Genomic DNA, 49,277 nt, shown 5'->3' with positions numbered 1-49,277 from the left:
GAGCGCTAAAGCGCAACAACATACCTCAAATCAAAAAGGTACGTAGTTGCGCTTCAGCGCTCTTTCTTATATTAGGATGAAAGAGCGCTAAAGCGCAACTACATACCTAGAAGAGTCCTGGTGTTTCTAAAATCGGCTTGAGCTACGAATGCGTCCGTTGTAATTAACTGTGATTCTGCCATGTTGGGAAACAGTCACAACTGTCTCAACCGTATAGACAGATGAACCGGGTTTGTAACCTTGAAAAGTAAATGTCCAAGTACCGTCACCATTGTCAACAAAAGGCGATTCGGCTGATGCGCCGTGCATCGATGCTTCGGCTCGATATTCGCCCAAACCGCCGTTAGTATTCTCTGCTGCTTGACGGGCTAGGTTTTTCGCTCGATTCAGTTCGATATTATTGGAAGTAACTGTAATATCCGTGAATTCACTTTGAGAAGAGCGAAGGGGATTGCTGAAGGCGGGGGAGACTCCCACGGCTAAGGTTGAGAGTGCTAGCAAACAAGCAAGTCGGGTGGTTAGTTTCATAATACAAACTCATTTATAGTTTGTAAACTCTACGGGACTTGCGCTAACTGGCCCGGAATAGAGAAGACGGCGAATTCCATTCGCCCGATTTTCTTCAACCCGCGGAGGCGGGTTTTGTTTGTGTAGACGCGAATTCCATTCGCCCGGTTTTCCTTAAACATATTTTAGGGTGAATCAATTAATTTTTGATTTTCACTTTGGACTCGGCGGGTGTTTCCCCGTCGTTTAAATAGCGGTAACTCATCTTAGAAATATCCCGAATCAATGTTTGAGCTGGCTTCTCGGTTTCCGGCGGATGCTTCACCATCACCGCTACTAAATAACGCTTGCCGTTTGGCAAATCTACCATCCCCGCATCGGCTAGCATTGTATTAATGTTGCCGGTTTTGTGAGCAATCACTGCTCCTTCGCCCAAGCCTCTCGGTAGCAAAGAATCGTTTTTAGTTTGCCGCATGATTTGCAAAATACGATCGCGCGATTTGACAGAAACCAAATTTCCGCGATCGACTTGAGCTATAATATTTATCAAATCCTTCGGGCTGCTAGTATTCGTTCCCTCCAAATCTGGCAACTTATTGTGCAGCACCGTCGCCCTCAATCCCCAGTTGGCAAATTGCTGATTTAAAACCTCCGCACCTCCCAGCAACTCAACCATCATATTTGTCGCGGTATTGTCGCTGACAACAATCATCTTTTTCGCAACTTCCAAAGCCGAATATTTTTCACCCGGTGCGTCGTCTTGCATATCCCCAGAACCGCCGACAATGTGTTCCGGTTTCAGCGTCAGCACTTGATCTAACTGGATTTTGCCTTCATCTACTGCTTGGAAAAAAGCTACTAAAATTGGCACTTTTATCGTGCTCGCTGAAGCAAAAGGAGCATCGCCGTTAAAATTTACATAGCTTCCTGTATCTAAATCAACTAGAAATATTCCCGCTGTCAAAGTGGCATTTTCCGTTGCTATCACCTGAACTTCTGTTTTCAAAGCTGCTATTTCTTGATTCAGTTGCAATGCTTCTGGGGTGGCGGGTGCGGCAACTGCGCTATCGGCTGGGTTTTTCTGGCCTGCGGGGGTTTCCTGTGTCGCTACGCCCGATCGACTCACAGCATTCACCACTGACAGCAGCGTACCGCAAATCACCGCCATCCCAACTCCCAAAATCAGCAACCGAGTAGCATATACCAACGGTGGCACGTTCCCAGTTGCAGAGCGTTTGCCCGGTCTCTGATTCGCTTGCGGGCGCGGTTTCGGCACGGGGGCTTTTTTGACCTTGGGGGCTGTTACCGGGTCTGGAATGCTCTCTGGTGGTGCGCTGGCTCGACTTTTACGGGCTGGGGGAGGAGTTGTCGTTTCGGGTTCGCTGATGGGATTGCTGGCCCGAGTGCTGACAGGGGAAGTCGGTTCAGGAAAAGCGAACATATCGACAGCAGCGAGGCCTTTTTTGCGAGGTTGGCGACTCTTCGCCTCCCCAATTTTGGTGGTTTTGCTGCTTCTGGGTTTTCTGGGATTAATTGCTGATTGGGGATTGGACAAAAAGTCCTGCGCGCTCAATTCTTCGGAGGTAGGTGCGGGAGAATTGGCTCTACTTCTCTTGCTGCGGCTTGGTTGTGGTGAGAAAGTCGCAGTTTCTGATGTGGGAATTTCGGAATTGCTGTTTGGCTGTTGGGGAGGGCGACGGCGGCCGGATTTGCCAGACTCGCTTGCTGTGCCGGATTGAGGCGGCTGCGGGCCGGAGTTGGCAGAGGCTATCGAGGACATCACTGATAATATCGATCGTTTGGGAAACCGCTCTGCCACGTCTTACTCCTTCTGCACTGTAAATTTCAAGTTTAAGATTTTTTAGCTTAACAGCCAATCGATTTTAGATTTTAGATTTTAGATTTTAGATTTTAGATTTACTCCACACGCACCCCTGCACCCAATTGTCACCCAAGAAACCGGGTTTCTTGACTAAAAACCTACGCTTTAAGGTAATTTCCCGGCAAGAAACCCGGTTTCTAATACCACGACACCTAGCTATCCGTTGGATTTTCCGGCAACGCCCCATCCAGAGTATCAGAAACTGGCGATCGCGGATAACTTTTCAATCCCCATTCTGTTTGACGAATCGCGCCCCGCAGCATGGCGACTTCATCCACTGTCGGATAAGCCCTGTTGTACAAACGCCGAAATTTTTCCATCCGACTTGCTGCTGTGTGCGGCTGCAAATATCCAATTTTCAGCAGCAGCCCTTCTAGTTGCTGGTAGTATCCCTCCAACTGTTCCAACGGAGCACTGTTGGGGAGAGGGGGAGAGGGGGGGATTGGGAGAGGGGGGGATTGGGAGAGGGGGAGAGGGGGGGATTGGGAAAATATTCCCTCTTCCTGATTCCTTGTATCCGTTACATCCGTTACAGAATCTGTTGCCGAACTTCCCTCTTCCTTCTTCCCTCTTCCTTCTTCCTTCTTCCCTCGGACTTCGTCCAGATACAATTCATAGCAGCAAATAGCTACAGCTTGAGCGAGATTTAAGGAAGTGTAAGCATCGCTGCTGGGAATCCGAATCAAGCGCTGGGCGCGGTTTAATTCGGCGTTAGTCAATCCACAATCTTCTCGACCAAAAATTAGGGCGCTGGGGGCTTCTAATAACCAAGGTAAAGCATCTGCGGGTGCTTCTAGTGGCATTGGGTGCGATCGACCATCATCTCCTGTCGTTGCGATCGCCCTGACACATCCTACCAAAGCAGCCGGCAAACTCTCAACTACTATCGCCGTTTCTAGTATTGAGGCGGCGCGCACAGCCATCAACCGGGCTTCTTCCCCTAAATAATCGCACTGGGGATTCACCAAAATTAATTGGTGCAAACCCATATTTTTCATCACGCGGGCTACAGATCCCACATTTAAGGGCCCTGCGGGTTCGACTAAGACGATTCGGATGTTGGCATGGGGCATTGGTAATTGGTAATTGGTAATTGGTAATTGGTAATTGGTAATTGGTAATTGGTAATTGGTAATTGGTAATTGGGCATTGGCTATTAGAAAAATCACTAACAAGTAACAAGTAACCAGTAACCATTCCCGATTCCCGATTCCCGATTCCCGATTCCCGATTCCCGATTCCCGATTCCCGATTCCCCATTCCCTCAAATAATTAAGAAAGACTATAGTTAATTTACCTACTGTCAAAATTAGCATGGCAAAGCAACGATTGAAGTCCGATTTACCGACTAAGATGTGTCCGGTGTGCGATCGACCTTTTACTTGGCGCAAAAAATGGGCCGACTGCTGGGATGAGGTGAAATACTGCTCGGATCGCTGTCGCCGCCGCCGTAATAGCACAGAAAATTAAGAATGTCTTGCCATTTGCCAAACTGAGGCTAAGATTGCAAAGGAAAAATTTCACGGTTAGAAGTATGGCATCGCAACAGGTGCAACCAAAGCTAGTTATTCACGGCGGTGCCGGTAGTTGTCTGCAAAGCAAGGGCGGAATTGAAGCGGTGCGGAAGTCGCTTTACGATGTTTTGGAGGCAGTGTATCCGCTGCTGAAAAATGGCGCAAGTGCCGTAGATGCAGTAGTGCAGGGCTGTCGGTTGTTGGAAGATGACCCGCGATTTAATGCGGGTACGGGTTCTGTGGTACAGTCGGACGGGCAAATTCGGATGAGTGCTTCGCTGATGGACGGTTTGGCGCAGCGTTTCAGTGGCACGATTAATGTGGCTCGCGTTCAAAATCCGATCGAACTTGCTCAATTTTTGCAGACTTCGGACGATCGCGTATTATCTGATTACGGTGCGGCGGAATTGCTGCGAGAACTTCACTTACCGATTTACGATCCGATGACGGATTTGCGGTTGCACGAGTGGATGCAGGAACGCCAAGGCAATTTTAACAGAGCAATGGCTAATGTGGTCGCGGAACCTGCGGGTGTTGGCACCATCGGCGTTGTAGCTTTGGATACTCAGGGACGCTTGGCTGCTGGAACTTCGACTGGCGGCAAGGGTTTTGAGCGCATCGGGCGGGTTAGCGACTCCGCAATGCCTGCGGGAAATTATGCGACGGGCAATGCGGCGGTTAGCTGTACGGGTATCGGCGAGCACATCATGGATGAGTGTTTGGCGGCGCGAATTGTGATTCGGGTAACGGATGGTTTGAGTTTGAAAGCTGCTTTTGAGCGTTCTTTTGCGGAAGCTGACGATCGCAAACGGGATTTTGGTGCGATCGGGATTGATGCTAATGGTGCGATCGCGATCGGCAAAACTAGCGAGATCATTCTCGGTGCTTTTCACAACGGTACGGAAATGGGCGATACTTTGGAAACAAACAAGGGAACGTTAGTTTTTGTTGCTTAAATTTGCATAGAAGCGGTGGTTTAGATTCCCGACTTCGCAGGAGTTGTCGGGAATCTCGATCGGCGTTAGTTTAATATCATGTCCGGTAGCCTCGTTCCGATTCGGACTTGATATTAAAACGAACGGTAGCTATCCCGTAACGAGCCAAAAACTTCACCCCAAAGTCAGGATTCCCGCCGCCAAATCTACCACTAACCGTTTAGTTTTCAGCCATTCCATCCCGATGATAATTTCTGGTATCTCATCTCCTGCTACCACAGGAATATTAAATTCTTGACCGTCAATTTGCACAGTGCCGATATAAATATTAAAAGTACCTTCTCCTCGTGCAGTCTTCATGGGGTATTCATCATCTACAAGCAGCCAATTAAAATCTAAATCTTGGCTGTTTATCGCCAACCAACCGCTGAATCCCGTATCTAGAAGCGCATCCGCAAATATGACTTCCCCATCAGCCGCTACCAAACTTATTTCAAAAAATAGTTGATTTGTCTCTTCATCAAACTTTCCTTGAATCATAAAATACTGCCACAAACTCCGGTCTCATTCAAGCGCCGAACAACCATTAGTTTTTGGGGAGAATTTGTTAACAGCTTCCCAAAAGCGACGAGTTGATCTTTCTCAACAAAATATTCGCCACTATCAGGATCGATAACAACGTACCAATTGTAGTGAGTCGCCATGAGTTCGTCGCGGACTCGTTCAAAAATCGGGCGACAGCGCTGCCACCGCACTTGGCTTTCAGCTTTTTGTTTTGCTTTCTCTTCGGGAGAAATCGGAGTTTTTTTGTATTTGTCAGAGATGTGGCGGGGTTTCCATCCGGCAGGTGCTGTTATCATAGTTTTTGTATTAGCTCTGAATCTAGTTTAGCAAAGATCGCCGACTCATTCCGGCTCCAGACTCAGAAATTAAGCGAATTTTTTCCTGCAATCTGGCAAAAACTACTGGGAGCATCTCAGTTTTGCAAGAAGCATTTTTTCTTCACAGTGCTGTCCCCGCACAGCAAAGCGTATAAAAGCACGCGAGCGGGGACAGCACTGTAAATGCAAAACTGAGATGCTCCCAAACTACTTCACCGTCACTTTTCCTTGAGCAATTTGCTCAGTACCGCTAGCAATTTTTTGTCTGAGTGCTGCCAGACGCTGCTGTTTCAATGCGCGATTTCTTTCTTCTAGCAGTGGTAATGCTTCGCTAATTAGTTCTTGAACGCTGTCATAGTTGCCAGCTTGTAATTGCGATCGCACGTAATTTTCTTGTTCGGGTTTTAGGGTAACGTTCATTGTCTGGGCCCCTCTAAAAAACCTTAAATCAATTATACTATAATAATTTAATCATCACCATTCACCTCAACGATCTTAAATTCGCAACTGCCAAACTTTAACTGTACCATTATCGCTACCGCTAACCAGAGTGTCGCCCAACTGCCCGATCGCCACCGCCGACACCGGGCCCGAATGTCCCTCCAAAGCGTGCAGCAATTCGCCGCGCAAATTCCAAAGCCTAACAGTACCGTCAAAACAGCCCACAGCAAAGTATTTCCCGTCGGGGCTAATGGCAGCGGCGGAAGTGATGCGAATTCCGGTTTGCACCGAATGCAATAATTCGCCTGTTTCCAAATCCCACAGGGCGATCGTTTTGTTGGAATGACAGACTAGAATTTGGCTGTCTGGAGTAATTGCTACATAATTTTCGCTACCAAATGTTCGCCGCACTTCTCCCCCCGGTAATTCCCACAAAGTCACGGTAGCGCGACAGAAACCGCTGGTTGCATTCAGCCCGCTGGCTATTAACATTTTGCCGTTGGGACTCAGGGCGATCGCACTTATGTCATCTCCTTGATAGCCTTTCAAAACTTGCAGCAGTTGGCCGCTGTTGAGGTGTTGCAGCTTGACAGTGCCGCAGGTGGTGCCGATCGCCAAAATTTGCCAGTCGGGACTCACAGCGACAGATTCGTGGCGGTGTACGTCTGCTAAACGCTTCATCTGTTCTCCATTTTGCAGGTTCCACAGTTTGACTGTACCCGCGCGCGATCGCGTCAGCAGCGTTTTGCTAGCGGGGCTGAAAGCAACTAGCAACACGGCGGTTGAATGTCCGCAAATAGTCCGCAGCAGTTCCCCGCTGTGCAAACTCCAAACTTTCACTGTACTGTCGTGGGATCCCGTTGCTAGTAATTGTCCGTCGGGACTGATCGCAGCGGAGAGAATGCTGTCTGAATGCTGGAGAGTGGCTTTTAAAACTGCGCCGGATGAGGTTTTCGGTTGTTTTTTATACCCGGCTATTACCAGCCAGTCGATCGCATCCCTCCAATTTTTGAGCGCATTTCGGGGTCGATTTGTCAATATTTCTATGTATCGGTACAAGGTTTTGGATAAGTCAACCTCTACACCCTTGATTTGTTTGTTAAGAAGTACCGCCATCTCGGCGGGGCTGTAACCGCACAGCAAGCCGCACAAGTGCCTTTTTTCCACGGGTGTCAGCCCTCTCCGGGTGTGGGGGGCGAATTCTAGTTTGGCATTGGCTAAGTCGCTGTAGAGCTTTTCGATGTCCCAGTCGTAGGTAGCCCGTGTAAAAGGTTCTTCGGGTCGATCGAGGTTTGAGGGTGTCATTTGTGGCAGTCGCGATCGAGTTCCTAGTCAAATTCCTAACCAAAATCCTAACATTCGCTGTGCGCGATCGGACTGGATTCACCACTAATCTATTTTTAACACAGCAAACAGCCAAAAGAGTTTCGGGTTGAAAATGCGTTTCAATCCTTACCTTTACAGTTTGCAAAACAACTATACATCAAGCGGAGAAATAGAAAATGTCTGGAATTGCGATCGGCTTATTTTTTGCTCTAGGTTTAGTTTTAAGTGTTGTTGGTAATATCTGGGGATTAACTCAAGCTTTTCGAGAAGAATATCTTTGGGGAGTGCTTTACTTGCTGGTTCCATTTGCTGGATTATTTTTTTATATAAAGAATTGGAGCAATCCAAAAATCAGAAAGACATTTTTCATGCAGCTTGTTGTAGTGCCAATGTATTTATTTGCAGGCTTCCAGTTCGTTTCAAATCTTGCAAGTTCTGTTGGGCCGATGCTTGGTATGTTCATGCCTGGAGCTAGCGAACAGTCACCCTCTCCTTTTCCTTCTGATTTCAACGCTGGTGCATCACCAAGTCAAGAGCAATCTCCTGCTTCTGAGCCTAGTTTTGGTACTGTTGGCGGTCAACAATATGACTTCAATCAATCGATGCAGCTTGGGAAATTAGCCTATGCAAAGGGAGATTATCAAACAGCTTTAATCAATTTTAACAGAGCTGCACAAGCGAATCCCGGCGATGCTGAGGCCCTCAAGGGTGTTGAAGATACCAAAAAGGCGATCGCCCAATCAAATAGCAAATAATCCACATCAACATTCACTTAACATTAACTCAACACAAAATCATGAAACAAACATCAGACAAACTAGAATTCGTAGAAATGTTCGCATTTTGGATGCAGCTATTTGTTGGGGGAAGTTTTTTATTAGTAGGCGTATTTGGAGGTTTGTCTTCTGGCAGTTTTTTCCTTTATTTATTTGCTGTCGTTGGTTTGCTATTGGTGATATTTGTCGAGATAGAAACCATTGCCTTTGATAAAAGTCTCGGTCATCTGACTATCAAGCGGCATAAACCACTGATTGCCAAAACGAAACTTATCAAACACCTGCTTCAAGATATTTCAGGCGTGGAAATACAGGAGATGTCGAGCAGTGAGAGCAATACCTATCGTGTATGTCTGGTGTTGAACTCAGGTAAGAGACGTGTTCCTCTAACTTCTAGTTTCAGCACTGGTTTAGGAAGCAAGCACAAAACAGCCGAAGTCATTGCGACATTCTTGAATATTAGAAATTATGGTCTTGACGGCTTTCCCACAGATAACTCTAACGAACTCAAATGGGACACTATAGAAGAGGAAATTACCCACTGGAAAACAGCAATTAAAAGTGATCCTAATGATGCTGATGCTCGCATGAAATTGGGATTAGCTTTGATGGTTCAAGATGCAACCAACAATAAAGAACAAGCAATGGGCTATCTCAAAGAGGCCGAGGCTTTGTTCAAAGCTCAAGGCTATGACGAGGAAGCAATGCAGGCTGCTCAACTTTACGGTGTGGCTTATTGGGGAATGATGGGAAAGCGAGGTTCAGATTATCAAGATTGATGCACTTAGACTCAACAAACTGATGTTTCCCCACCCACCAGCAACTCAAGAATCATCTCCGGGTACTCAGCCATCTCCTCGACTTGATGCAGCATCTGTACCCGGTAACAAAGATGAATTTAAAAAATTAATAAAACTTGGCTATGTCTGCTACGCGCAAAGAGACTATCAAACGGCTTTAATCAATTTTAACAGAGCTTTGCAGGTGCTTCCGGGCGATGCTTATGCTGTCAAGGCTGTTGGCAATACCAAGATGGCGCTCGTCGGCCGCCGGACTAAATAATCCGTGCATAACAAATTGCGTACAGCAGAGAAATCAGTAATTTAGATCGTTCTCAAAAATAACAGGATAAGCTTATGAAAGTTCTCAAGCAAACACCAACTAAACTAATAATTCAAAACTCTAGCATCTGGGACGGTTTAGTCTTAATTTCTCCCTTCATTATAATTGGATTATTGCAGATCATCTTGGCATCCAACTGGATCGGTGGAGGCATATTTCTGTTATTCTCCCTGTGTTTGTTGGATGGCGCGATATCTGAAATTTATATCTTTGATAAAACTTTGGGGAAAATGACCGTTAAACGACGGGGTTTGTCGCTTAATCATGTTGTCGAACGATCGATTCGCGATATTTGTGCAGTCGAATTAGCCGAAATAGAAGATGGCGAGGGAAATTATAGCTACTATGTTGAGTTATTGATGTTGGGGTGCGATCGCATTTGTTTGAGAAGCAATTCAGTAACAGAACAATGCCAAATGGCTGACTTAATCCGCAGCTATGTCTCGACGTGCGATCGCAGTCATAGCACTGAAGCAATATCTTTGCCAAGCAAGTGCACCCGAGGCATTGTCAAATAATTTGTGCATGATAAAATGGACACAATAGAGAAAATACCTATTCAAGCTTTTGTGTCATCAAAAAAATGAACTCATGAAAAAACTCAAGGGAACGCCTTTTAATGAACTAAAAATTACAAGATCTAACATCTGGCTGGACTTGTTATCTAGCTTGCCCTTCATTCTCATTGGATTGTGGCTGGCTTTTAATGCAACAAATACAACTCTAAGTTGCCAACGCATAGAATCTAAACAAGGCAATTGTAAACTCACAGGATGGAGCTTTTTGGGTTCAAATATTCAAGAAATATCTCTGGATAATTTAGTGGGAGGCAAAGTTACCACAGGTAGGAAGCGTAGCACCAGAGTTGAACTGTTAACCAAATCGGGGGAAATTCCGTTTACGGATGGCTACACTGCTTGGGGGGATAAAAATGATATTGCTAATAAAATCAATGATTTTGTTGCAAATCCCGATCGCAAATCGTTGAATGTAAGTCAAGACGATCGTTGGTTTCTATGGACATTAGGGAGCATATGTGTGGTGACGGGGGTATTAGAATATGTTTGGAAGCGCGAAAAATTAAATCTATAGCTTTGATAAAACTTTCGGTAAAATGACTGTTGAACAACGGGGTTGGTGGGTGAATAATTTTACCGGATACTTCTATTGCGAGATTTATGAGTAGAAGTAGGTACTGGAAAATATAAAAATTAAGGTATTCGCTACTATCTTTGTCTGTTAATGTTATCTCAACCCAAGATGTACTTTAACAGCAGAAAGCAAAAACAACAAAAAATGGCTGACTCCATTTGCAGCTATTTGGACAAGCGATCGCACTAAATGAATGCACCTGCGACTTTAAGTACGCGCGGCGCAGCTATCCCTCTGGGCTAATCGCCCAAATCAATAATTAACGATACTTAGGTAGGCGCCAATAAACTTTACATTCTGTTACATTATAAAGTTTTCTTCATTTTTGTTTGCCATTACTTCCTGTACGATCGCGCTAGAAAGCTAACGTTTCACTCCCAATGAGATAATTAATATTTTTTAATATTCCTGTCCTTAAATCACGGAAAGCTATCTGAAACGCAGCCGCAGGTGAACTCGCGACATTTGTTGTCGGTTAGACATTTTAGTGCTAGCCTATTAGCAAGATAAAAAGGGTTATCCTATAGGATCGCTTCCAATAATATATAACTTAACAATTTGACGTAGCCTGGTCGGGAAGTCGATCTGTAACATCAGTTTTGGATTTAAAAGGTGAAGTAAATGAAAATAATCAAGTACACAGCAACGGAACTAATAATTCAGACTAAAAGCATATTAGATTTTTGGTTCCCTAGTTGTTTATTAATGACATTTGGACTGATCGGGCTGACTTTTGACTATCATGCAGCAACTTTGAGCTGCCAGCGATCGCACGAAAAACAAGGAAATTGTCAGTTGGTGCGATCGCACTTACTGGGATCGAACATCCAAGAAATTCAGCTTGCTGCTTTGCAGGGAGCTAAAGTAGAAAGATTTGGCTCCAAAAGCAGAGTTGTACTTGTGACGAATGTTGGCGATGTTCCTTTTAGTGCTAACTCGACTAACTGGGGGAATAAAGACGCTGCTGCTTCGGACATCAATTTTTATCTTAAAAATGCAAAATCTCGCTTGCTGCGCTTAAGCCAAGACGATCGCTGGTTGGGATGGACAGGAGGCATATTTTTGCTCGCAGGAGTCGGAGTCATCGCCTTGGGAAATAAAGAAACCTACAGCTTCGATGGAACTTCCAACACCTTGACTGTTAAACGGCGGGGTTTGTTGGCCCGTAAAGTAATTAAACGCTCTCTGTTCGAGATTTATGGGGTGGAAGTCGATCGCACAAAAGATCGGGATCATGATGTTTGGTACCAAGTTAGACTGTTAGTTAGTGGAGGAGATCGCATATCCCTTCCCCACACTATGAGCCCTTACAAGCAAGTAGAAATCGCCAAAGCGATTAACAACTACCTCCACGCGCGATCGCACGAAAGTATTTGTAGTGATGATTGCAGTCAGAGTGAAAATTCTGTCGGCTAAAGTCTTCACTACAAACCTAGTTATTTGTTTCCATCTTTCAACTTCCAACCTGGTTTGACAACTTGGCGGGAACGGGCAATTACTAAACAATCATTCGGCACATCTTCCGTCACCGCAGAACCTGCGGCCACAGTCACATCTTCCCCCACAGTTATCGGTGCAACTAGCACGCTGTTTGCACCGATTTTAGTACGATCGCCTATTTGAGTTTTGTGCTTATTTTTGCCGTCGTAATTGGCGGTAATTGTCCCAGCGCCGATGTTGACTTTTTCTCCCAAAGTCGCGTCGCCTAAATAAGACAAGTGAGCGACATTAGTTCGATCGCCAATTTGAGTATTTTTCAATTCTACAAAATTGCCCACGCGACAGTTGGCGCCTATTTGCGCGTGTCCCCGCAGGTGTGCGTAGGGGCCAATTCGCGAATTTTCTGCCACAATACTGTCAGAAATTACTGAATAAAGCACAGTCACGTTTTCCTTGATTTGACTGTTTTCAATCAAACTACCGGGCCCGATGCGACTCCCAGAGGCGATCGAAGTTTTACCCCGCAAGTGAGTTTGCGGTTCAATTACGACATCCGACTGCAACTCTACGGTATCGTCGATCGTGATGCTGTTGGCATCGATCAGCGTCACGCCCGCTTTCATCCACTTATCCTTTACCCGCGCTTGCAAAATATCGGAAGCTGTGGCTAAATGTTTGCGATCGTTAATTCCCAAGATTTCTTGATAATCTTCAACATCCACCGCCATCACGGGAGAGAGAATACTTACCGTATCAGTTAGGTAATATTCTTTTTGGTCATTGTCTGCTTTCAAATCTGGCAAAATTTTCTCTAAATGCGGCCAGTGAAAACAATAAACACCTGCATTGATTCGCTGGTTTTGCTTTTGAGTTGTTGTACAATCGCGGTCTTCGACAATTTGCTGGACTAAGTTTTGACTGTCAGTAAATACTCGCCCATATCCTTGAGGATTCGGCAAATTAGCTGTCAATATAGTAGCAGAGTTTTGGTGCTGTTGGTGAATTGCCATCAATTGTTTGATAGTTTCTGCCCTCAGCAAAGGTACATCCCCATTTAATACCAGCAAATCTCCTGGAAATCCCTTTAAGTGAGGCAGCAATTGCTGGATGGCGTGACCGGTTCCCAATTGTTCGGTTTGTTCGACAAATTCTAGGGGAGGAAATTGAGAATTGTCCGATTTTTCATGAGCTTCCATCAGAGATTGTTTAACGAGTTCACCTCGATAACCGACTATGACAAGTCGCCGGGAAATTTCTATTTCTTGACAACTTTGGAGGACTCGCTCAACTAGCGATCGACCACCCAATTCGTGGAGAACTTTGGGCAAGTCAGATTTCATGCGCGTGCCGCGTCCAGCAGCTAAAATTGCTATTGCTATCATTGTGCGATCGAGCTATTTGCTATAAAAAATTGACTAAATGATGATATCACTCGCTGTCCGTCGATGGCACTGCGATCGCACAATTTTTTAATCTCCAATCTCGAATCCGGGCGCGGCAAGTCTTTTTGCAGCCTGATGTCGGTTTGAGGGGCGATGCTTGCGGTATCTTGGAGTTGCGCGCCCGAGATCGAATTTCTGAGGGCTGAAGTCCGAACGATCAAACCTGAGTTCGTTTCGTAGTAAGGACTTCAGTCCTTCCCCAAGAGATGCGAGGGGGAGCGAGGGTGATAATTTGCATCTTTGAGCTTGAATTTACCGAGATAGATTATACTATTCGTTGAATTTCAGTTATGGTGTTTTTAACTCAAAAAAACTATTAGTTGCTTCTTCCTCCTTCCTTCTTCCTTCTTCCGACTTTCTTCTTCCTTCTTCCTTCTTCCTTCTTCCTTCTTCCTTCTTCCTTCCTTTCTGCATTATCAGGTGTCCAGCTATGACAGAGCTTAATTTTCAGGAACTTGCCAAGCAGGGAAATCCACAGGCGATCGCATCTTGGCTCAACAGCCAGTTGCCATCTGAAGGGATCGCAGCCTCCGCGAATCTCGACGGCGACTGTTTGGATGTAATTCTGGAGGCAGAGCAACTACCGATAGAAGATACATTAGTTGATTTTGTCCGTGAAAAACTGACGGATTTGCAGCCGAATTCGATTCGCAAAGTGAAGGTTGAGGGGCGAGAAAGCGGTGAGATTGGGGCTGCTTGGAGTCAAGAGTTTAGTTTGGAGAGCAGCATTTTGGAACCACAAAGCTTTGCGGGAGAATCTGTCCCTAATATTGCGGTTGCTAATGTTGCTAATATGGACGATCGCACAGAAAGAGAGAGTACAGATATGGATGAGGAGAAATCGCCGGAATTGGCTGCATTTGAGAACCGATTGCGATCGACTTTCATTGTCGTCGGGCTGGTAACGGGTTTGTTGGCGATCGCCGTGGTGGCATTTGTCAGTAAGATGTTAAACGAGCCGCCAGCAACTGCTCTGAAGAATCCAGATGAAACTGCCAATGTAGCAAGAGTACCGGATACCTTTCGAGAAGCCGTTAACAGCGCCCTCAAAGCAGCAGAGTTAGGGCGATCGGCAAAAACGAAGGAAGATTGGACGATCGTTGTCGATCGCTGGCAAGAAGCGGTATCGTTGATGAGAAGAGTACCCGTGTCCAGCGCCAACCACGAACTAGCTCAGACAAAAGTAATCGAGTATCAAAAATATCTGCTTTACGCTCAAGAATCAGCAGTAAATCCACCTCCCCCAGAGCCAACTCCCGCAACAGCCGAAAAAGCAACTTCTAAGAAAGCCAATTCCGAAAAAGCCGAACCGGAGAAAGCAACTTCTAAGAAAGCCAATTCCGAAAAAGAAAGCTCCGAAAAACCTAATCCTAAGAAAGCTAATTCCGAAAAAGCCGAACCGGAGAAAGCAAATCCTTCTCGATAAATTAGGTACGTTGTTGCGCTTGGGCGCTCTTTCTTATATATATGTAAGAGCGCTGAAGCGCAACTACATACCTAAAAATTAGCCTAGATCTTCCAAAAAGCCGAACCGGAGAACGAAAGGTACGTTGTTGCGCTTGGGCGCTCTTTCCTATATATCTTAAAGAGCGCTGAAGCGCAACTACATACCTAAGAATTAGCCTAGATTAAGCGCTCTTTCCTATATATCTCAAAGAGCGCTAAAGCCGCTCTTTCCTATATATCTCAAAGAGCGCTGAAGCGCAACTACATACCTAAGAATTAGCCTAGTTCAAGCGCTCTTTCCTATATATCTCAAAGAGCGCTAAAGCGCAACTACATACCTAAGAATTAGCCGAGATATTCTGCTTTCTTGGGTATTTATGAATTACCGAGAGATGTCCTAGCACAAATTTGAATAGTTATGAATGACAATAATTTAATCGTTTCCCCTGAATGGTTGGCCGCCAATACCGAAAATCCGCAAGTGGTAATTGTAGACTGTCGGTTTGCTCTCGCCGATCGAAAATTGGGACAAAAACAATATCAAGAAAGTCACATTCCCGGATCTTTCTATTTAGATTTAAACGAAGATCTGGCGAGTGTAGTTGGCACCCACGGCGGCAGACACCCGCTGCCCAATATTGCAGAATTAGCTAATAAATTCAGCGCTATCGGCATTAATTCCTCAGAAACTTTAGTCGTGGCTTATGACGATTCGCGACTAGCTTTTGCGTCTCGCTTGTGGTGGCTGATGCGATACATGGGACACAGCAAAGTCGCTTTGTTAGACGGCGGTTTCAGTGCTTGGAAAGCGGCGGGATATCCGGTAACAGATACTTGGACAGAAACCCGCGATGGTAAATTTGTAGTGCAATTGCAGCCGAATATGGCGGTTGATATCGAGGCTGTAAAAGAGCGAAAAGACTTGCCGGAGACAGTTTTGGTTGATTCGCGAGAAAGTGAGAGATACGAGGGCTTGCGGGAGCCGATCGACCCTATTGCAGGCCACATTCCGGGTGCTGTCAACTACCCTTGGCAAGGGGTGACCGAGGAAACTGGAAAAGTGCGATCGATCTCCGAACAAAAACAGCGATGGACGGAATTAGAAAAAGCCGAAGAAATCATCGTTTACTGCGGTTCCGGCGTGACAGCTTGCGTAAATTTACTGTCCTTAGAAATCGCCGGAATTCCCGATGCTAAACTCTATGTCGGTAGCTGGAGTGACTGGTGTTCCTATCAGCTATAACCCGGCGGTTAAAACCTTGTTTGTACAACATTTTCTTCAACCCACGGAGGTGGGTTTTGTATGTATAGACGCGGTTTCAACCGCCACGTTTCCTAAAAATCGAAATAAATATAAGGTAAACCGCCTTCCGGCGCCAACACCCAAACCGCATACAAACAAAGCGGCACTAATACCAATTTCACCGGCCAATTTAACTCCAACTTCAAACCCCGACTCAAAATATAATTCCCCAGCATAGCAGCAGCCACAGCAGCCAACATCCAAGTTAAATGTATTCTTTCCAAGCCCAAAGCTTCCACATAAACTTTATGCGAAAACTGCACATCAGCAGGATGTCCCCACAAATGCGAAATCGCCCATCCCGAATTCTTTAAATCGGGAAGCCGGAAAAATATCCAACTACCAAAAACCATTGTTTGAGTTAACAGCCAACCCATTGCCATTCCGATCGGATTTTCCCACAAAAAGTCGATCCGCAACTTCTTAAAAGTCACATCCGTCACCCGGTGCACCGCCAAAGCCAAACCGTGCAAACCCCCCCACACTATAAATCCCCAAGCTGCACCGTGCCAAATTCCCGCAATTAACATGACGAGAGACAAATTGAAACAAGTGCGCCACAAACCAACGCGCGAACCTCCCAAGGGAAAATACAAATAATTCCGCAGCCAATCCCCCAAAGTCATGTGCCAGCGCCGCCAAAAATCAGCGATGCTCGTACTAAAATAAGGAAAATCAAAATTTGGTGGTAAGTACCAACCCAACAGCAAAGCAGTACCGCGCGCCATGTCAACGTAGCCGCTAAAATCGAGATAAAGTTGCAGCCCGTAAGCAAAAATCGCCAGCCACAAATCCTCGCTACCCGCGCGCTGCAAGTTGGTAAAACTTAAATCGACATAAATTCCCAAGTTGTCGGCGAAAAGACCTTTTTTTACTGCACCAAAGGCGATCGTCCAAAGGGCCTCAGAAATGCGATCGGGCGTCGGAAATTTCTGGGATTTCAGTTGATATATCAAGTTATGATAGCGAGTAATCGGCCCGGAAATCAGTTTCGCAAAAAACAACTTGTAAGCAGCAAAGTGCAGCAGCGAAGTAGCAGCCGGCGCGCCTCGGTACACGTCAATCAAATAAGCAATGCACTCAAAGCAAAAGAAACTCAATCCCAGGGGTGCGATGACGTGAGTTTTTACCCAGTTAGCACCGTCTAAAGCAACAGGCCAATTTAACAAAGTGCCGATCGAATTCAAGAAAAAAGGTACATACTTAAAACCCAGCAGCAGCAAAACATTCAGCCCTATTCCCAGCCACAGTACCAACAAGCGCCGGCGATTCCAAGATTCATTAGCAATCCGCCAATCCAAAGGTTCCCCGATCGCCATCGCCAAGCAGTAATTAAACACAACACCGATTAACAGCAGAGGAATATACCAAATTTGCAGCGAAGCATAAAAAATCAGACTTCCCGCCAGCATGACAAACAGCCGCCACCACCGCAGGGGAACCAACCAGTAAGCCACGAACAAAACTAATAGAAACAGGGCATATTGAAGGGAAATGAAAGTCATGCGATTTTAGATTTTGGATTTGGGATTTTAGAATTGGGAAGGGCTGATTATGTGTGGGTTGGGAGCGCGGGGCTACTGTTTCATTGTTTTTTAAATCGAGACTAAAGCTAATACTAACTATTAAAAATCATGCCAAAGTATTCGTAGGGTGCGTCGCCACCGACAAGCCCTTGCATCAAGAGCGACAATCTCACAGCGACGCACCTTATATTATTTCAAAAAAGTTTGGCTACAATATAATTATTGGGTTTGTTTACACTCGGCGAGGGATGGCACTGGTGCGTCGCTATGAAATTGTCGATTTTTTTTAGGGATTGTGAATGGCGACGCACCCTACGGTTACTACTGAGAACGCATACATTTTACAGCACAAGGGTTAAATGCTGTTGCAAATTAAAGAAACTTCGTTTTTGTAAACGCGGTTTCCTATCGTGTCGGCTCGATTAACCGCACTACAAACGGTTCGCAGTAAGGACTTCAGTCCGCTCTCCTGCTGCGGAATGGGAGGCGCACTACAAACCATTTTGGTTATGGTAATCGATCGAACAAGATATCCATACCTCGGAACTTCACCATCGTTGGCGGCGCACGTCGCAGTACAATGGATTTCTGCCCGCAAGTCTTTCACCAAATAGCGAAAAACTCTTTTGCTCTTTCACGATCGCAACTTTTGGTGCCCGATCGCGCGCAGCCGATCGCAAATTCTCGATCGCCCGCCCTGTTTCCTCTGGTTGAGATTCCGAGATTTCCGCAGATACTTCTGAATCTCCAGCATAGGCGATCGGCAAATTCACCAAAAAAGTCGAACCCACCCCGGGCGAACTTTCTATTTTAATACTCCCCCCCAGAAATTCAGCCATTTTTCTACACAGAGACAATCCCAATCCTGTGCCTTTCACCCCCTTCTGCAAGTGATTTTCCACTTGAACAAATTCTTCAAAAATCCGCGTTTGGTCGGCGGTTGGAATTCCAATACCCGTATCAGCCACTGAAAAAGTAACCATTCCCCCCTTTCCCATTTCGGCCGCAACTCTGACTTCTCCCGCTTCGGTAAATTTCAGCGCATTAGAAATCAGATTACGCAAAATCTGAGAAACTTTTCCCTCATCAGTGGTAAGAGTTGGTAGTTCCAAAGGCACTTCAAAAATTAGACTGACGGGCGAGTTTTGTGGTAGCAGGGGGCGCATCATTCCGCGCAGCGCGCTGAACAAATCTTCGACTTCAAAATCAGCCACGCGAACCGTTACTTTTCCGGCTTCCACCTTGGCTAAATCTAAGGAATCGTTAACAAGTTCTGCGAGAGATTCGGCAGATTTGCGAATAAAATTTAACTGCTTGTCTTGTTCGGGCGAAAGTTCTCCGTCGATGCGATTTAACAAGATTTCGGAAATACTGAGAATTGTCGTTAGCGGAGTGCGAAACTCGTGGCTCATGTTGGAGAGAAAGCTGGTTTTGAGTTCGCCCTCTCGCTGGAGAGATTCGGCTTTATCGTTCAATTCGGCATAAAGTGCGACGACTCCGCGATTCGTATCTTCTAATTCTTGATTTAATTGTACGAGTTCTTCTTGACGCTGGCGGAGTTCGTCTAAAGTTCGCAGCAATTCTTGATTTTGCTGCTGAATTTCCGCATAGGGATCTTCAGGAATTTGGCGCGCTAGTTTATCAAGTAATTTGTTGAGCTCGATCGCACTCAGCGCAGGCATCTGCTTAGAAAACTGCTTGATTAATTGTACAGCCGTCCCGCGATCGCGCGCCGAATCGATTTGCACCTCATCCATCAACCGCTTTGCTGCTGCTAAACCGAGGCCCGCACCAGTTTGCGATCGAAAATTGGGGCCTAAAACCTGCGCTAAATCAGCAATTCCCGGCCCGCTATCAGAAATCCGAGTCCGAAAAACCTGTGGCGATTCCCCTTCCACAAAAAATTCTACTTTACCACCACCTGCATATTTAAAAGCATTGCGAGCAATTTCGGAAACGGCTGTCGCGATGCGCGTTTGTGTTTGGGAATCGAATCCCAACAATGCGCCTATTTGGCGAGCTCTTTGGCGTACTTGTACGATGTCTTGTTCAAAGCGGACTTCCGTTGTCAGAATTGGGTAAATCATGCCATTTTCGCATTGAAGCATTGGGGATTGTCGATCGGGAAATCACTCATGACGATCGTGATTTATAGTTCGCCTACAGTTTCATGCTTGTTAGGAAATATTCTCAAGCTGCTTGTCTTACCTTGGCTACTACAACAGTCATGTCATCGCGAGTGCGTTTAAAGTCTCGGTAGAGTACGGCTGCAATTAAAGCCGGATGTCTCGCAGCCAAACCCGGGTAGCGGTTTAAATCCCACTGTGCCGCCAAACCATCGGAGTGCATAATTAACAAGGAATGGGACGACCAAGGATAGACAAATTCTGCTACTTTTCGCATCATATGTCCAACAGTGCCGTTGTGGGAAACCATGCTGCGGGTTTGGTTATCTGTGAACACTACACCAGTAATGTTGCCAACTCCGGCAAAACAGATGGTTTTTTGAGTACGATCGATCAGGGCGATCGCAGCAGCCGCTCCTCTGGTATTTTTTAAAGCAGCGTGAGCCTTCTCTAAAATAGCTTTCGGCCCGAGTTTAGCATTTTCCCCAAAAACTCGCACAGCTTCCTGCGACGCTTCCTGGGCCAAAACCCCGTAGCCAAGCCCATCAGCGACTAAAATCAGATTTTTGTTCAGATGATTTTGCGTCGCCCAGGAATCGCCACAAATCTGCTCTCCTACTTTCGGCAAGCGAACAACCCCAAATTCCAAGTAATTGCCGTTTTCCGAGGCTTCCACGCGATTCTGGGTAGGGGAGAGTCGCATTAACAAAGCAGTCCCCAGTTTCGGTACAGAATGAATATCAAAAAAACTAGAAAGGCGTTGAATCGCGCCGAGTCCGGTTCCCAGAGTTCCCGCAGTCGAAAAACCATCCCGCAAACACTGACCGACATTTGCCATACCCGGCCCCCGGTCTAGCGCTACTATTTGAATGCTATATCCTGCCGCTGTTTGTACGGTTTGCAGCAAAATTTCTCCTTCGCGGGCGTGTTTGACAACGTTTTTTGCTGCTTCGGCGATCGCAATTGCAACTTTACCGCGATCGGTCTCATTAAATCCAACTTCCGCCGCGAGGGCGACTGCAATTCGTCGCGCTTCTCCGACTTGACTTTCTTCTGTTACGGGTAAGGCTATGACATTTATCATTATTTGTGTAGTTCTAATCTTAAGCTGTCGCGCCAAAAAGTCAGTTGACAGTGGACAGTTGACAGTGGACAGTTGACAGTTATCATGAGTGATCTCAGAAACCGGGTTTCTTAGAAAATTTATCGCCACTCAATGCAAAATTCGTATAAACCCGGTTTCTCGCCCTCATCAGTCAGCAGTAATCAGTGATTAGTGACACCTCAGAAACCTGGTTTCTTAGAAGATTTATCGCCACTCAATACAAAACTCGTAGAAACCCGGTTTCTCGCCCCTCATCAATCGTTTTATAAACCGAATTTCTTCCTATATTTCTAGTTACCAAACACAAAACTCCTAGAAACCCGCTTTGTCCCCCCATCTCCCCATCTTCCCCTCTCCCCATCTCCCCCTCTCCCCATCTCCCCTTCTCATTTCCAACGGACGATCGCAATTTTAGTACCCTTACCCACCTTAGAAACAATCTCAAATTCGTGCATCAACCGCTTAGAACCGCTGAGCCCCAAACCCAAACCACGATCGGAAGTATAACCATCAGTCATCGCCAATTCAATATCTGGAATTCCCGGGCCCTTGTCTTCAAATATCAGCCGCAGCCCTTTGCGAGTACCTAATTGGAGCGTTTCTAGAGTTACAGTTCCCCCCTTGCCGTAGTCTACAGTATTGCGGGCAAGTTCGCTGGCTGCGGTAACAATTTTCGTTTGGTCTACCAAGCCGAATCCCATTGCTACAGCCAAGTTTCGCACTTGCTGCCGGACGTGGACTATATCGGAGGACGATCGAATTTCTAGTGTCTCACGTTTTGACATGGCGGCTACTCTAGTAAAATAGAACTTCTCCACAAAACATAGAAGTTGCACTCCTCACCCTAGTTCCTTTTCAGTTGACAGTTGACAGTTGACAATTGACAGTTGTTACGAAGGAAGAAGGAAGAAGAAGGAAGAAGGAAGAAGGAAGAGTTGACAGTTTACAGTTGACAATCAAAAATCTTAAATCCCCAATCCCCAATCCAAAATCCAAAATCCAAAATCCAAAATCCAAAATCCAAAATCCAAAATCGTTTGACAGTTGACCGCACGAGTAGCACTTGACAATCATAAGGAAGAGGATTGGAGTCATGAATAGTCTTCTTTTAATTTCTCGCAATCGGGGATCCGGCTTTCAACCCATTCTTTCTGGCAATAAATCTTCACTGTCTCAAAAACGTATTTACAAACAAACCTGTTTTTTAATTCTCTCTCTCTTACCGGACAATTCATCGATTATTTACACCTCTGAATCAGACAAGCCCAAGGATTTTCGCAATAAATTCATCCCCTTCTCAACGCTTAAAGCTGTCCGAACTCCTGTCAAAGAAAGCCCCAATTCAACCAGCGTAATCGCCACCGCCGGCTGCATCCCGACCACAACTGTTTCAGCATCTAAAAATCGCGACATGGTAGCGATATTGTTGAGAATGCGGCCGATAAAAGAATCTACGATTTCCAGGGAAGAGATTTCTATTAAAACTCCTTTGACTCCAGTTTTTACTATGCGGTTTGTCAGGTCGTCTTGCAACGTCATTGCCAAGCGATCGTGCATATCTACTTGGATTGTTACTAGCAGAAATTCTCCCATTTGCAGGATAGGAATCCGTTCCATAAATTCACCTCTATTTGAGTTTTGAATTAAATGAATTTTTAGCAGCAATAAACACAACAGAGCGGTTTTCAATGTAAATAACAGAGGAATTCAATTACCAATTACCAATTACCAATTACCAATTACCAATTACCAATTACCAATTACCAATTACCAATTACCAATTACCAATTACCAATTACCAATTACCCATTACCAATTACCAATTACCAATTACCCATTACTATATTTTATCTTTCCTCTTTAATATTTTTGATAGTTAAACCTTGGCGTTGCAAAGCTACTTTAAAAGCATCTGCCAAAGTCGCTTTAGTCAGAATATCCTGCAAGTCAACTCCCAAATGAACGATGGTTTGAGCGATTTGCGGGCGAATGCCGCTAATGATGCACTCAGTACCCATCAAACGGGCGGCGGCTACAGTTTTCAATAAATGTTGAGCGACTAAAGTATCAACAGTAGGCACCCCTGTAATATCTAAAATCGCAAATTCTGATCCTGTTTCCATGATTTCCTGCAACAGAGTTTCCATGACTATTTGAGTGCGGGCGCTGTCAAGAGTTCCAATCATTGGTAAAGCGAGAATACCTTGCCAAAGTTTGACTACAGGTGTTGACAATTCGAGCATTTCTTGCTGCTGGCGTTCGATGACTTCTTCGCGAGCTTTGAGAAAGATTTCTGTCACCCAAAGACCGAGCTGGTCTAATAAGCTGGTGGAAAGCCAAAGTTGTTCGACAAGTGCGTCGCGGTTTTGTGTCAATTCGCGACAAAGCCGATCGAACAATGGCTTTTTGAAGCATAATATAAAACTGGCTATCTCTGATGGGGTAAAGCCCCTCTGAACGCGCGATCGCGAAACTTCGGCCAGCAGCAGCCGCATATTTTCCCACTCTGGTGTCTGGATGTCGCTCAAGTTACCGTGTCCCACAGCTATTTGGAGCAATTGCAGGAACTCTTGACACTCCGATCGCAATTCTTTGGCTCTCATCAAGTCGTCCCGCCGCAGCCCGGTGTTTTGCAGTTCTTTGAGCCAGTCTGCTAGTAACTCAGCTTTGTTTTTTTCGAGGATTTCCGCGATCGTGTTATTGCTTGTGAGTTCCATTAAAATTATCTCCTGCTTAGCAATTTGGATAAAATTGTACGAGCGATCGCACTCTTGGTATTTTGGATGGGGTAACTTCTGAGTTTAGCTCACTGTTTGCTGTTTGCGATCGGGGGTTAAACGCCTAACTGCAAAATGCGTTTGACGATCGCACTGGTAGAACTCGGAACTTCTATTTCGATCAAGGAAATCTTGCCACCTCCGGCGATAACTGCCGGTGCTTCCGGCAAACTTTCGAGTTGATAGTCACCTCCTTTAACGTATATCTCAGGCTTCAGGATACTTATCAGTTTAGTAGCTGTAATTTCGGAAAAAATTACTACGCCGTCCACTGGTTTGAGAGCAGCCAGCACTTCCGCTCGCTGAATTTCCGGTACGATCGGGCGGGGTGGCAATCCCGGCTGCTGCGGTTTGATAGTTTGCACGCTAACATCGCTATTCAAGCCCACCACGAGCGATCGCCCCAAAGCTTTTGCCGCCTGCAAATAGCGGACGTGCCCCGCGTGCAGGATATCGAAGCAGCCATTAGTAAACACCATCGGACGCCACTTTTGAGGATCGGAGGCGATCGATCTTTCAAGTTCTCCCAACGTGTAAACACCCGAAATCATTACAGTCATAACTAAAAAAATGCACGGCGATGAATCATCCTAGCAAAAAATGTGAGATAAGAGCGCGTTTGCCATTGAACGAGCCAGCGATCGAGCTGCCAATAATTAGTAATTGGTAATTAGTAATTGGTAATTAGTAATTGATCGCTCTTAAGGAGAAAGCAACAAACAAGAATGCCCTTCTGCTGCGCTTTCCGGCAAACAGAACGAAAAAGGGGAAAATAGCTACTCCTGTATCTCTCCTCCCACCAAAAAAACCGATACTTGCTTTCCCACAGCCGCCAGCAGCCCCAAATTTGAGACTAAGAGTTCAAACTCCCAGATTCATCTATCGAGTAATAAAAATTTCGATTTTCAAGAGCGCGGTAGGCGATGAGGAATGACTTATTCTGTATGGGTTCGATCGCGATCCGAAAGTTGCATTGTTTTTGTCAATAGGTACAAATCCTACAATCGAAAACGGAAAATCTCAAATCGATCGAGTGACTGCCGTGTTGTGCAGTTGGTAATTGGAGGTTCAAAAGATTGGGAAACAATTATTTGTTTCAGATCTCTGTGAGATCAATTACTATAAGACAGGGGATGAAAGTGCCACGCCATCTGGCAAGCGAGAAATATAGCGGTGAAACACACCTAAATCTTACCAAAAATTTGGGTCTAAAGCCCCATCCTTTTAGGACAGCTTTAATTCTGCCAGAACTGTGTTAGAGTTTTTATATCCGGTTCGGTAACGTAAATGTTAGTATTTGAAGCCAAGCTAGAAGGAAAAAGCGAGCAGTACGAACGGCTAGACGAAGCCATTCGTACTGCTCGCTTCATTCGTAATAGCTGCATCAGATACTGGATGGATACGAAAGGGGTGGGTCGCTACGACTTAAGCGCTTATTGCGTAGTTCTTGCCAAGGAATTTCCTTGGGCCACCAAGCTTAATTCAATGGCTAGGCAGGCTTCCGCAGAAAGAGCTTGGTCATCAATTGCGCGGTTCTTCGACAACTGCAAAAAGGCAAAACCAGGAAAGAAAGGTTTTCCGCGCTTCAAAAAGCACTCGTCGCACGGTTCTGTAGAATACAAGACTTGTGGGTGGAAACTTTCTGAAGACAGAAGAAGCATCAACTTCAGTGATGGCTTCAAAGCAGGTTGTTTCAAGTTATGGGGAAGTCGCGACTTGCACGAATATCAGCTAAATCAAATTAAACGGGTGCGCGTAGTTTGTCGGGCAGACGGCTACTATGTGCAATTTTGTATTGACGCTGAACGCAACGAAAAGCGTGAACCGACCAGGAAAACTATCGGTTTGGATGTAGGGCTAACTCATTTCTACACGGACTCTGACGGTAATACCGTCGAGAACCCGCGTCATCTAAGAAAATCAGAGAAGTCGCTAAAACGACTTAATCGGAGACTCTCCAGAACCAAAAAGGGTTCCAAAAACAGAGATAAGGCGAGAAATCGCTTGAACAAAAAACACCTTAAGGTAAGTAGGCGACGTAAAGACTTTGCTGTGAAATTGGCAAGGTGCGTAGTCCAGTCTAACGACTTGGTAGCCTATGAAGACTTGCAGGTGAAGAACATGGTCAAAAACAAAAAGCTATCCAAGTCGATATCTGATGCGGCTTGGACAACTTTTAGAAATTGGATTGAATATTTTGGCAAAGTGTTTGGGGTAAGCTGTTCGACATTCAAACTGCACTATTTGTGTGCCAGACCCCATACTGTAAGGGGTTGAGGCAATAAATTTAAATGACTAACAGCTTAGCAACTGGTGGGAGGAAATTTGAGGCGATTACCCGATCGAGCTATTTTGGTGGAAAATAATCTGAAGTACCAACCTGTGCAAGCATCTTGTTGGGACTTCCCAAATCATCAAATGGGGGACGGTTTGATTCGTCTTTCGCGTGCGGACTTTCCCGTCTCAGCAGCCCTTTTCAGATTCAGGACTCCTGTTTGCACAGATTCGGGACTTAACCTCTGCGATGGTGTGGCACCGGCCGCGCGATCTCCCCAAACGAAGCAATCAGTGAGGAAGAGCAATTGAACCCTCTCATCAGTCAACTCATTAAACAAAATTTCGTTTAATCTAACAGTGTAGAATTATCTAACAGCAATTATGAAAGCAACTAACAGCCGTCAATTTTCTTCAGTAGCTGCTCGCACTCTCAAAGTAGTCGGGATTATCTTGATTCTCTCTGCCTTGCTTAACAGCATTGTTCTATCGCTGCCGGGAGAAATCTCGGACATGAGCAATCGAGGCTGGCAGTTGGCCGCAGCAACTCAGATAGTTGACCGGGGCATTATTCCTTTGATGGGTATCGCCCTGCTGATGACGGGCTTTTGGGTGGACAGCAGCAGTGGAGTCTCTATTGACCGGCGCAATGTTTGGGTTGATTTGCGATTTTGGGCACTATTGATTTCCAGCTTGTTAGGGCTAATTTACCTATTGCTGGTTCCCGTTCATCTCAACAATACTCGCCTGGAACTCAAAGATGCTCTGGTTCTACTCGATAAGGAAGCCGGACAAGCAGAAGCTAAACTAGATGCCCAAATTAAAAGCGAGCAGTATAAATCTGAGTTAGAACAGCGTAAAAGCCTTCTCCGGAACCAGATAGGCGCGCTACTGCAAGACGACGGGAAGCTGCAACAAGAACTCAAGAATCCAAATCTTCCCAAGGAATTGAAAGCCGTGCTTCAGGAGTCGAAAAATGACCCGAAAGCCCTCGATAAGTTCTTGGAACAGCAAGCCCAAGAACTGCCAAATCAAGCTCGCAAAGAGATTGGTACCCAGAAGCAACAAAAAGAGAAAGAGTTGAGAACTCGATCGAGAAATTCGAGTTTGCAGACTGGAATCAACAGTTTGCTGTTGGCGATCGGCTACATTACTGTTGGTTGGAGTGGACTCAGAAGTATGGGAATTCTGCGGTTCGGTCACCGCAAAAATTGATCGGCCCGACTGCTCGGAACGCGCAAGTCGAGATATCCCTAAGAAATACTTGATCTGCTGAATATAGCAACTGCACCTAGTAGTTAGGACGCTGTTAATTGCTGAAACCATCGTTCTTCTTGCATTTTCACATCTTCCTTCTTGCTTCTTCCTTCTTCCTTCTTGCTTCTTGCTTCTTCCTTCTTGCTTCTTGCTTCTTGCTTCTTGCTTCTTGCTTCTTCCTTCTTCCTTCTTCCTTCTTCCTTCTTCCTTCTTGCTTCTTGCTTCTTCCTTCTTGCTTCTTGCTTCTTGCTTCTTCCTTCTTGCTTCTTGCTTCTTGCTTCTTCCTTCTTGCTTCTTCCTTCTTCCTTCTTCCTTCTTCCTTCTTCCTTCTTCCTTCTGCTATAGTTTGCCCTTACTGAAAGCTGGGAATGTTCTCAATTTATATTCTGACTTACAACGAAGAGATTGATATCGCCGCTTGCATTGAATCGGCACTGCTTTGTGACGATATCATTGTAGTTGATTCTTTCAGCAGCGATCGCACCCTTGAGATTGTTCAAAACTATCCCGTGCAAACAGTGCAGCATCGCTTTGAAACTCACGGACGCCAGCGGACTTGGATGCTCCGAGAAGTAGAATGCAAGTACGAATGGGTTTACATCCTCGAAGCTGACGAGCGGATGACGCCTGCACTGTTTGCTGAATGCTTAAAGGCGATCGAAAGTCAAGAATATATAGGTTATTACGTAGCTGAAAAAGTAATATTTATGGAGCGCTGGATTCGTCGCAGCACTCAATATCCGCGCTATCAAATGCGCCTGTTTCGCAAAGACCAAGTATGGTTTACTGACTACGGTCACACTGAACGGGAAGTCTGCAACGGGCCCACTCACTTTTTGAAGGAAACCTACCCTCACTATACTTGCAGCAAAGGTCTTTCTCGCTGGATTGAAAAGCACAACCGCTACTCGACTGACGAGGCGGCTGAAACTCTCCGCCAATTAGCAGCGGGTCAAGTAAATTGGTGGGATTTATTGTTTGGCGCGTCGGAGGTGGAAAGGCGCCGCGCTTTGAAAGATTTTTCTTTGCGTTTGCCTTTGCGGCCTGTGGTGCGCTTTTTCTATATGTATATTTTACTCGGCGGATTTCTTGACGGTCAAGCTGGATTGGCTTGGTGCACGCTACAAGCTTTTTATGAATATTTAATATTGCTCAAAGTGTGGGAAATGAAGCATATGCCGCTGCCCAATTTAGATGCAGGGTCGGAACAGTCTATTTCGGAAGTAATAACAGTTGAGCAGTCTAAAGTTTCTTACAATCTTGGCGCTTCCGATACTCGCAGTTGAAAATTGGGAATTGGGAATTGGTAATTGGGAATTGGGAATTGGACACTGATTGAGTTGCTAGGGTGCTAGAAAACCCAGCCCTGTCAGGCGTGGTGAATTTGAACCAGAGAAAAAGTATAAAACCGCTATTTCAGCTCAAATCCGTTAGCATCGGAATGATAATTTTCTCTCGTCTTTCTCTGATTCTTCTGTGGTTGAATAATTCCGCAGTTACCGGATTTGAGCTGAATAGTTTTTATTCGGTCGCGTAATTGTGTACGTTCGTACACGAAAAAACTAGCGAAATTCATTAAGGTTTTTTTTTGCCGAAGATGAACGGCCGATAACTCGCGATCGACTAAAACAAGTCCGCCGCCAGATGCCGTCGCTGCAACACCGAGTTTTTCTGGGATCTCGAATCCGGTAGCATGGGAATGATAAATTTCTCTCCTCTTTCTCTGCTTCTTCTGTGGTTGAATAATTCCGCAGTTACCCGATTTGAAATCGCGAGCCGATTTTTCTCTCCTTCAAACAAGAAACTTTGCTATATGGAGTTACAGAAAAAACCCGGTTTCTTGAAGAACCGGGTTTCTGAATAACCTCAAAGTTTGATGCTTAATCAAGTTTTGATTGTTAACTCAAAACTCTCACAACTTAAAACTCTTGAGATTTTGCTCCTGTTTTTTCCCGATCGATCTTTAAGATCAACACACCCAAAGGCGGCAAACACAAGTCGATCGAATAAGCGCTGTTGTGGAACCACCACTCATCAGTCCACTTACCTCCCAAATTCCCCATATTGCTGCCGCCGTACTCCCGCGCGTCGCTGTTAAACAACTCCGTATAGAAACCCGGTTCCGGCACTCCGACGCGATAGTGAGAGTGTGGCTGTGGCGTAAAATTGCACACAGTAATCACAAACTGATCGCCATCCTTCTCGCGGCGCACAAAGGCCACCACGCTGTGTCTGTTGTCGCTGCAATCAATCCACTCAAACCCATCCTCAGCAAAATCTTGACTGTAAAGTGCCGTTTCGCTGCGGTACAAATTGTTCAAATCCTTGAAAAATAGCTTCAACTTTTGGTGTGGCTCAAATTGCAGCAACTGCCACTCCAAATCGCCCCAAACGTTCCACTCTTGCCACTGGCCGAACTCCATCCCCATAAACATGGTTTTCTTTCCGGGATGGGCAAACATAAAGGTAAACAAACACCGCACGTTTGCAAACTTTTGCCATTCGTCCCCTGGCATTTTCCCGATGATGTGGGCCTTGCCGTGGACAACTTCATCGTGGGACAAAGCCAACATAAAATTCTCGCTGTGGTTGTACCACATACTAAAAGTTATGTTGTTCTGGTGGAACTGCCGGAACCACGGATCCATGTGGTAGTAGTCGAGCATATCGTGCATCCAACCCATGTTCCATTTCAGGTTGAAGCCCAAACCGCCTACATAAGTCGGCCAAGATACCATCGGCCAAGAGGTAGATTCTTCGGCGATCGACAATGCGCCTGGGAAATAGCTAAAAATGACGTGATTTGTCTGGCGCAGAAAATCTGCCGCCTCGATATTTTCGCGTCCACCGTACTGGTTGGTCAGCCATTCTCCGGGTTCGCGGCAGTAATCTAAGTACAACATCGAGGCTACTGCGTCTACGCGAATGCCGTCGATGTGATACTTGTCAAACCAGAACAGAGCATTTGATACTAGGAAATTCCGCACTTCGTTGCGGCCGTAGTTAAATACTAGGGTTCCCCACTCTTTGTGCTCGCCCTTGCGGGGATCGGCGTGTTCGTACAAGTGAGTTCCGTCAAAGAAGGCTAAACCGTGACCGTCTTTGGGGAAATGTCCCGGCACCCAATCTACCAGTACGCCTATCCCTGCGGCGTGGCACTGGTCAACAAAATACATGAAATCTTCTGGTGTGCCGTAGCGGGATGTTGGGGCGAAATAGCCTGTTACTTGATAGCCCCAGGAACCGTCGAAGGGATGTTCGGCAATGGGCAACATTTCGATGTGGGTGAATCCTAAGTCTTTGACGTAGGGAATTAGCCGATCGGCCAATTCGCGGTAAGTCAAAAAGCGCGCGCCCGGATTCAGTTCCGAAACCGGCACTGCTGGTTGTATTTCTCCGTTTGGCAGTACCGCAGGTTCGGCTGTACCTGCGTGCAGCCAAGAACCGATGTGGCATTCGTAAACCGAAACTGGCTGCGTCAGTTGGTCTGTGTGCCGCCGCTGTTCGATCCAAGCGCTATCGTGCCAAGTGTAGGTATCTAAGTCGGTGACTATTGAGGCTGTTTTGGGCCGTACCTCTTGCTGGAAACCGTAGGGGTCGGACTTTTCGTAGGGATGTCCGTCTTGGTTTTTCACTTCGTATTTGTAGTGAGTTCCGTAGGATAGTCCCGGAATGAATAATTCCCAGATGCCGTTTTGGGATTTCCGCATTTGATGTTTGCGGCCGTCCCACAGGTTGAAATCTCCTAAGACTGAGACGTTACGGGCATTTGGAGCCCAAACTGCAAAATATACTCCTGTAATGCCGTCTACTTCGGTGAAGTGGGCTCCTAGTTTTTCGTAAATCCGGTGGTGGTTGCCTTCTGAGAATAGGTGAAGGTCAAATTCTGTGAGTTTGGGCGATCGAAAGGCGTAGGGGTCGTAGATAAAGCGTTCGTGTTCCCCTTCTTTGACTCGCAGTTGATAGTTTGCTAGTTCTGGGGTGTCGATCGTACATTCAAAAAAGTGATGGTGATGCTCTGATTTCATCGGGTATTCGGCCCTCGCTTCAGGCAAAACTACCGATACTGCTTCGGCATTCGGCAGATAAGCTCGGACGACCCAGACTTTTTTGCCATTTTCTTCGATCGCGTGGGGGCCTAGCACTTCAAATGGATCGTGGTGCTGATTCCAAACAATCCGGTCTATCTGTTCAAAGGGGACGGTCGCGGGCATAAAACTACTTACCTCAATCTTTTGACTAAATGGCGGCTTTCAAAACCTAGAGCGGAGCTGCACTTTACATTTGGATACATTTTTGATCGCTAATGCTACCACGCTTACTGCAACCCTTGCGCGCGCTCTTGCCTTGCTGGCGACCAAGCTGTGCTTTTACTGCTAAGGGCTAACATCTAAGTATAGAAATATTAAAACAAATTGAAAAATTTATATTTTTTAGATAATATCCTTGACTTTTTTTAACCTGTGTGATATAAAATTTTGGCAAATTATGGTTAATGTGCCAAACCAAGGTGGTCAAGGTGGGTGAGTTTGGCCGAGAACTCAATGTTGATTAATTAGTGGAATTTTCAGGCTGGGGCGATCGCCCGACAGGTATCTTTTAAAATCCCGGAGGCAGGGTTTCGCCGCAAACTTGGTGAATGTTGGCAATGCGCTCCAACAGCCAAGGATGCTCAATCCGGTATTGAGGAATCAAAGCTAAAGGACTCAGCAGCGCGGCAGCAGTAATATCTGCCACGCTCAAGGAGTCGCCTACCAAATAGGAACCATCTTGCCAGCGACGCTGCAACAGGCCTAAAGCAGCGCTCAGGCGCAACTCGGCGAGTTTTGCCGAAGCGTGGTTAATGCCGAACTGGCGGCGCGCCAACTGAATCACTAACTGGCTCAACACAGACGGGTCGATTTCCTTGCCCGCACCGGCGCGAAACTCGTAGTAAACAAATCGAGTGGCAATGCCGATGCTTTCATCGAGCCAGTCTTCCAGCATCCAAGCCTCTGCTTGCAAACTCTCGCCTGCCGGCAACAGCGGCGTTGAAGGAAAACTAGACTCGATCCAGTGGAAAATTTGCGTCGAGTCTGCGATCGCCCCTGGTTGACCTTCAAGTTGAGGCAGCAGTACCGGCACTGTCCTCAAACCCCCCGTGAGAGGCTTGAGTTTCAAAACGTGCAGGCCCGGAGTCAAATTTTCTACTTGAAAGGGGATGCCCTTGTAACCCAGCGCTAAGCGGACTTTGCGGCAGTAAGGGGAGGTACTGAACTGTAGTAAAAGCATCTGACAAAAAATAACACCCAACTTGAGGCCTAGACTGATGAGATTGAAAAATGCGAAGAGCGAACCATTTTTCACCCTTGAGGCTAGGCCCGTTGGGGTTTTACTCCGCGATCGCCTAGTTAGGGCTTTTTAGGAGAGGGAGAAGCACCGCCTGCTGGAGGCTTGTCTGCCCCAGGAGACTTTTCAGCCCCAGGAGACTTTTCAGCGCCAGGAGTAGCCTTTGGACTTTCCTTTGGTGTTGCTGGAGCAGAAACAGGAGGAGGAGTAGTACCGCCACCAGGAGTGGGGCTAGCGCCACCGCCACTGCCGGCATCACCGCCGCAAGCGCCGAGGGCTGCTGCAATGCCAATTACCAAAGTCAAACGAATTAATCCCTTGTTCATAAACACTCCTTAACATTCAAAACCCATCGCAAGGAAGGGAATAGTGTACTTGAGAAACAATGCTGGCACGAATAGATCGACGATTCGCTCGTTGATTACAATACTGCATTTATTAATAAATTTCACATTGATTCTGGCGAACCGGCAAAAAATTCATTTTTTTGGCAAATCTAGAAGTCAAAGAGACCAGTGGTAGGATGGGTTGGTTGGTTTGTGAGGTATCTTTGGTAAGGATAACCGAGATTTCCAGAAATTGGCGATCGGCAACCGCAAAAACTCCTAACCTCACTCAAGCTGAAGCTGCCCTCTATACGTATTGGTGAACTCTGTCAGTAACCCAGCCCTAAACGGACTGAGCTTGTAAGAGAAATCGAGCAAGCTGTACTGACCAGCCTAAGTCTTAACTGACTACGTTATTTGGGTCACGACACTCCTTGAATGCGACGCTAGTTTTCCGCTCTGTCGTTGGTAGTTAAACAGTCTTAAGGTCACTGAGACAGTATTGCCAGCCTAACAAGCCCTTATAACATTGACCGACAAGCGAACATTACCCGGAAGGGATTAGGAGACAACCAGATCTCCACGGAGGGGCAACCATACCCCTCCAACCCCGAAAGGGGCAGATAAAGATTCAAGGCGATTGAAACCGCTCTTGGAGTTTTCCTCTCAGATCTAAAGATACTGAGTTTCCCACTTACCGAGTGTTTTTTATGACCGCTGCTATCAGATCCCCTGATTCTCCTCGTCGCTCCCGATCGACCGGCAAGCCCACCACAGACGCCGCCAAAAGCAAAGTTACTTCTATTGCCCGAGCTAGACGGGCAAAAACTGGGCCCCAATTGCCTAACTACTCCCCAGCGGACGAACAGGCCAAACCTCGCGCGCAAGGATCGGTGCTGAAAGTGATGCCCGATCGCCAGTCGCATCCGATGTGGCTGCGATCGCTCCTGCGGGTGGAGCGCGCCTCCTGGGCCGCATTGGTGCTGCTGTTGGGCGGCGCTCTGACTCTCTACGGTTTGACTGTTTACGGCGAGCAGCGCTGGAGTCAAGAGTATCAAAAGCTGGAAACTCTGCGCCGGGGCGAACAGCAGTTGAGTGCTGCTAGCGAAGTCTTGAAACACCAACTTGCTAAAGAAGCTGAAAATCCAGAAACCGGTTTGGCTGCACAGAAGCCTGCGGACACGATTTTCTTGCGCCCGGCCCCGGAAAACCGATCGCCCGGTGCGGCGGCACCAAATTCCGAAGAACCTGCTCTCAAGAAGCGATCGGGTGGGGAAACGCCGCTGGGCTATTGAGGCAATGTCGATTTTAGATTTGAGATTTGAGATTTTAGATTGACTCGCAGCGCCGTGAATCTGGAGGCTTGAATCTTGAGTCTAAAATTTGGGGATGCACAAACATTGTCTGTCGGAACTGCGGTGCCCGTTTTTGGGCAATGTCAACGCGGAGATGGCCCTCTTGGGGATGTGTCCGAGGGTCTTGCTTCGGGTTTGATTTTTGTGAAAGTGCCGATCGATTTTGGCCCTACCTACCCTCGGTTAAAGTTTTCAAATATTATTTGAAAATAATAAAGAGAAGTTCAAAAAAATAATGCTACAGTAAGCAGCAAATCCCAATTTAATATTTATAAATTATTCGCAATTCTTCAATTATTCAATTCATAAATCTAAAATCTAAAATCTAAAATCTAAAATGGTAGAACTTGTTGGTGAATTTGGAATGCTATGAGCTACGATCCCCGTTTTGACCGCTACAGATCGCCGAATTTTAAACGTCCAAAAGCGTCGAGCGATTCCCTACGGGATAGCTACGCTTCACGCACTTGGTGGGGCAAACCAGTCAAACCCAGAGTTGCGGCTACGGCTAGCAGCCCGCCTCGGCCACCCCTGGAGCGTTTAAAACGCAACAAGTTCCGCTTGTGGGTTGTGTGGGTGGTGTTGATGCTCGGGGGGCTGGGGCTGGCTGTAAATTTGTTTTATTTGCAGGTGACGCGAGCTCCGGCGCTACGCAAACAGGCTCTTCAGCAGCAAACTCTCAAAACGAAGCCGTTTGTGCCGAGACGCCCGATCGTCGATCGCACGGGAAATGTGTTGGCGATCGACAGACAGGTGTACACTCTCTACGCTCACCCGAAGTTGTTCAAGCACTCGAAGGCGGAGATTGCTGCTAAATTGGCTCCGATGTTGCCGATCGAAGTAGCCCCTGGCAATACGGCGGAAACTGAACTGCTGCGAAGGTTTAATCTGGCAGAAAGTGGTATTACGATTGCTAGTTCTTTGGCTCAAGAGGTTGCCGATCGCGTGGGGCAGATGCAAATTAAAGATAGTCCCGTGGATGGGCTGGAGTTGGTGCGGCAGCAGCAGCGTTTTTACCCGCAGCAGGAGTTGGCGGCGGATGTTCTGGGTTATGTGGATGGGGAACGGAAGGGACAGGCGGGGGTGGAATACAGCCAGCAGAATTTGCTGGAACGATCGATGCCGTCGATTCAGTTTAGTAAGTCGATCGACGGACATTGGCTTCCCGATCGACTGACGGCGGGTTTTGTGCAGCTTGATGACTTGAAATTGCAATTGACGATCGACAGTCGCTTGCAGCGGGCGGCCCGGATTGCTCTGAAGGAGAAAATGCTGAAACACGAGGCGAAGCGCGGCGCGGTGATTGTGATGGATGCCCGCAACGGGGAGTTGCTGTCGGTGGTGGCTGAACCTTCCTACGATCCGAATCAATATTTTAATTTCGATTTGTCGCGCTATAAAAATTGGGCTGTAACTGATGTTTATGAGCCTGGTTCGACTTTTAAACCGATTAATGTGGCGATCGCCCTGGAAGCCGGTGCGGTCAAGCCTAACACTGTGTTTAACGACGAAGGTCGGATTTATATGGATATCTGGACTATCCAAAATTCCGATTACAAACAAGCAGGCGCCCGCGGCCCTTCGACTGTTACGGAGATTTTGAAACATTCTAGTAATGTGGGGATGGTTCACGTAATGAACACGATGAAATCTTCTCTTTACTATCAAGCTTTAGAAAAATTGGGACTGGGACAAACTGCGGGTACAGATTTGCCTTTTGAAGTAACGAGTCAGCTTAAAAATCGAGAGCAATTTATTAATTCTCCGGTGGAAGTTGCTACTACTGCTTTTGGTCAAGGTTTTTCGATGACTCCGATGCAGTTGGTGCAGCTTAATGGGGCTTTGGCTAACGGTGGCAAGTTGGTAACTCCTCATGTTGTGCGGGGACTTTTCGATCGCGAAGGTCAACCTTTTTGGAAGTTGCCGAGGGCTGTTCCGAAGCAGGTTTTTTCGCCACAAACTACCAAGAAGGTTTTGGAAATGATGGAAACTGTGGTGGATGGTGGTACGGGGAAAGCTGCACAAATTCCTGGCTATCGGATTGCTGGGAAAACGGGGACGGCTCAAAAAGCTAGTGCTGGTAGGGGTTATTCTGATAAGGCGATTATTACTAGCTTTGTGGGGATCATGCCTGTGGAGGCTCCTCGGTATGTGGTGCTGGCGGTGATTGATGAGCCTAAGGGTGGTGGTACGGGGGGAGTTGTGGCGGCGCCGATTGTGGAGTCGGTGATGGAGGCGCTGATTAATATTGAGAAGATTGCGCCGAGTAAGAAATAGGAAGCAGAAATCTTGGCGGTTGGAAACCGCGTCTACACAAACGATGTCCGCCTCCGCGGACGAAGAAATATGGAATTTGAGAAATCTTGGCGGTTGGAAACCGCGTCTACACAAACGATGTCCGCCTCCGCGGACTAAGAAATATGGAATTTGAGAAATCCCGGCGGTTGGAAACCGCGTCTACACAAACGATGTCCGCCTCCGCGGACTAAGAAATATGATGGAATTTGAGTTGAAATTCCCGGCGGTTGGAAACCGCGTCTACACAAACCATGTCCGCCTCCGCGGACGAAGAAATATGGAATTTGAGAAATCCCGGCGGTTGGAAACCGCGCCTACACAAACGATGTCCGCCTCCGCGGACGAAGAAATATGGAATTTGAGAGAAATGTGCGATTGACTCTTCAACCCGCGGAGGCGGGTTTTGTTTGTGTAGACGCGGTTTCAACCGCCGGGATTTTGGGTTGATCGGTGATATATCGATCGCCGAATTCGATGTAACTGAATTCAGTAACAGAATCTATTTTTGTTATTGTCTGGATTGGGTTTTCTTTGTCTTTCGGAGGTGCGTGTATGTCCTAAAAGTGTGGAGATGATGACGCATCGATCGCCTTTTGGAAGATTTGGATGAGATAGTGTGAGGTTTCCTTTTGCTAGAATGCTTGTGAGGCCGCATTCGTCAGTTTTGTTATACACTGGGCAACCTTGGTAATTGAACATGGCTCGCCAGACTGTTCCATTTTCTTTTACTTCATTTGTGTTCTCATTGACCTTCCGCAATGTTGTGTCATTTTGATTTATCCTAATCTGATATTCTAGATTTTTCCATTGGTTGGCTGGTACTTGGGCTGGTGTAATCTCGGCTTTGTGGACTGCTACTTGTAGGTTTTCTCCTACTTGCTTGAAGCTGGATTGCCATGCAATTTTGTCGCGTTTGGCGTTGCTTTGGGCAAGTTCCATTGCCCAATAAGCCCGATCGACTGATACCTTCAAACGCTGGTTGTTGATGAACATTAGCCAAGAGGGGCTGGCGATCGCACAAAATATCCCCAGTATTGCGATAATTATCAATGTCTCAAGCATTGTAAAACCGGCGTTAGGTGCTGTGGATCTGCGTTTGGGGGTTTTATTTGTTGACACGTAAGTACACTCAGTGATTTTTTGTTTAAAAAAAATAGCTGGAAGGCTCTATTTTTGTTGGGAGTATTTTAACTTTGAGCGTGGTTACTGTATAGGTCGCTTAAATAAAATTTACATAAAAAATTAGGATCTGGTAGGGGCGGTGTGGATGAGGATCGCCCTTTGGGAGAAATTGCAGGTATTGATGCGATCGCCCGCTGTGGATGAGAGCTTGCGGGGCGGCTAAATTTGCGATCGTACTAATGCTCGAAAGGCTTTCATCGCGACGTTTCTGCCGGCTGTTTTGCTTTGTTCGATATACTGGGGGATGAGATGGGCGATCGGGAAGCTGGGAAATTGGAGACTGCGATCGGCCTTTACATATTTTCCATCTTGCAATACGCTAATTTCCAGCTTGCGGCCGTTGTAGCGCCACAATTCGGGAACTCCTAATGCTTCGTAGTTGTTGAGCTGAGTGCGGGAGGTGAGGTCAATTTCGATTGCTAAATCGGGAGGTGGATCTGTCTCTAAATCGATGCGGTTTTTGCCTCTGACTGCGGCTTCGTTTTGGATGTAGAAACTGTTGTCGGCTTCTACTCCTTGAGCTATTTTTGCATTTTTGAATGTGGTTGAACCCAGCGGCCAAAATTCTATATCTAGTTCTTCGAGGAAAATTTTTAATAAGTCGCCAATCAGCACTTTGTTAACTTCGTGTTCCATGCACGGAACCATGATTTCTAATGTTCCTTTGCTATATGAAAGTCGGGATGAGCGGTTTTCTCCCAGTTCTGCTAAGATGGTTTCAAACATCTGCCAGGTTATGTCTTTTAGCTGTAATTGATTTCCTGGTTGGACTGATATTTGTTTTAGTTCTAGCTGCATAGTTTGTATGTTTTAATTAGATTATAAATATAAAATAATTTAAGTTAATAGATTTTAGCACTTCAGAACTTGCGCGGAATCCCTGTTAGAGATTACAAAATATCTAGGGGATTGATGGACAACCCTCCTTTGTACCAGAATTGTATTCTCCCTCAGCAGTTCGCATACCTCCTAGGAGAGTTTCCACAATTACGCACTGCTTTGTACCCCCAACAGCAGCAACTGTGACCACAAAAGGTAATTTTGGATTTTTTGAATTGTTTGGATCGACTATACCGTTGTAACTAAAAATAAGTTTTCGATTAGTATCCTTAGTGCATGCACCATTAACACAGGTATTACCCACAGAAAGAGGTTGAATCTGTCCGGCTTTGATTTCGCCTCCACCATTTAACTGCTGTGTAGTACCACCGGTAGCTAATGGCGGGCTAAACGTGACTGTTGGTGGGTCATCTGTATTGAATGTAATTTCTCGATCGCTCTTAGTTCGTTTGGCTTCACTTTGTGCAGTTCGCAAGGTTTGGAAAACTCGATCGTTCACAGTGCGGACTCTTTGTCGGTTGATGAAGCCCAGCCAGCCCGGAGCTGCGATCGAAGCCAATATACCTAACATAATCACTACGACCAGCAATTCTAAAATGGTGAACCCTGCATCGCCCTTTATGGATGCAATCTTTTTGTAATTGGGGTTGTTTTTTCTTGCAGAGTTCTGCAAAATTTTTAATAATATTGGGGTTTTCATTGTAATTTCCTGTTTTTATCCAACACAAGCGCACTTAGTAAATCAGTCTCAAACACAAGTTATTTCCCTCGCGCTCCCAAGCCTTGTACTTGAACGCTTGCTGTTGGGAAAAATGCCGATCTTTTGGCATCATAATTAGCATCGGTCTGAAGGCGGCGGAGGCTATTTCCTCTGATAGTAACTCTGGCTAAATTTCTAGCAGTATCGACGCAAGCATAGAAGCTATTTACGTTACCCGGAGCGGGTATTCTGAGCGTTGTTTCTAGAATTGGTGTTGGCGTAATCCCTGTTGTGATGCTGGGATTGCCAAGAGCTGTCTGGCATTCTGCTGGGTCAGGTACTGGAAGATTTGCTATACTGTGGTGGACGTAATTAACTAATACCTCTGGGGAACCCCAAGCCTGGTTTAATGTCACATTTTGAGTGGGCTTTGTCAAATCAAAACCTGGGTTAAAGGCTGGACTCCGATCTTGTCCGGGATTTAAATCCGTAAAGTAGCGCTGTAATGGATTTGGATTTATCGAGTTATTATCTCGCACTCCGTCCTGAATTTGATACCGAACAATACGGGTAGGACATGGGGATCCTGATGGCTGACACCAAATAGAGTTAGGATTTGTTTCTCTAATCTCGTAATATGCAACTAATGCTAGAACATAAATATCATTGCACTCACCTGCTTGATTTGGTTTTGCTTCTGGATTACAATTCTTTGGTTGAGCAGTCAATGCAGTATTAACAGGAAGAGAATTCTTGAGCTGCTGTCGCTTCCAGAATACAAGAATAGGGGTTTCATTTGGGGTTTGAGGGGGAATGAAATTTGTCAGGGCAGCGATGCCTGTAGCGGTAGTGGTGGGAGTGCTCACAAGAGTGGGATTATTATCATAAATATAAATAGCTTGACTCAAATCTTGGGCGATGAAATCAACGGCAGCCTGAATGTCCTGCTCGGTGTTTGACTTGACTTGCTCCCTTCTGTCAGTATTGAGCATATCGACTACAAACGCTAGCATCGGCGTGATGATTAAAAATGCGATCACCATTCCGATCAACAGCTCGATTAGGGTCATACCCTTTTCTGTTTCAGGTGGATCGTAGCGGTTTTCTTGGTACTGAGTTTTGAGAAGCAACCTGAGTAAACTTTTCATTTTGACTTCTTCCTTTGCCAAATGACAGGGAACATTTTTAATATTGAAGGATGAACTTTCATTATTACTGACAGCTATTTGCCCCTGGGAGGCGCGAACAAAGTGATCGATATGCAGATGCACCTCCTCGTGTAGTAGGAGGAATTTCTGTTTTCATTACTACCAAAGGCGCTTGAGGATTGCCAAGAGCAGAATTAGCAACGGATTGCTGTTCCTTTGTCATCGTGCCGACAGTGGCATCGGCTCGGTAAACACGAACAGTCAAAGCATAGCCTGTATCTGTGGGGAGAGTAGTTCCTGTATTTGGACGACGAACACCCTGAACAAGAAACTCTTGGCTGCCAGCACAACCAGGCTTGTCATCTAAGTTTACGCAGTACAAAACGTTAAGGTCGGTAGGAGCGGCAGGAGTGGCAGGAGGAACGGCAGGATCTGAAGTAGGAAACCCTGGCGGGCTGGCTGGGATTGAACCGGCTGGTCGGATCGCCCCGGTTCTGAGAGCGTTGATGTAGGCTTTGGCCGCTTGCGTGGCCAGTTCCATCCGTCGCGCTTGTACGCGAGTCGCTACTGAATAAGCCATGACAGGGGCGATCGCAATCATCAACACCGACACTACAATCATCGCTACTAATGACTCGATTATCGTGTAGCCGCCATCTCGTGACTGGGATAAATTTTGCTGTTGTTGTCGCTTAGTCATAAATAGGACTCCAGTAATTGCGCGGCGGAAAGTTAGAGCGTTAAGTGGGGCAGTTTGACGGGCGCAAGGAAGTGAGAACGTTGCTCCCGCCGTTTGCCAGCGTAGAACACATCAAAGTTGTTACCCACTCGTCGTTTCGAGAGACTTCGCGGAAATACTCATCTGGACTCGGCCTTGAGGGAGGAGTAGTGAACTTTTGGGTAAATAAGTCAGGTGGCTGAGATAGCAGACCAACGTCAAAACCCCAGTTCCGAGCCGGAGGGTTAAAGAATGGAACGCGACCTCCAGTGCCAATGCTAGCGTTAGAAGTTCTGTAAAAAGCATCTGGAGCACCGCCATTATAAGCGGCAAACACTGGAGCCGGGGCCGGTGGCACCGGGGCCGGGGCTGCGGGTGGTGGCTGATCGAAAAGACTTCGCAACTGAGTATTTGGATTTATAAATTGCGGAGCTAGCGGATCGATAATCGGACTATAGGGCGCGGTGCTGTACTTACTGCGGTCGAACTGGATAAAAGCACCCTGGATGTTTGTGGCAACTGCGCCGAATCCCCAGTTTTCCAAGAAGCGAGGCAAGTTCTGCAGACCACCGTTAAAGTCACCGGCGACAGGGCCCAGCGTTCGTGAAGGAGTGTCGTTGGAGCCTGCAATCAGATTAAAAGTTGTCCCAGCAGCCTGAGCCGGTGGGAGCCATCCTGTAGCTCCCACGAGAGTTGTCCCTGATGGCTTGGGAGCAATTTGTCGAGCTCCTGCTGGCGTTGCATCTACCATAGTTTGGATTTGCAAGACTGGCATCAGCAGTGGCTGCGAGCCATTATTGGGTACGGGTGGCGCACCGTTGAGCCAGAGTGACGATCCTGTTGCTGCTAGAACTGGTAGCGGTGCACCTGTGCCGTCTATCCGGCTGGGGTTGAAGACATACGGGAAATTCCCTGAACCGTAGGTTACGTTGTTACTGCCAGGCGTTGCCGTCGCAAACCACAGAGAATTAGTAAATGTTGTCCTGGCCGCATTAGGAGTAGCACCTGTAACATCAACAGCAACAACCTGGTTGGTGCCATCCACCCCAAATGGCACTGGAGCAGCCGTGTTTGTCAGAGCAAAAGGCGCAGCAGGGTTTCTTTGAAAAGCAACCCTGCGGGGGAAGCGCTGCAATTGTGGCTGTGGAGGAATAGCTGTTGTTCCCGCAGGATAAGCGGCTTGAGTTACAGCTTGACCAACAGTTGCACGGGTCTGAGCTTGCGGATCGACATACCAGTCGGCATCCCCACAGGCAGCCACCGGCAGTTTTCTACAAACTTCCATTACATACTCTGGGAAATTCCCGCGCCTCTGAACAGGGGTGGCAAAGTTATTGAAGTAAGAGCTGCTAAGAGCGTTTGTAGCCTGTGCAAAATAGCTGAAGTCAACAAGGTCTGTGGGCGTTGCTGGTATGCCGCCAGTATTTGAGAATGCGCCGCTGGAGAGTCCGTTCGTCACAAAGTTGTTACTGTAAAATCCTTGTTGTTTGCGAGGCAATACAGCAGCAGCACCTGCGTTGTTTCTCAGGTCGAAATCTCCTTCGTTGCGGAAGCCAAAACGATAACTTCCAGAGAGTAAGTTCACTGAATCTGCCAGTACGTTGGCGGGACGCCAAGTGTCGCCGACTGTACACCTACCATTTAGTCTGGGGTCGTTTGGGCGACAAGCAAAGTTTGGATTGAGGTTGGCGGCTGCGCGATTGTAAAATGTACCCCAATTAAAAGGAGTAGGAGGAACAGTAGGAGTGCCAAACTCTTCTTGAGTGTGCCTGTTGAAATCTCCTTGAATATAGACAGGCAAATTAGATACTAAAGTCAGTCCTTTTTCTCTAACCACGTTGTTCACAGTGGGAGGGAGACCTGGAATTCTAGCTAGCTGATCGCCGTTAACAAGCAGAATTCCGTTAGGCTTGCGAGTTGGGTCGAGTAGGGAGTCCGTCGGGCTAACTGTGGCACTCCTTCCTTCATCTATGCCTGCTGTACTGGCTATGCGGGCACTACGATCGGGCAGAGCGTCATCTCGGCTGGCATATATAATCCCGCTGTATGGCAGTAAAGAATCTCCGGCAATTGGGAGGCTCCGCAATTGGTTGAGGTCTATTTGAGTGGCGCGAATTTCTAAAGGTTGCCGTTCTTCTAAGGGCTGGTTGTAGTTCCCCGTTAGATTTGCCCGTTGTGTTGCTCCAGTTAGAGGACTGCTGATGGTAAAGGCTTCGTTAACGTTGGGGGTAGTCCAGTCATCACGATCGATCGCCTTGATTTCTCTAGCATTCAAAAAGGCTACTTCTTTGATAGCTCCGTGAGGAATAATAGGATTCAATCCGAGGGGATTTTGTAAAATCTCTAAGGCGCACATCGTAGAGTCGATCGCCGATTTGTCAGCCAACTTGCGATCGGCCGGTGCTTTCATCAGTGCATTTCTCAAAGGCTCGTTGGCAAACCGACCGTCAGGAAAAACGTAATTGGCTTGTTTTTGTAGTAAATCAGTGGTGCTAGCACCGCCTAACAAGCCGTCTGCTCCCGGAAGTATTTGTGGATCTTGCGTGCGATCTGTTGTCGGTGGCCCGTAGACTAATCCATTATTAGAGCCAACTTGATTTCCGGGAGTCCCTAACGTCAGATCGCCACTGAAATCCTGCCCTAGTGTAGTTATATTTCTTGCTGTGGAAGCGGTGCTGGGGTCGTAATAGCTGCTGACACAGGCAAATGGCCGAACGGCATTGAGATTTATTGGTTTTACAGTTGGATCGTAACCACCGTTTTGCGCGTAGTGATAAACGGCTGTCGCCCGCATCCGCAAATCGCCCTTGGCATACTGAGGAGTAGTCGGGTCGATGGTGGGAGTAACAGTAGCAGGCAGTCCTGTGGGCGGTAGCCCTCCTGGCGGGATAGCCGTTCCAGCGGCTGGGGCTGTTGCTACCAGGGGAACCCAATTGGCAGCATTATAAGCGCCACCAGCACTATTGTTATAAACTTGAGACCCCAGTCCGAGCGGCGACATCGGCATTGTATCGGGCCAAACAACCGGATACGTCTCAGGAGCGGGAGTAGTTGGGTCATCGTAAGCATCTGCTGCGCCATTTCCCAATAACGCACCAGTTAAAGGATTGATCCAAGTAGGGGGTGGCAGAAAAGAATTGGTGCGCTCGTAAACCCCTGCACTGGTAATTACCCGAAGACCGCCAATGCCATCCAAGGGATTTTGAGGTATTTCGGCTGCTGCTCCTTCCCAGAAACCGCTGCGGTCTGTGGCTCCTACGTCAGCCAGCTTTGTCACCTGAGGCGATCTGGTGCGGATATCGCCTGCTGGAGCCGTTGGATTCCACCTGCTACCTAAGATTGTTTCTGGCGTACTGATAAATTGGTTTTGAGTGTTGTCCCATCTGATGGCTGGTAGGTTATTGCCTGCGACCACACGATCGCCCAGCAATAATTCTTCAGGAGGCGGTGAGCCATCTGGTTTTGGTATTGTTGTTGCTAGCTGATCTGCTAGGGGTGTGAGACCGGTTGTAGCATCCGGTATCATCCATGCGTTGTTTACAGGTCGCAGAGTATCATTGGTTCCTGTAATGGGCAACGTGTTTGGTGGTGTTGGACTCCAAGGTAGACCGAAGTTGCCCGTTGCGCTCTGCGTAGCTCCTACTCCTATAGGTCCTACTTCTGCAAATGGGACTTTGCGGAGCATCTTTTTAAAATATTCTTGCAGCGCTTGTTCTCGGGTTTGGGTGGTCGGTTTCCGCTGCACTGAAAATGGGTCGGTAGGCTGGACATCGGGGTCAGGCAAGCCAGTCGCGGGTAAGGGTGGTCCCATCTGTGCTGCTACTAGCAAACCGAGGCGAGCAGCATAGGCTTGGTTGTTGTACAGTGCCTGCATACTGTCATTGCCAACGGATTCAGCAGCCGGACCAGTATTTTGAATTGTTGTAGCGGCAGCCAGCATGGGAGCTTGTCTATTGCCTGCTGGGAATTTTCGGAACAGATGCACGCCCACGGCATTCCTTCGTCCGTTATCGCCCGACCAGCCATTGATTACGTTGCCTGCAACAACAACTTTGCTATTTTCTTGTTCGTAAAAACAAGAATCTTCGCTGCTGACTTGATATAGTTGTACGGTATTTGGGTTATTTAACCCTGTTACCAACAAATTACTATTTGTGAAGATCCGCCCGTTTAGATTCAACGCAGGCCCGGGTGATATATCCAAGTCGTCTTCATATACAACTGCGTTGTTGCCTAGGGGAATCCGACTTTGGTCTTGCTGGTATTCAAGAGCCGATATGCTGGTAGTTCCTGTAAAAGCTTGAGAATTGGGTGGCAACCCGCCCGCTGCGATATCTTGCTGTGTTATTGGTACGTTTACCGTGTAAACAAAGAAACTTTTTTTAAGTTTGCCATCTATTTTATACCAGCCCGAGTCTCCTACCAAACTAGCGACAGTACCTCCACCCTGCAAGCAGTTAGGACTGAGACCTTTCACCGACATCGGTGGCGTTCTGGCATCAAGTGGCTTTCTCCCCCTTGCGAAATTACCAACATTTGCGCCAGTAGATAGGCGTGGAGGATTTCTAAAAAATATTCCATATAGGGTAAAAGTGTCAAATGTGCCGTCGTTGTTAGTATCGACGGGATATCTCCAAGCTGTATTTATGGCTTCACTTTCTTGTGTTGTACCGTTGACCGTTTCAAGCGGTGGTTTTTTTGCATCGGTGGCATTAATCAGAGTCGCACCATTGTTGACTGGAAACTTAATTATTAAACGCTCTTCGTCCCCAAAGCTATAATTATCAGGAGCAGCTCCTATATTCGCGCTCGCCATCCTCAGGTACATTTCTGCATCGGAGGGAGTAGCTGTCGGTCTTTGGGGGTCTTCGTACAGCATGAATTGAATTTTCGCTTTCGCCCGATCGAGCGCGGGGGTTGCGGCCGCCAGCACCTGCTGGTTGACGCGCACGTTGCGAGCCATATTCGCCCGATCGAACGATCGCAGGACGATCGCCACAGTCAACAAGATTACTACCAGCAACACCATCGTCACCGTCGGCAGCACAAACCCCGCCACCGGCAACTTTGCCCTGCGGCCCATAGCCATGAGGGCTTGCAGCATTGCTCTCATCAGCCGCTTCGCCCCGGATCTGGTAACACCAGCAATCCGCCGCAGCAGAGATACGATAACTTTGGATAATTTGCTCTTAAACATTGACGCCTTCCTGAATAATTTCAGAGATGGTATTGCAGGTAGTTACTGCTGGACAGTACGATCCCATTCTTATAGTTCCCAATTTCCACAACATCCATATCAGCCCTTGCAAAAATTCACAAAATGTGTAATTCCACTGAAGAATAAAATCGACAAACCCGCAATGAGGTTTGCTGCCGATATATTTTCCCCGAAAGATTTGCCCCGCAAGGATTTGGGTTCGGGAACTCCACTCTAGTCTAGTTCGATCGAGATGTCAGTGCCCAGCGGCCTAGTCAAATAGAGGAGACAGCAAATAGAGGACACGTTCATTCAGTTGACAGTTGACAGTTGACAGTTGACAGTTGACAGCAACCTCTACCTGGAAGTCCGAGGATTGGAGTAATGAATCGTCTTCTTTTAATTTCTACGCCAAACGGAGAGGCTTTCAACGAATTATTTCTGGTAATGCCCTTGCCCTACCCAAAAACGGCTATAAAAGTGCGATCAAATTTTGGTTGTTGTGCGATCAGTCACCCGTAGGGAAACGGCACTCCCGTTGCCTCTTCCCACCCCATCGGGCGATCGCACTAACGCTGTACTGTACATAAAAGTGCGATCGTCCGCCAACAAATATCAAGCAGCAGCGGTAGCATTTGCTTGCAGAGGCTCGATTTCCTCCGGCGCAGCGTGACGGCGCGCGTCATTAAAACTGCCCGCAGCCAGCCAATTAGGATTTTGGGCCGCCTCGCAACCAATCACGTAAAGCGAAGATTCGTTAAATGCAGCCCAGAGAGCATCGCAAGCCTGTTTATCCATCAGCGAATCTGCGATCGGGCGATCGTGAATCACAGCAAACAAATCAAACTCGTTGCGTTTTGGATTCCACTGGTATTGCAAACTAGGAGCATAACCCATTTCGATCAATTGTGCGATCGCGCGATTCCCTACGGGATAGCTTCGCTTCACGGGCGTATATCCATCCAAGTGCACCCGATTCAGATAGATAGACACTTGGACATACTCATCTTTTGGAGGTAGCAGTCGGTAATTCAAGTTAGTCATCATTATTTGTCTCCTCAAATATCAAGCAGCGGCGGTAGCATTTGCTTGCAGAGGCTCGATTTCCTCCGGCGTAGCGTGACGGCGCGGGTCATTAAAGCCCCAAGCAAATAACCAATCGGGGTCAGCGTGTCCGCAGCCGATCGAATATATCTGACTGTGCCTAAAATGTTTAAAGAACTCCTGACACTTTTCGTCAGTCATCAGCGACTCATCTAGCGGCAAATCATGAATCAGGGCATACAAATCAAATTCATCTCGTTCTGGATTCCATTGATAGCGCAATTGTGGACTGTAACCAAGTTCGCTCAGCTTTGCCAAAGCCTCATCAGGGTTAGCGTAGCCGTCTAATCGAACGCGGTTGAGACAAACCACTACCTGAACGTGGCGGTACTTTGCGGGTGTTAATCTATATTCGGTCATGAGTTTTTCCCTCTTTTCTCATCACAAGTGTAATAGGCTCTCCCGGTTACGTCCGAGTGTCTCGTTGCTTCGCGATTTTGTTTTTCGCAGCGTTTAAAAGCTTCTGCGTCACTCCGGGCATAAAAAGGTCTGTCCGGGTTTTCCGCTAGTTCGGCTTCTAAATCCTCCCAAGATTTCTCAGGGTTATTTGGGTCTCTCAACATTTGTCTCCTCAGTTTTGGTGGCCGTCTTGATGCGCTAGGGTTCAGACTCTGGCGAGGTTGCTTGTATCTCTAGCCACTGCTTCATCAGCAAACCAACGACTTCACTCATCGGTTTTTCTTGAGCCGTACAAGCTAGTTTGAATTGCAACTTTAGCTTTTTGTCTACGTAAACGCTCAGTTCAGCCATGTCAGGTGGAATTTTTTTAGCCATATCTCTCAAACGCGCATATCTGCATTCTCGCATCTGGCGATCGAGAAAGAGTTACTACGTATTGCGCGCAATCTCGTTAAACGCAATAATAGCACGATCGGCTAAAAAACCACAACCGCGCGGAGTTAGACGATTCAAATACAGGACACGGCAGTGCCGTTTCCCTACTAAAAACCGTTATATTGATCCACAGATATCATCACCAATCCATGAAACAACCCTCCAAACCCCCCGATTTCATCATCATCGGCGTCCAAAAAGGCGGCACAACATCCCTGTACAACTACCTGATCCAACATCCCCAAATCGCCCCCGCCGCCCAAAAAGAAATCCATTATTTCGACCTCAACTTCGACAAAACCCCCGACTGGTATTATTCCCAATTTCCCCAAGCACAAAGTGGGGAACACCTGCTAACCGGAGAAGCCAGCCCCTACTATATTTTTCATCCCCGAGTCGCCCAGCGCATTCACGATTTATGTCCGAAAGTTAAAATCATCGCCCTGCTGAGAAACCCAGTAGAACGCGCAATTTCCCACTATCATTACTACATAAAAATTGGCTACGAATCGCTATCTCTCGAAAGTGCGATCGCCCACGAACCCGAAAGACTCAAAGGCGAAATCGAAAAAATCCTAGCGAGTCCAACCTACGAAAGTTACAACCACCGCCACTACACATATCTGGGCCGCGGCATTTACGCCGACCAACTTCCAGCCTGGATGCAGCTATTTCCCAAATCACAACTTTTAATCCTCAAAAGCGAAGATTTGTATGTTAATCCTTGCGGCACATACAACAGCGTGTTAGAATTTCTAGGCTCGCCGCCGCACGAATTAGAAACCTACGAAAAGTACAATTCCAACCAATATCCGCCGGTCAGCGAGACAGTATACGAGCAATTAAGGGCATATTATCGATCGCCCAATCAGAGATTAACTCAATTGTGCGATCGAGACTTCGGTTGGGACTAAAAGGTACGTAGTTGCGCTTCAGCGCTCTTTGAGAGATGTATCAAAATACGAGTAATTGAGGGAATACGATCGATCGCCCAATCAGAGATTAGCTCAATTGT

General features: G+C 46.8%; 45 protein-coding genes and 1 pseudogene. 17 read left to right on the top strand and 29 right to left on the bottom strand.

Translation table 11 applies throughout. The features are described from left to right. Positions 1-126: 126 nt before the first annotated feature. The 3 genes from JGK11_RS08490 to JGK11_RS08480 form a co-directional block, all read right to left on the bottom strand. On the bottom strand, positions 127-528 hold the full coding sequence (locus tag JGK11_RS08490) for a hypothetical protein (protein ID WP_293191283.1): 402 nt from the start codon (positions 526-528) through the stop codon (positions 127-129). A gap of 178 nt (positions 529-706) precedes the next feature. Beyond that, entirely contained in the window at positions 707-2,287 is a 1,581-nt protein-coding gene (locus tag JGK11_RS08485; RefSeq protein WP_293211245.1) for a serine hydrolase, read from the bottom strand. 254 nt (positions 2,288-2,541) lie between these two features. Next, a complete protein-coding gene (locus tag JGK11_RS08480) occupies positions 2,542-3,462 on the bottom strand; it encodes an RNA methyltransferase (RefSeq protein WP_293211287.1) in 921 nt (306 codons plus the stop codon). A 241-nt stretch (positions 3,463-3,703) separates the two neighbouring features. Between JGK11_RS08480 and JGK11_RS08475 the strand changes: the two genes are divergently transcribed. Continuing rightward, positions 3,704-3,859: a DUF2256 domain-containing protein gene (locus tag JGK11_RS08475; RefSeq protein WP_265237541.1), complete on the top strand. Its 156-nt coding sequence runs from the start codon at positions 3,704-3,706 to the stop codon at positions 3,857-3,859. 64 nt (positions 3,860-3,923) lie between these two features. Beyond that, complete coding sequence (locus tag JGK11_RS08470; protein WP_293191278.1) at positions 3,924-4,859, top strand: isoaspartyl peptidase/L-asparaginase; 936 nt, start codon at positions 3,924-3,926, stop codon at positions 4,857-4,859. A gap of 153 nt (positions 4,860-5,012) precedes the next feature. Here JGK11_RS08470 and JGK11_RS08465 read toward each other — a convergent pair whose 3' ends face one another. The 4 genes from JGK11_RS08465 to JGK11_RS08450 form a co-directional block, all read right to left on the bottom strand. After that, positions 5,013-5,378, bottom strand: coding sequence for an aspartyl protease (locus tag JGK11_RS08465; protein ID WP_293191276.1), 366 nt, complete (start codon positions 5,376-5,378; stop codon positions 5,013-5,015). Next, a complete protein-coding gene (locus JGK11_RS08460) occupies positions 5,375-5,698 on the bottom strand; it encodes a hypothetical protein (protein ID WP_293191274.1) in 324 nt (107 codons plus the stop codon). The genes JGK11_RS08465 and JGK11_RS08460 overlap by 4 nt, the downstream gene beginning before the upstream one ends. A gap of 228 nt (positions 5,699-5,926) precedes the next feature. Then, positions 5,927-6,139, bottom strand: a complete 213-nt coding sequence (locus JGK11_RS08455) for a type II toxin-antitoxin system ParD family antitoxin (RefSeq protein ID WP_293191272.1) — start codon at positions 6,137-6,139, stop codon at positions 5,927-5,929. Positions 6,140-6,214: 75 nt separating this feature from the next. Next, positions 6,215-7,465: a WD40 repeat domain-containing protein gene (locus JGK11_RS08450; RefSeq protein ID WP_293211243.1), complete on the bottom strand. Its 1,251-nt coding sequence runs from the start codon at positions 7,463-7,465 to the stop codon at positions 6,215-6,217. Positions 7,466-7,662: 197 nt separating this feature from the next. On the opposite strand from JGK11_RS08450, the gene JGK11_RS08445 reads away from it, so the two are divergent. From JGK11_RS08445 to JGK11_RS08420, 6 genes are all read left to right on the top strand, one after another. Beyond that, positions 7,663-8,241, top strand: a complete 579-nt coding sequence (locus tag JGK11_RS08445; protein ID WP_293181333.1) for a hypothetical protein — start codon at positions 7,663-7,665, stop codon at positions 8,239-8,241. 41 nt (positions 8,242-8,282) lie between these two features. Then, on the top strand, positions 8,283-9,041 hold the full coding sequence (locus JGK11_RS08440; protein ID WP_293181336.1) for a hypothetical protein: 759 nt from the start codon (positions 8,283-8,285) through the stop codon (positions 9,039-9,041). A 22-nt stretch (positions 9,042-9,063) separates the two neighbouring features. Further along, a complete protein-coding gene (locus JGK11_RS08435) occupies positions 9,064-9,324 on the top strand; it encodes a tetratricopeptide repeat protein (protein ID WP_293181339.1) in 261 nt (86 codons plus the stop codon). A 74-nt stretch (positions 9,325-9,398) separates the two neighbouring features. After that, on the top strand, positions 9,399-9,902 hold the full coding sequence (locus JGK11_RS08430; protein ID WP_293181342.1) for a hypothetical protein: 504 nt from the start codon (positions 9,399-9,401) through the stop codon (positions 9,900-9,902). A gap of 73 nt (positions 9,903-9,975) precedes the next feature. Beyond that, entirely contained in the window at positions 9,976-10,476 is a 501-nt protein-coding gene (locus tag JGK11_RS08425; RefSeq protein ID WP_293181345.1) for a hypothetical protein, read from the top strand. A 765-nt stretch (positions 10,477-11,241) separates the two neighbouring features. Beyond that, complete coding sequence (locus tag JGK11_RS08420) at positions 11,242-11,952, top strand: hypothetical protein (RefSeq protein ID WP_293206500.1); 711 nt, start codon at positions 11,242-11,244, stop codon at positions 11,950-11,952. 20 nt (positions 11,953-11,972) lie between these two features. Here JGK11_RS08420 and glmU read toward each other — a convergent pair whose 3' ends face one another. The 3 genes from glmU to JGK11_RS08405 all read right to left on the bottom strand — a co-directional run bounded on the left by glmU (position 11,973) and on the right by JGK11_RS08405 (position 13,832). Beyond that, complete coding sequence (glmU, locus tag JGK11_RS08415; protein WP_293211241.1) at positions 11,973-13,358, bottom strand: bifunctional UDP-N-acetylglucosamine diphosphorylase/glucosamine-1-phosphate N-acetyltransferase GlmU; 1,386 nt, start codon at positions 13,356-13,358, stop codon at positions 11,973-11,975. Next, on the bottom strand, positions 13,355-13,579 hold the full coding sequence (locus tag JGK11_RS08410; RefSeq protein ID WP_293181360.1) for a hypothetical protein: 225 nt from the start codon (positions 13,577-13,579) through the stop codon (positions 13,355-13,357). The genes glmU and JGK11_RS08410 overlap by 4 nt, the downstream gene beginning before the upstream one ends. Before the next feature lie 127 nt (positions 13,580-13,706). After that, a complete protein-coding gene (locus tag JGK11_RS08405; RefSeq protein WP_293197143.1) occupies positions 13,707-13,832 on the bottom strand; it encodes a hypothetical protein in 126 nt (41 codons plus the stop codon). 16 nt (positions 13,833-13,848) lie between these two features. Here JGK11_RS08405 and JGK11_RS08400 point away from each other — a divergent pair, with 16 nt between their 5' ends. Continuing rightward, the gene (locus JGK11_RS08400; protein WP_293181366.1) at positions 13,849-14,844 is read left to right on the top strand and encodes a hypothetical protein; all 996 of its coding nucleotides are present in this window, start codon (positions 13,849-13,851) and stop codon (positions 14,842-14,844) included. Positions 14,845-15,282: 438 nt separating this feature from the next. Further along, a complete protein-coding gene (locus tag JGK11_RS08395) occupies positions 15,283-16,107 on the top strand; it encodes a sulfurtransferase (RefSeq protein WP_293181369.1) in 825 nt (274 codons plus the stop codon). A gap of 92 nt (positions 16,108-16,199) precedes the next feature. Here JGK11_RS08395 and JGK11_RS08390 read toward each other — a convergent pair whose 3' ends face one another. The 4 genes from JGK11_RS08390 to JGK11_RS08375 form a co-directional block, all read right to left on the bottom strand. Continuing rightward, a complete protein-coding gene (locus JGK11_RS08390; RefSeq protein ID WP_293181372.1) occupies positions 16,200-17,672 on the bottom strand; it encodes an MBOAT family protein in 1,473 nt (490 codons plus the stop codon). A 569-nt stretch (positions 17,673-18,241) separates the two neighbouring features. Next, positions 18,242-19,801 (bottom strand): ATP-binding protein, encoded by a 1,560-nt coding sequence (locus tag JGK11_RS08385; protein WP_293211239.1) that lies wholly within the window; start codon positions 19,799-19,801, stop codon positions 18,242-18,244. An 82-nt stretch (positions 19,802-19,883) separates the two neighbouring features. After that, the gene (locus JGK11_RS08380; protein WP_293181378.1) at positions 19,884-20,903 is read right to left on the bottom strand and encodes an ATP-binding SpoIIE family protein phosphatase; all 1,020 of its coding nucleotides are present in this window, start codon (positions 20,901-20,903) and stop codon (positions 19,884-19,886) included. A 407-nt stretch (positions 20,904-21,310) separates the two neighbouring features. Further along, positions 21,311-21,709 (bottom strand): anti-sigma regulatory factor, encoded by a 399-nt coding sequence (locus JGK11_RS08375; RefSeq protein ID WP_293191250.1) that lies wholly within the window; start codon positions 21,707-21,709, stop codon positions 21,311-21,313. A gap of 95 nt (positions 21,710-21,804) precedes the next feature. Here JGK11_RS08375 and JGK11_RS08370 point away from each other — a divergent pair, with 95 nt between their 5' ends. After that, the gene (locus JGK11_RS08370) at positions 21,805-21,972 is read left to right on the top strand and encodes a hypothetical protein (RefSeq protein ID WP_293197146.1); all 168 of its coding nucleotides are present in this window, start codon (positions 21,805-21,807) and stop codon (positions 21,970-21,972) included. Between the two features lie 194 nt (positions 21,973-22,166). On the opposite strand, the gene JGK11_RS08365 is transcribed toward JGK11_RS08370, so the two are convergent. The 3 genes from JGK11_RS08365 to JGK11_RS08355 form a co-directional block, all read right to left on the bottom strand. Beyond that, complete coding sequence (locus JGK11_RS08365) at positions 22,167-22,541, bottom strand: STAS domain-containing protein (protein WP_293146581.1); 375 nt, start codon at positions 22,539-22,541, stop codon at positions 22,167-22,169. Positions 22,542-22,771: 230 nt separating this feature from the next. Continuing rightward, the gene (locus JGK11_RS08360; RefSeq protein ID WP_293181387.1) at positions 22,772-23,641 is read right to left on the bottom strand and encodes an STAS domain-containing protein; all 870 of its coding nucleotides are present in this window, start codon (positions 23,639-23,641) and stop codon (positions 22,772-22,774) included. Between the two features lie 116 nt (positions 23,642-23,757). Next, positions 23,758-24,252, bottom strand: coding sequence for an adenylyltransferase/cytidyltransferase family protein (locus JGK11_RS08355; protein ID WP_293181456.1), 495 nt, complete (start codon positions 24,250-24,252; stop codon positions 23,758-23,760). 736 nt (positions 24,253-24,988) lie between these two features. Here JGK11_RS08355 and JGK11_RS08350 point away from each other — a divergent pair. From JGK11_RS08350 to JGK11_RS08340, 3 genes and pseudogenes are all read left to right on the top strand, one after another. Continuing rightward, positions 24,989-25,915 (top strand): annotated as a pseudogene (locus JGK11_RS08350) (transposase); the annotation flags it as partial. A 444-nt stretch (positions 25,916-26,359) separates the two neighbouring features. Next, entirely contained in the window at positions 26,360-27,190 is an 831-nt protein-coding gene (locus JGK11_RS08345; protein WP_293146585.1) for an HpsJ family protein, read from the top strand. Between the two features lie 410 nt (positions 27,191-27,600). Beyond that, a complete protein-coding gene (locus JGK11_RS08340; protein ID WP_293181390.1) occupies positions 27,601-28,518 on the top strand; it encodes a glycosyltransferase family 2 protein in 918 nt (305 codons plus the stop codon). 633 nt (positions 28,519-29,151) lie between these two features. On the opposite strand, the gene glgB is transcribed toward JGK11_RS08340, so the two are convergent. The 3 genes from glgB to JGK11_RS08325 all read right to left on the bottom strand — a co-directional run bounded on the left by glgB (position 29,152) and on the right by JGK11_RS08325 (position 32,886). Next, complete coding sequence (glgB, locus tag JGK11_RS08335; RefSeq protein ID WP_293181393.1) at positions 29,152-31,446, bottom strand: 1,4-alpha-glucan branching enzyme; 2,295 nt, start codon at positions 31,444-31,446, stop codon at positions 29,152-29,154. Between the two features lie 385 nt (positions 31,447-31,831). Then, entirely contained in the window at positions 31,832-32,503 is a 672-nt protein-coding gene (locus tag JGK11_RS08330; RefSeq protein ID WP_293181396.1) for a glutathione S-transferase family protein, read from the bottom strand. A gap of 119 nt (positions 32,504-32,622) precedes the next feature. After that, entirely contained in the window at positions 32,623-32,886 is a 264-nt protein-coding gene (locus JGK11_RS08325) for a serine protease (protein ID WP_293181399.1), read from the bottom strand. Between the two features lie 710 nt (positions 32,887-33,596). On the opposite strand from JGK11_RS08325, the gene JGK11_RS08320 reads away from it, so the two are divergent. Both JGK11_RS08320 and JGK11_RS08315 read left to right on the top strand, forming a co-directional pair. Next, entirely contained in the window at positions 33,597-34,181 is a 585-nt protein-coding gene (locus JGK11_RS08320; protein WP_293181402.1) for a hypothetical protein, read from the top strand. A gap of 429 nt (positions 34,182-34,610) precedes the next feature. Then, positions 34,611-36,518, top strand: a complete 1,908-nt coding sequence (locus tag JGK11_RS08315; RefSeq protein WP_293211236.1) for a penicillin-binding protein 2 — start codon at positions 34,611-34,613, stop codon at positions 36,516-36,518. 507 nt (positions 36,519-37,025) lie between these two features. Here JGK11_RS08315 and JGK11_RS08310 read toward each other — a convergent pair. The 9 genes from JGK11_RS08310 to JGK11_RS08270 all read right to left on the bottom strand — a co-directional run bounded on the left by JGK11_RS08310 (position 37,026) and on the right by JGK11_RS08270 (position 48,202). After that, the gene (locus JGK11_RS08310; protein ID WP_293200962.1) at positions 37,026-37,658 is read right to left on the bottom strand and encodes a type II secretion system protein; all 633 of its coding nucleotides are present in this window, start codon (positions 37,656-37,658) and stop codon (positions 37,026-37,028) included. 222 nt (positions 37,659-37,880) lie between these two features. After that, entirely contained in the window at positions 37,881-38,519 is a 639-nt protein-coding gene (locus tag JGK11_RS08305; protein ID WP_293211234.1) for a Uma2 family endonuclease, read from the bottom strand. A 103-nt stretch (positions 38,520-38,622) separates the two neighbouring features. Next, positions 38,623-39,261 carry a prepilin-type N-terminal cleavage/methylation domain-containing protein gene (locus tag JGK11_RS08300; RefSeq protein WP_293208643.1) on the bottom strand — a complete coding sequence of 213 codons (639 nt, stop codon included), beginning with the start codon at positions 39,259-39,261 and terminating at the stop codon, positions 38,623-38,625. A 59-nt stretch (positions 39,262-39,320) separates the two neighbouring features. Then, positions 39,321-40,409 (bottom strand): hormogonium polysaccharide secretion pseudopilin HpsC, encoded by a 1,089-nt coding sequence (gene hpsC, locus JGK11_RS08295; protein WP_293211231.1) that lies wholly within the window; start codon positions 40,407-40,409, stop codon positions 39,321-39,323. A 64-nt stretch (positions 40,410-40,473) separates the two neighbouring features. After that, the gene (gene hpsB / locus JGK11_RS08290; RefSeq protein WP_293181420.1) at positions 40,474-41,109 is read right to left on the bottom strand and encodes a hormogonium polysaccharide secretion pseudopilin HpsB; all 636 of its coding nucleotides are present in this window, start codon (positions 41,107-41,109) and stop codon (positions 40,474-40,476) included. Between the two features lie 40 nt (positions 41,110-41,149). After that, a complete protein-coding gene (hpsA, locus tag JGK11_RS08285; RefSeq protein WP_293211228.1) occupies positions 41,150-46,324 on the bottom strand; it encodes a hormogonium polysaccharide biosynthesis protein HpsA in 5,175 nt (1,724 codons plus the stop codon). Between the two features lie 615 nt (positions 46,325-46,939). Continuing rightward, a complete protein-coding gene (locus tag JGK11_RS08280; RefSeq protein WP_293211226.1) occupies positions 46,940-47,371 on the bottom strand; it encodes a hypothetical protein in 432 nt (143 codons plus the stop codon). Between the two features lie 18 nt (positions 47,372-47,389). After that, positions 47,390-47,788, bottom strand: a complete 399-nt coding sequence (locus tag JGK11_RS08275) for a hypothetical protein (RefSeq protein WP_293193554.1) — start codon at positions 47,786-47,788, stop codon at positions 47,390-47,392. A 237-nt stretch (positions 47,789-48,025) separates the two neighbouring features. Beyond that, positions 48,026-48,202 (bottom strand): hypothetical protein, encoded by a 177-nt coding sequence (locus tag JGK11_RS08270; protein WP_293193558.1) that lies wholly within the window; start codon positions 48,200-48,202, stop codon positions 48,026-48,028. Positions 48,203-48,411: 209 nt separating this feature from the next. On the opposite strand from JGK11_RS08270, the gene JGK11_RS08265 reads away from it, so the two are divergent. After that, positions 48,412-49,176 (top strand): sulfotransferase domain-containing protein, encoded by a 765-nt coding sequence (locus JGK11_RS08265; RefSeq protein WP_293198996.1) that lies wholly within the window; start codon positions 48,412-48,414, stop codon positions 49,174-49,176. The last annotated feature ends 101 nt before the right edge of the window (positions 49,177-49,277 follow it).

Origin of the sequence: Microcoleus sp. PH2017_34_RAT_O_A, assembly GCF_020737885.1 — a bacterium.
Taxonomy (GTDB): Bacteria; Cyanobacteriota; Cyanobacteriia; order Cyanobacteriales; family Microcoleaceae; genus Microcoleus.
This window is presented reverse-complemented; position numbering and strand designations above follow the sequence as displayed.

What these genes read in the sequence shown, in the direction of transcription:
- JGK11_RS08490 (WP_293191283.1), bottom strand. Translation starts at nt 528, where the DNA reads ATGAAACTAACCACCCGACTTGCTTGTTTGCTAGCACTCTCAACCTTA.
- JGK11_RS08485 (WP_293211245.1), bottom strand. Translation starts at nt 2,287, where the DNA reads ATGTCCTCGATAGCCTCTGCCAACTCCGGCCCGCAGCCGCCTCAATCC.
- JGK11_RS08480 (WP_293211287.1), bottom strand. Translation starts at nt 3,462, where the DNA reads ATGCCCCATGCCAACATCCGAATCGTCTTAGTCGAACCCGCAGGGCCC.
- JGK11_RS08475 (WP_265237541.1), top strand. Translation starts at nt 3,704, where the DNA reads ATGGCAAAGCAACGATTGAAGTCCGATTTACCGACTAAGATGTGTCCG.
- JGK11_RS08470 (WP_293191278.1), top strand. Translation starts at nt 3,924, where the DNA reads ATGGCATCGCAACAGGTGCAACCAAAGCTAGTTATTCACGGCGGTGCC.
- JGK11_RS08465 (WP_293191276.1), bottom strand. Translation starts at nt 5,378, where the DNA reads ATGATTCAAGGAAAGTTTGATGAAGAGACAAATCAACTATTTTTTGAA.
- JGK11_RS08460 (WP_293191274.1), bottom strand. Translation starts at nt 5,698, where the DNA reads ATGATAACAGCACCTGCCGGATGGAAACCCCGCCACATCTCTGACAAA.
- JGK11_RS08455 (WP_293191272.1), bottom strand. Translation starts at nt 6,139, where the DNA reads ATGAACGTTACCCTAAAACCCGAACAAGAAAATTACGTGCGATCGCAA.
- JGK11_RS08450 (WP_293211243.1), bottom strand. Translation starts at nt 7,465, where the DNA reads ATGACACCCTCAAACCTCGATCGACCCGAAGAACCTTTTACACGGGCT.
- JGK11_RS08445 (WP_293181333.1), top strand. Translation starts at nt 7,663, where the DNA reads ATGTCTGGAATTGCGATCGGCTTATTTTTTGCTCTAGGTTTAGTTTTA.
- JGK11_RS08440 (WP_293181336.1), top strand. Translation starts at nt 8,283, where the DNA reads ATGAAACAAACATCAGACAAACTAGAATTCGTAGAAATGTTCGCATTT.
- JGK11_RS08435 (WP_293181339.1), top strand. Translation starts at nt 9,064, where the DNA reads ATGTTTCCCCACCCACCAGCAACTCAAGAATCATCTCCGGGTACTCAG.
- JGK11_RS08430 (WP_293181342.1), top strand. Translation starts at nt 9,399, where the DNA reads ATGAAAGTTCTCAAGCAAACACCAACTAAACTAATAATTCAAAACTCT.
- JGK11_RS08425 (WP_293181345.1), top strand. Translation starts at nt 9,976, where the DNA reads ATGAAAAAACTCAAGGGAACGCCTTTTAATGAACTAAAAATTACAAGA.
- JGK11_RS08420 (WP_293206500.1), top strand. Translation starts at nt 11,242, where the DNA reads ATGACATTTGGACTGATCGGGCTGACTTTTGACTATCATGCAGCAACT.
- glmU (WP_293211241.1), bottom strand. Translation starts at nt 13,358, where the DNA reads ATGATAGCAATAGCAATTTTAGCTGCTGGACGCGGCACGCGCATGAAA.
- JGK11_RS08405 (WP_293197143.1), bottom strand. Translation starts at nt 13,832, where the DNA reads ATGCAGAAAGGAAGGAAGAAGGAAGAAGGAAGAAGGAAGAAGGAAGAA.
- JGK11_RS08400 (WP_293181366.1), top strand. Translation starts at nt 13,849, where the DNA reads ATGACAGAGCTTAATTTTCAGGAACTTGCCAAGCAGGGAAATCCACAG.
- JGK11_RS08395 (WP_293181369.1), top strand. Translation starts at nt 15,283, where the DNA reads ATGAATGACAATAATTTAATCGTTTCCCCTGAATGGTTGGCCGCCAAT.
- JGK11_RS08390 (WP_293181372.1), bottom strand. Translation starts at nt 17,672, where the DNA reads ATGACTTTCATTTCCCTTCAATATGCCCTGTTTCTATTAGTTTTGTTC.
- JGK11_RS08385 (WP_293211239.1), bottom strand. Translation starts at nt 19,801, where the DNA reads ATGCTTCAATGCGAAAATGGCATGATTTACCCAATTCTGACAACGGAA.
- JGK11_RS08380 (WP_293181378.1), bottom strand. Translation starts at nt 20,903, where the DNA reads ATGATAAATGTCATAGCCTTACCCGTAACAGAAGAAAGTCAAGTCGGA.
- JGK11_RS08375 (WP_293191250.1), bottom strand. Translation starts at nt 21,709, where the DNA reads ATGTCAAAACGTGAGACACTAGAAATTCGATCGTCCTCCGATATAGTC.
- JGK11_RS08365 (WP_293146581.1), bottom strand. Translation starts at nt 22,541, where the DNA reads ATGGAACGGATTCCTATCCTGCAAATGGGAGAATTTCTGCTAGTAACA.
- JGK11_RS08360 (WP_293181387.1), bottom strand. Translation starts at nt 23,641, where the DNA reads ATGGAACTCACAAGCAATAACACGATCGCGGAAATCCTCGAAAAAAAC.
- JGK11_RS08355 (WP_293181456.1), bottom strand. Translation starts at nt 24,252, where the DNA reads ATGATTTCGGGTGTTTACACGTTGGGAGAACTTGAAAGATCGATCGCC.
- JGK11_RS08345 (WP_293146585.1), top strand. Translation starts at nt 26,360, where the DNA reads ATGAAAGCAACTAACAGCCGTCAATTTTCTTCAGTAGCTGCTCGCACT.
- JGK11_RS08340 (WP_293181390.1), top strand. Translation starts at nt 27,601, where the DNA reads ATGTTCTCAATTTATATTCTGACTTACAACGAAGAGATTGATATCGCC.
- glgB (WP_293181393.1), bottom strand. Translation starts at nt 31,446, where the DNA reads ATGCCCGCGACCGTCCCCTTTGAACAGATAGACCGGATTGTTTGGAAT.
- JGK11_RS08330 (WP_293181396.1), bottom strand. Translation starts at nt 32,503, where the DNA reads ATGCTTTTACTACAGTTCAGTACCTCCCCTTACTGCCGCAAAGTCCGC.
- JGK11_RS08325 (WP_293181399.1), bottom strand. Translation starts at nt 32,886, where the DNA reads ATGAACAAGGGATTAATTCGTTTGACTTTGGTAATTGGCATTGCAGCA.
- JGK11_RS08320 (WP_293181402.1), top strand. Translation starts at nt 33,597, where the DNA reads ATGACCGCTGCTATCAGATCCCCTGATTCTCCTCGTCGCTCCCGATCG.
- JGK11_RS08315 (WP_293211236.1), top strand. Translation starts at nt 34,611, where the DNA reads ATGAGCTACGATCCCCGTTTTGACCGCTACAGATCGCCGAATTTTAAA.
- JGK11_RS08305 (WP_293211234.1), bottom strand. Translation starts at nt 38,519, where the DNA reads ATGCAGCTAGAACTAAAACAAATATCAGTCCAACCAGGAAATCAATTA.
- JGK11_RS08300 (WP_293208643.1), bottom strand. Translation starts at nt 39,261, where the DNA reads ATGAAAACCCCAATATTATTAAAAATTTTGCAGAACTCTGCAAGAAAA.
- hpsC (WP_293211231.1), bottom strand. Translation starts at nt 40,409, where the DNA reads ATGAAAAGTTTACTCAGGTTGCTTCTCAAAACTCAGTACCAAGAAAAC.
- hpsB (WP_293181420.1), bottom strand. Translation starts at nt 41,109, where the DNA reads ATGACTAAGCGACAACAACAGCAAAATTTATCCCAGTCACGAGATGGC.
- hpsA (WP_293211228.1), bottom strand. Translation starts at nt 46,324, where the DNA reads ATGTTTAAGAGCAAATTATCCAAAGTTATCGTATCTCTGCTGCGGCGG.
- JGK11_RS08280 (WP_293211226.1), bottom strand. Translation starts at nt 47,371, where the DNA reads ATGATGACTAACTTGAATTACCGACTGCTACCTCCAAAAGATGAGTAT.
- JGK11_RS08275 (WP_293193554.1), bottom strand. Translation starts at nt 47,788, where the DNA reads ATGACCGAATATAGATTAACACCCGCAAAGTACCGCCACGTTCAGGTA.
- JGK11_RS08270 (WP_293193558.1), bottom strand. Translation starts at nt 48,202, where the DNA reads ATGGCTAAAAAAATTCCACCTGACATGGCTGAACTGAGCGTTTACGTA.
- JGK11_RS08265 (WP_293198996.1), top strand. Translation starts at nt 48,412, where the DNA reads ATGAAACAACCCTCCAAACCCCCCGATTTCATCATCATCGGCGTCCAA.